Origin of the sequence: Bacillus sp. 22475 (assembly GCF_052044835.1) — a bacterium.
Taxonomy (GTDB): domain Bacteria; phylum Bacillota; class Bacilli; order Bacillales; family Bacillaceae_G; genus Bacillus_A; species Bacillus_A cereus.
Window position 1 is genome coordinate 1 of the sequence record NZ_JBQENW010000012.1, and the last position, 57,671, is coordinate 57,671.

The window sequence follows — 57,671 nt, forward strand, 5'->3', positions numbered from 1 at the left end:
TTAATAATTTGTCTTTTATATTAGGCTTTACTTCACTTACAGGTTTTCCCTCTATAAAATCAACTATTTGACGATAAGTTTTTAAATTATGCTCTTTTTTTATGTTTTCAACTTTCAGTGATGAAAACATAAGCAAAATCGTAAGTACAAAAGGTATTATAAGACCATAATAACCAAAAAAGTAAAATACAGGTGCAATAGAAATAGGAAGTATAATCATTGATGCTAACATGATGTAACTCCACTTAAAGAAAGTTGATTTTTGAAGTTCTTCTTTCATAATCTTTACATCTCCTTTAACTAAATCATCCAGGGAGACATTAAAAAGAATACTCATCATTAGTAAATTATGAATATCTGGATAGTTCCTTTCATTTTCCCAGTTAGAAATAGATTGTCTGGAAACATGAATTTTTTCTGCTAACTTCTCTTGGGACATGTTATCCCGTTTACGAAAATATTGTATCTGTTTACCAATGTTCATTTATACATCTCCCTTAAGTTTGAGGTTAAGTTAAAGACTAATTAAAGACTACCAAATTTCTTTATAATAACGTGATTTTAAGATGTAAAAATGTTTTATCATGCTATTCTCCCCTATTTTTGATTGAGAAGCTTAGCTAACAATTGTTGTAGTTTCGCCTTTTCCAATCTAACCCAGAGAGCCAATGCAGTTCAACTGTTTTATAATCGGTACGACTTTATTTCAAATCTACATTAATGCAAATGACCCTAATAAACGAACAAAATGAAAAAAACTATTTTCAAAGAAGATTAATCTAAACAGTGCAACTTTGTTTTAAACCAGCATTACCAAGCTAAAAAAACGAAATTCGCCTTATAACAAAAAAAGCAACAACAAGATAATATTTTACTTCCGCAAAAATAATACATCAAAAGGTACTCCTTTTGATACACTTCTGTTTATATATTAAGGCCTACCCAATTTAAAAATTCATTTGATCCTCTATTGCAATTACCAAAAACAAAATATATTGGTTAGATTTAATACAAATAAAATTTTTTTAAAATTAGCCTTAATACAAGGCATATAGGTACTTATTTTAATTTCAAATGCTGAAATCTTACAGCGTAGCTACTGAAAATAAAGTAAAAAGACGTTCAAATCCATATGGATAGAACGTCTTTTCACTTTACTTCATACATATACTGATTTTTCACCTATTCATTTTGTATTGTACTTAAAAAATCGATAAATTCATCTTCATTTACAGGTTTACTGTAGTAATACCCCTGAATTAGATAACATGCATTACGCTGTAACACTGTTAATTGTTCCTTCGTTTCTACCCCTTCTGCGATCACTTTCATGTTTAAAGTATGTGCTAGTGAAATAATGGTTTGTATAATTTCATTTCCATCCGTAGAAGTTCCAATCCTATTAACAAATTCTCTTGGAATTTTCAAGGTATCAATTGGATACAAAGGAAGATACGCTAATGAAGAATATCCTGTACCAAAATCGTCAATTGATAAATGTACACCATATGATTTCAATGTTTTTAACTTCGATAAGGTTTCTTTTTCATCTACCATTGCTATTCGCTCTGTTAATTCCAAATCAATCGAATTGGCGGGTACTCCTACCTCTTCTATGGTAGATATGATTGTTTGAACAAAACCTTTCTGTTCAAACTCTATAGCTGATAAATTTATCCCCATCTTTAGATTTACATAGCCCGCTGAATGCCATTCTTTCAGTTGTCGACACGCTTCCTGTAACGTCCATTTCCCAATTGAAATAATCTGCGAAGTTTCTTCCGCGATAGGTATAAACTCAAAAGGTGAAATTAGCCCTAGCTCTGGATGTTGCCAACGTATTAAAGCCTCTGCACCAATAACGATACCCGTCTTACTATCAATTTGTGGTTGATATAATAAAAATAACTCATTATTTTCTAATGCATTCGGTAAATCCTGTTCTAATCGCAATCGTCTTGTTATTTTTTTTGATAATGTCTCGTCATACATGCAAACAGCATTATTACCTTTTTCCTTTGCACTATACATAGCGATATCTGCGTGTTGTAAAAGTGTAGTAGTATTTATTCCTCCAAATGGATACACTGCTATTCCTATACTAAGAGTTAAGTAAAAACTATGTTGATTAACTATAAATGGTTCTTCAGTTATACGAAATAGAGTTTCACATAAACCCAATAGCTGTTGCTCTGTTTGGTTATGGACAATGATCGCAAACTCATCTCCACCTATTCTTGCTAGAGGAATAGTCGGTGAAAGACATGTCCTAAAACGTTTGGCTACTTCTTTTAAAACCCTGTCACCAATCGAATGACCCAGGGTATCATTAATAGTCTTAAAGCGGTTTAAATCAATATACAGGAGTCCAAACTTATCCTGTGATTTTTGTGCACGCTTAATGGATCTATCTAATTCTTGTTGGAAGAATGTTCGATTTCCAATCTCCGTCACCGTATCATGGAATGCTAGATAATTTATCTCATCCTGTTGCTGTTTCATCTTCGTTATGTCTTTTACCATTACATAACTTCCAAAAGTTTGTCCTTCTATCATAATAGGAACAATTGTGACATACCAAAAATGCATGTCCTCCATATTGTTATTTTTTACACGTAACTGTAACGAAGACGAACTACATCGTTTCCCCTTCTTTATAGCCGCCTCCAATTCAGATTTATCTTCATCTAAAAAAATCGAGAAGCACTCTTGTCCTATTAATGCAGCACTGTCTTCTCCTAATAACATACTTCCAGACTGGTTTATATTTAATACAATACCATTTGAATCAATTGTTAATATAGGATCTGGATGATACTCATATAAAGACTTAAATCTCTCTTGATTTTTTACCAAATCATTAGATTTGTTTATTAAATCCTTTGTTCTTTGAGATACTGTTTGTTCTAATTGATTATTAAACACTTTTAATGTTTCGGTTAAATCTTTGTTTTGCATTCGTACAATTGTATGACGAATCAGTACAAATACAAAAGCAATACAATTCCCCGTAATCAATGTAGCTGAAGAAGTTTGCTCTTTCAAAGTAAAACCAATTAAGACTGCAACTGCAAGATAAGGGAATATGACAAGGAGTTTCTTTCCAAATATCGGATTTATAATAAAATAATTTCTTTTAGAAGAAGCATCCTTTGGGATTGTAGCAGCAATGGCGATACATAATAGGAAAACTCTATACAAGCACCTTAATAATATAACGGAACGGTCTGACAAATCATCTTGTAAGTAGAAATACAGATAGTCTGTAATAGCCAATCCAGTTAATACTAGGATAAAAATAAACAATTTACTTTTTGCATTGAAAATAGCGGGTCGAAAGATTAAGGTAAATCCAAGTAATAGAAGCAATAAATCTATAATCGGAAAAATAAATGAGAGAAAAACATCTCCAATTGATAAGAATAAGATATTTGCAGAAGGTTTATTAAATAAATACCACTCTAATGTAAAAATAGCAGTAACAACAATACATAAATCACAAAGTAAATATGCTTTCTCCCATTTGTTACATTCCATCATGATTTTATAAAAGAACGCAAAGAGGAAGAAAAATAAGAAAAACAGTAGAAACACATCAGAAATATTAAAATTTTGTATTGGTAATTCTACATTAAGTACTTGAAAAGCGGATATGAAATTCCCTATCAAAAAACACCCTATTGCAATAGTAATGCAAACCCAGAATACTCCTAACTTAATTTTTTTGGATAATATAGAATACAGTAATGAGATAAATACAGTAGTTTCAACGACTAAAGATGATAGTCGGATATTAAAATCTGATATGAAATAATGATTCGGAAAAACAAATAAAAATATAAAGCAAAAGCTTATATAAGTTATTAAAGCCAATATCAATACATAAAATTGCACATATACATGTTTACGCAATAAGCTCACCTTCTTGATTTTTTCTATACTTTTATTAAAAAATGGCTTGATAGTGGCACAAGTCCTACTAATTAAAATGTGTGCTACCTATTATCCATATTATGACCTTTTTAAAAGATTTCTTTCTACATAAAACAGTCTTGTTAACTTTTTGTAGATGTTTACAATTTTTAATACTGAGGATTCCAAAAAGGATAAGTTGAGAAATGGAGTTTTTTTAGTATTTGGGTATCTTGAATTTGGATGGTTCAACTTATCTACTCTTTAAATACGAGATAGAATATAATCCTCTATTGGATTATAGTTAGTTGCTAACTGTCACACTTAAAAAGGAATGAAAATATACTATCAATAACATAGAAATTTGAGTTAGTTTACGAAACCAACTGTAACTATTATAGTTACAACATAAATTGATGTCAATTTCATATTACTCCCCTTTTTATGGATAAAAGACACCTTTGAACTTTACAAGAGACAAAAAAAGAAGAGGGATTTCTTCTCTCTTCACCAATAAAATCGAACATATTTACAATTAAGGAAGGGCATACATCCATCAAAAGATGAAAGGAACAACAATAGTTCACCTAGTGAATTATAACACAAAAACACTCCCATTAATAGATAATATTAACATTTATGGAATAGTTGTGACAAAATTGTTAAACATCAAAATATTAAAAGGATTTATATGAATATAAATTCCCCTGAAGCTGAGCAAATAGTACCTCCTTACTGCTCTTTTTGTTTTTATTGTCACCCTTTCAAATCATCTTCATATGTTGTATATAGATATCTCCTTTTGGATTGTCAATGATGCCTCTTTCTAGTCCTAATGTATGCCTTACAAAGAGCACTTTTGACAAGTGCTCTTTGTCCTTTGTAATACACTCAATCTATAATAAAGTAATTTTAATGTATGAATAATTTACAGCTGCCTTATTGTATGAATTGTAACTATTTGCACACACTATAATTGGAAAGCTTGAATCATTGTCATTAAAAAATGTTCAGCACTTCCGCTCCTTAAGAGAACAGTCTACGCAACTGTTCTCTTTTCCTTTTTTACAAAAAAAAAAAAACAGGGCAAGCACAGTTAACTACGCTACGATTAATTGCATTGCAACATTCTCAACGTTCCCTCAACAATTTCTCAATATTTTTCATGGACAATAGCACACTTCCTCAACGTTAATAATATCTTAATATTAAATACTGCAAGGAGGCGCTAGAAAATGACTTGGTTCATTATTTTAGGATTTATGCTTATTTTAAGTATAGGCGGCTTTCACCCACATAGTATTCATATCATTTTCAAAATAGATTCAGATACAAAAGCTGTGCCAAATTGGTCTTTCGTTAATAAAATAAACTTTCGAACATTTAAAGAGTTGTTAAAAAACCCAAACAGGAATAAACTCAAAAGCCTTACCATAGGAGAGCTGTTTATCCCTTTAAGTCTATTCAATAAATTATTTGGCAAAACATTAATTTTTCTAATCCTATTCTTCTATTCTCAATTCTTAAACTAAATATAATATGAGATGAGTAAAAGAATAGCAGTCGCCGACCATAACAAACAACAGACCGCCTATTACAGACGGTCTGTTTTAAAACAAATTGACTACCGAAACAGATTTGTTTCGGACTATTCTCGTTACTATAATTGTACGTAGAATGATAGACTAGAACTTCCACTTAGTCTTGTTCTGTAATTTCTTCTCTTTTTGAAGGAAGGCCTTTAACTTTTTTAAATAATCAATTTCCATACGTAAACATTCATTTTCATCTTTTAATGTCTCTATAACCCCTTCAATAGTTGCATTATTTAACTTTGATCTTATCTTTTCCATAGCTGGATCCCCTTTCTTCTTTTTATATAGGAATTCCACGCCTTTTAAATCATATATTTCCCTTCACCTACGAACTATTGCAATAAATTCTTTAACACAAAAAATCCATTTATTTCATTTGTTTGTATTTTATTTCGCAGAATTTGAGATATATCTTTTGAAAAATCCCCTGTATTCCTTCTATATTTATCTCTCCTAAATAAATCGTAATACATATTATACCCAACAAATTTGTAAGCTTTAATCTTATTTTTAACAAAGCATTCTTAATTTTAAATAGACATAGCACTTCATACTGTCAACTCCCCCTATATTGATAAATACGAATCATCTAATTTATTTGACATTCCAATGAATTATGACAGGAAAATATATACATTAAATTAAACCTAATGTATCTTTGGTTTGTAAGTCGTAGTTAGTTGGCCAACTTTCAATACAATTTAATAATTAAGAATAAGGGGGATTTAAAAATGAATCAATTATTAAGGAAAAATAAGAAAAAAATGATGTATCTAGTCGGTTTACTTCTAATTTCTCTATCAATGTTTTCAACTACAAGTTTTGCAGCTACAGAAGGTGCTGTAAAAAGCGTTACAAATAGTAGTTATACTGGAATTGCAGCCGATATATATTTACCAAAATCAGTTGTTGTTAAGGATGGATATGTGAATTGGTATTTAGGTATTGGAGCATCTAAAGTTGAAGGTGGTATTTCAAAAACACCAAGTGGATATAAAGTATTTCTTAATTCAGGATATAATGAATCAGGTCAAAATAATAAGTATTGGAACACACAATATGATACATCAATTAAAGATGGTGATCGAGTAAACATTAAAATAATTAATAACGGCAATGGTACGGTTACTATGTATGTAAATGGAATCCCTAGATATGCAAATCAACCTGTATATGGCTCATTTTCTCAATACGAACCAGTAAAAATGGTTCAGGGCGTTGAAGATACTGGACGTAATTCTTTTAGCCAAGCTAACTTTTCAAACGTACTTCTAAGAGCAGATACATCTGGATCTATCTACAAAAGTTGGAACGGTTCAATTTCTTCCTCATTTTCTAAACACGGTACTTATAGTAACAATTTCACAGTATATTCTCAAGTACCCTTAAGCGCAAGTTTACGCTAAGGTGGTTCTTGTATACGAAAATTTTTTAAAAAGGTAGCTGTATGTACCTTTTGTACAGCTACCTTTTTCATACTTTAATGCAAAAAGCGTGTCAAAAATAAAAAGATGAAATTGTAAGTATGTTCACTTCTCAATTTCATCTCTTCTAAAAATTGTATCTCACCAATTCTCTTGTTCCTCGCTATTCTACCAAATTAATAGCAATACATTATGTAGGTATAGGTTTATACTATTCTACATTTAAATACATATAATATTGCCTATACTTTGTTATTTTCATGTGTAACTAATTCACTATATATCTCTTTCTCTATATTTTTCAAGAGAATTTCCAACCTATTTTTTGTAGCTAGATTAAAATGTGGATTTAATTCTTTTATTATAAATTCAAGTATCTCAAAGCTTATGTAATCTCCTAATTCAAGTGAATATTGATCACCCAAGAAAGTTTTTAATTTTTTAGAGATCTCCACTTTATCTTTTTTGGTAATATTTACCCCATCCGATAACAAACCTCTCTTAGATTAGTCTTAAATACTAATTCAAACAGTTTTTATAGCATAATAAAAATATTTTGGCATTAATATAAATCATATAATGAAATTTTTAAAAATAAATAAAAAATATACATCATAATCACTAAACAATATATTATGCATCATAAACATATATTGGTTCGTCATAAAGGCGTAAACATTTTGACCAATTTCCACATAACGTTTCCCATTCACCAGCAGGATATACTTCCGTACGCAATATATGAAGTGGTATACGTAAATTCAATAACCGACCACTAAGCGTCGTACGAGTAACTCCCGCTGGCATTAAAAACTTTGCTTCAATTACCTTTTTCAGTTCCATCAACGAGTATTCTGGATAACTCATCAATATTTCATTTGAATGAGGCCAGACCTCGGTATCATTTGAATGACGGCGTACCGTATACTCATGTTGATATAAGCCGACAATACGATGCCATATCTCTAAATGGGTAAATAAATCGCTATTTAAATCCCTTGCATATAAAAAATATTCTTGTTTATTTGCTTCTGTAATTTTTGCAAGCAAACGTTTATTAGCAATACTCTTACCTGACCAAATTATTGTAGATTCTTTCTTTAAATTATTTACCCATTCCCCCATTGGTAATAAATGATTCCAAGCACGAATTTTTATTTTTTCATCAGGTACTACCTGTACAGCAACGCGTTTACAACCTAATGCCATCATAGCCTTCATACGATGGGCACCATCAAGTAACAGATAATTACCATCACTAAGCTCAGATACTAAGGGAGGATTCCGTAAAACACCTTCGCTTTCCATTACACGACAAATTTGTTCCAATCTTTTGTGTTCATATGATTCATGAAAGCGAATTTGCTTGGGATGTAAGAGATCTAAGGCCGAAATAATTTCACTCATAAAAACAGCTCCTCAAATAATTACATAAATTCTAAGCTTATCAAATAACTAATTTTCTATAATGATTAGTCGTGTTTAACGATATTTAGAAGCCATTAAACAATTATTTCAAACTACGTTTTAATAATTTTACTAGTCTTCTAATAAAACACCAATTTCATTTTCCCTAGCCCTTTGATAGTAATAAGCAGCAATGGCTACATCAAATATGGCCATACCCATTGGATTAAATAATATTGCTTTGTCATAAGGGAAATTTTGCAGTGCTCCTCGGATTACAACGTCAGCAATTGATATTGTATCTTCTTTTTGTAAACCTCTTTCAAGGTGCATCCTTTCAACATCAGTTTTTTCACGACAGACTTCTTCCCAATTATCAACAACTAGGGATTTTGTATATTCTAAGATATCAGGCTTAAAATCACGAAGAGAAACATTGAGTAGTAGTGCTCCATCTTTTGGTTTCTTATCGATATAACCTTCTGCAGAAACAGTACAAGTAATAAAAATATCAGCATCATTATAGGCTTCTTCATATGCATTAACCTTTTGAGTTTTAGAATAAATTTCCTCAGGAATTAATTCTTCTTTAATTCCATTGATATCATATAAGTAAACACTTTCGATTTTATCGCCTAATAGGGCAGTTACCATCTTTAAATGCATCTGACCAATAGGTCCAAATCCAATAATTCCAACCTTAATATTATTTAAATCTCTTAACTTGGCAAACTCTCGAATCATTAACCCTGTAACAGAAGCTGTTCGTATTACACTAACCATTGCTGTATTAAGTGTCGCAAATGGTTTCCCAGTCATAGCATCATTTAATATAGTAACTGAATGTGCACGTTGAATACCTTTCTCAATATTCTTTGGAAAACTAGCTATCCATTTGATTCCTGAAACCTTAAATTCCCCTCCAATATAAGCTGGCATAGCAATAATTCTATTAGCCGGATCATCGAAACGTAAGTATGGCTTAATTGGCTGAGAAAAATCTTCTGAATCAAGACTTTGTACTGCCTTTGAAATGACATTTATTGTTTCTTCCCAATTAACACCCATTTCATTGATATGTTTAGTATTTAAATACATCATAATTGCTTCCTCATTTCTATATCATTTTTATAAAGAAACTAACTGGTCTTCTACTGATTTTTGTGTATTAAGCCATTCTACCCATTCTACGTTGTAAATAGTAGATGTGTAAGCTTGACCATTATCAGGACATAAGAAAACAACATTAGGGGTATTTTGAACATCCCTATTTTCAAAATATTTTTGGATTGCATAATAAGAAGTCCCTGATGATCCACCGGCAAATATTGCATGTCTATTAAATAGCTCATAGCAACCTGCAACAGTATGAACCTCCGGTACAATAATTACATCATCAATCAATGCTTTCTTAACCATACCAGGTATCATACTGGCACCAATTCCTGGTATGTATCGTTTACGAGGCTTATCACCAAAAATAATGGATCCTTGACTATCTACCGCAATAATTTTAATATTAGGGAATTTTTCTTTTAATCGTGTAGATACCCCAGCGATAGTTCCTCCAGTACTCACTCCAATGAAGGCATAATCTAGCTGATTAAAATCATTAGATATTTCTCCACCAATTCCTTGATAATGAGCTTCAAAGTTATCGGCATTATTATATTGATTTGTCCAGTATGCATTAGGAATAGTATTTAAAAGTTCTTTCACCTTATTTAAACGCGTTAATAAATAGCCACCTGTTTCATCTCGTTCATCCACTTTAGCTACTTGATAGGAAGTTGCTCTCAAAAAATTCTCATAACTATCATTAATATTTGGATCAATAACTGGTATGAATTTTAGACCAATATACCTACAAAGAGTAGCAAGAGCAACCGCAAAGTTACCAGATGAAGATTCGATAATCGTAGAATTTTCAGTCACTTCACCGCGACTTATTGCTGATTTTAAAATATGGTAAGCAGCACGTACTTTAACACTATTCATTAAATTGTAATATTCTAGTTTTGCATACAGATTAATCTTTTCATGCTCTAATTTAATCATAGGTGTGTTGCCGATTACCCTTTCTAAACTCTCTAATTTCTTGAGCATAATTTGCTTCCTTTCTTGATTAAAATCTAAAAAAATTAATTAAACATTTGCAAATTCAAATATAAATCACTTTTAAATAACTTATATTCAGGTTTACTTTAAATGTCCTTTCGAATGTAGCTCAAATAGAACTTATAGCTGAAAGACAATAAATGCTAGATTCTTTAGTAGCGGTAAGCTAAGCACCATTCAAGTACTGCCATAGCACTATTTAGCTTGTTTTCGGCTTGGGTAAATACAATACTTTTAGGTCCATCAATAACTGTTGCTGCTACTTCTTCACCCCGGTGTGCTGGGAGGTCATGCATAAAAGTAGCTTCCGGATATAAAGTCAAAATTTCCTCTGTCACTGCAAATGGATTAAATGCATCTTTCCATAAAGGATCTATTTTGCTTGTCCCTGTTGTTTGCCACCTTGTTGTATATACAACATCCACTTCACTAGGTAACATTTTTATATCATGACATTCAATAACTTTAGCACCAGAAAATCGTGCATATTCTTTTGATTTTTCAAGTACACTTGGGGACACTCCATAACCAGCAGGTGTAAAAAGATATAACTCTGTACCTGGAAAACGAGATAAAGAAAGAGCTAGAGCTGCTGCACTGTTATTACCTTCTCCCATATATAAAACCCGTAATCCAGCTATTTCACCAAATTTTTGTTTCATTGTTGTTAGGTCTGTTAGTGCTTGTGTTGGATGTTCTTCCGCACTCATTGCATTAATGACTGCCATACGACTTTGAGATGCCAGTTTTTCCATTTCCTTTTGACTATCTGCAGTTCTTGCTACTAGTCCATCCAGCATTCGCGAAAGTACTTGAGTAGTGTCTTCTATAGACTCCCCTGTATTTTCTTGCAAATCATTTGGACCATACGATACAATTTGTGCACCCATCTTTAATGCTGCAACAGAAAATGCCGATCGAGTTCTAGTCGATGTTTTACGGAAGTAAATCCCAATTATATTTCCAGCTAATATTTGATTAGGTTGCGATTTACCTGTGGCAAACTCTACCCCACGAGTTACAATTTGATTAATATCACTATCAGTAAGATCCTCAAGAGTAATTAAATGTTTTCGAATAGCCATTATCATATTACCTCCCTTTTGAATAAGTGCATGTAACAAAAATGTATTTACATATATATGTAAATAAAAACTATTAAAACAGCTAAGGTAAAAAATAATAGATTGCAAATATAATTCATGTGGATCCATTACCACACTTTTCTATATTTGTTTTTAAACTAATGTATAGCAGTTGACATATAGCCTATATGAACTCGAATACTATTTTTACTCATAAATACTTAAATATAATTCTATTGTTAGTCTATATTCCTATTTTTTATGATATAGCTCTGCTGAATATATTACACACTACAACGATAAAAATATACTCAAAATACTGAATTTTCAGCTTTCTCAATTCTTTCATCAATTTTCTGTCAATTCATACTTGAATTCTCTTTTTTACTAATAATATACATACAATGTTGGCCGTTTCTTTTATAGCCCCATCTCTAAAAAACCCACCCATTCAAAAGTATCGTTTTCCAGATTGTCAGTTAAGATGCAAATTACTGCTGCAGTTATTAAAGAGCCCTCTTTAAAAGAGATATACTCCTTCTACCGGCTCGCTATTAGTAGTAATGATAATCTCTTAATTGTTACAACTACAACGTTAACAATTGTTATTGCAACCATTGATCTAAGTAAACAAACAATGAATGACATACTAATATATACACAAAGTAATCTATTAAGCGTAAAATGATTGCATATCCAGCAAGTTTAATTACTTATTCAGATATTTACTTTTAGAATTTTCAAAATTATATTCCCAAAAATTTTCTTTCCTTAGAGAAATATCGATCATTTTAAACTATGTAAGAATGCTTATCTTCTATAAAGTAATTACACAAATCAACAAAATCAATTTCAATTATTGATTCTGGAAAACTATCTAAAGAAGCACAACAAGAAAGCTTATAATCTTTACCAATAGTAAACTTTTTATAATAAACCTCATTAGATAGCATGTCACCATAAAATATTGTATTTTTATTAATAACAAAAGAGTTTAAAGGTATAGTTAGTCCTTTCCCTATCCATTTAACAAAGCTTTCTTTTATAGTCCATAATTCATAAAACACATCTAATTGTTGTTCTACATTTAATGAATTTAAATAATTAAATTCTTCCTCAGTAAATATATTTTTAATCATTGTAGTATCTATGGTCCGGACTTTTTCTACATCTATTCCTACTTCTTCCTCATGAATAGCTCCAACAACCCAACTTTCAGAATGTGATATATTAAAATGAAAATTATTTAACTGATCAACATAAGGCTTTCCGTATTCATTGTATTTATATTTAATATCTTTATTTTCTTTTGAGAAATTTGTAGTAATTAAATATCTTATTATAATGTCTCCAATTAAGGCGCTATATTGGTCGGGCTTTCTTTTATATTTCTGTATTTTCATCTGCTTTTCTTTTGAGACCAAACGCATAAGTTTCTGCATAATATGATGTTCTATATTTCCTGGCACACGTACCTTATATATATTCATTATTTCCTTCCCACCTAACATCTTATATAAATATAAAAAACTCTCAATGAACAATTCCTATTTATTTTTGATAGTAAAAAACATTTTCAGAGGATAATATTCTATTTTACATCCATATTTTCCAACCTCTTTATATTTATTATTGAATGGGCTCAAAGAAAAAAGTCTCATAATATGTTATACACGAATTTATGAGACTTTTAGAAAAATAATAGTGTACAATTTCAAATAATATTTCACTTATTTACATGTGCTAATAAGAGCATTTGTTTAAAATTCATTTTTATACTCTTTACCAATTCATGAATATGCGGTTTCTCTAACATACTCAGATGGGAACCTGGCACTTGCAAAGCGTATACTTCCCCTGATGTATATTCATTCCATCTGTTATAATCTACTAGTGGGTGAATGTCATTAATAGATGCATTAAATAGAAAGATATCTGCTTTTATTTTTTGTTTACAATTATATTTTAGGTATGCATATCTATTAGCTATCATTACTTTTAACTTATTCATCATTGGATCTTCAAAATTTTGCTGATAACTATTTTCATTCAATGTAAATTTTTTCAGTAAAGATTCTATTAATTGTTCTTCACTCATTTGCTCAAAACTATTTTTCTCAATCCCTAGCTGATCATTGAATTTTTCCAATTCTTCAAATGCATTCCTAATATTTAAACTAAGAATCTCCTTACCTTGTTCAATAGGATGAACATCAAGTAAACCTAGAAAACTAACTTTATCACCTAGTTCTTCTAATTTTCTAGCCATTTCAAATGCAACTATTCCACCAAAAGACCATCCTAATAAGGTATATGGCCCTTCCTTTTTTACTTGTTTAATCTCTTCTATATATCTTACCGCCATTTCCTCTACAGATAAGTTTGGAAATCTACTATCATCATATCCTATAGATTGTAACCCATATACAGTCTTATCCTCTCCTAATTCTCTAGCCAAATCATAATAGTTTAATATACCCCCGCCTTGCCCATGAACAATGAACCATTGACTATCCTTGTTTGTTCCATTTTGAATTGGAATTAAACACTCACTGTCTATTCCTTTATTCTTACTTATTACATCACTTAATTGTTCAATAGTAGCCTTTTGAAATAATAAACTTAATGGCAGTTGCACATTAAACATTTTCTTGATATTTTCGAATAACTTTAATCCCTTAAGAGAATGACCACCTAATTCAAAGAAATTATCATTTATACCAATATTATTTACGCCTAATATACTACTCCAAATATCAATTAAACTACTATCTATTTCATTTCTTGGTGGTACATAATTACTATTGCTCATTGTATTTAGCTTCGGTAACTTGCTTCTATCTATTTTCCCATTTTGTGTTAATGGTATATTGTGAATTGGTATGAGTTGTTGAGGTATCATATAATGTGGTAACTTTGTTGCTAAATATGCTCTTACCTCTGGAATACTAATATCTTTTTCGGTAACTACGTATGCACATAAATACTTTTCTCCAGCTTCATCTTCTTGATCTATTACTACGGCCGTTTTGATTGTCTCATATTTTAACAAACTCGCTTCTATCTCACCTAGTTCTATTCGATATCCCCTTACTTTCACTTGATGATCAACTCGGCCCAAGTATTCAATGTTACCATCAGGGAGCCACCTTGCTATATCTCCTGTTTTATATAGTTTCTCACCAGGTTCAAATGGATGATCAATAAATTTATCTGCTGTTAATTCTTTTCGATTGATGTATCCTCTAGCTAACCCTATGCCAGAAATACATATTTCTCCTGGAACGCCTATAGGTTGTAGCCTGTGAAATGAATCCAATATATAAATTTTAGTATTTAACAATGGCGAACCTATCGGTACGTTTTGTGTTGTAATTTCTTTATCCGTCTCATATTGATAAGATGTACAACAGACTGTAGCCTCTGTAGGTCCGTATCCATTTAATATTTGGAGGTTCCCTCTAAATAGATGATCGTATTTTGCGAGTAATTCTGTTTTAATTGGTTCTACTCCTACAAGTAGCTTATTTAACACTATCTTCTGGTTATCTCTAACAAAATAATCATATATTTCATTTAATAAAGTAGGTGGAATATATGATAACGTGACCTGTTCCTCAAGAATGACTTGTACAAGTTTTGGTACATCAAACTTCTCACCTTGATAAATAGTCATTCTTGCGCCATATACCAATGGGACAAATATTTCAAATATGGTAACATCAAAAGAGATGCTACTAGAGAATAGAACGTTATCAGATATCCCTATATCTTGAGAGAAATCTTCATACATTGCACACACAAAATTCGTTAAGGATCGATGTTCAATCATTACGCCTTTAGGTTGTCCTGTAGAACCTGATGTATAAATAACATACGCTAAGTTGTGAGGTTCTATCATCATTTGCATGTCTTCTCCTTGCTCTTCTTCAAAAGACATATCCATTAGATCTATTACATTACCTTGGAATTCTATCTCCTTTATAATAGAGTTTTGATGTACTAATACATGTGAACATCCACTGTCTATAAGCATATACTCCACTCTTTGTTTTGGTAAGTCAGTATCAATCGGTAAATACGCCCCACCTGCTTTTAAGACACCTAATATACCTATAACCATCTCGATAGAGCGTTCCATCATCACGCCAACAATGGATTCTCTTTTAACTCCTTGGTCTAATAACCTTCTCGCCAACCGATTAGCTTTTATATTTAACTCATTATATGTAATTCTTTTTTCATTACATACAACGGCTATTTGATTAGGGTTCCGTTTTACTTGTTCTTCAAACATTTTATGCACTAAAAAATGATTAGAATTAGAATTTGAATTCTCTTTTTTGTTAAATTCATTCATTATACAATGTTCTTCTTCTACAGATAACATATTAATATTACGCAATCGTATTTTAGGGTTATTAGTTACTTCCTGAACTATATTTGTAAAATGTACCATTAACCTTTCTATTGTCTCCGCTTTAAATAACTTAGTACTATATTCTACTTTTAAATGAATGTTATTATCTATTTCCGTTGCTACTAATGACAAATCAAATTTTGAAACTGACTGCTTAAATTGATACGGTGTAAATTCTAATTCACCAATAGATATTGGATTCATATCCATATTTTGAAAAACAAACATGGTATCAAATAATGGATTTCTACTTGTATCCCTATGCAAGTCTAAATCTTCTAATAGTTCTTCAAAAGGATAGTCTTGATTTTCATAAGCTTCTAATGTATTGAGTTTTAATCTACTCAAAAACTCAATAAACTCATCGTCATTTTCTAGATAATTTCTCATTACCAAAGTATTAATAAACATACCAATCATATGATTAGTATCAGAATGAGACCTTCCAGCAATTGGCGAACCTACAATAATGTCTTCTTGACCTGTGTATCTAGATAAAAGTATGTTATAAATAGCCAATAAAATCATATATGGCGTGGTACCAGTTTCAGTTGCTAGCTTATTTACTTTAAAAGTTAAATCTGTTCCCAAATTAAAGGAACAAACCTTACCTTTAAAGCTTTGTATAGTCGGTCTTTGAAAATCGGTTGGAAAATTTAAAACCGGGAGTTCTCCTTTTAAAGTTGTTAACCAATAATTCTTTTGTTCACTAATTAGATTCTTATAGTAAGTTCCATTTTGCCACATCACATAGTCTTTGTACTGCACTCTCAATTTTGGAAGTTCATTTCCTTTATACAATTCTACAAACTCTTTTATTAATATCCCCATTGATAAACCATCAGAGATTATATGATGCATATCTACTACAAGGATATGTCTTTCTTCTGCTATCCTTAAAAGCAACACCCTTAATAATGGAGATTTTGATAAATCAAATGGACTTATAAACTCATGTATTAAATAATCCGCATCTTTTTCATTTACATGAACGTATTTAATATTGAATTCTACATTAGGTTCAATTTTCTGCACTAATTCTCCATCTAAAATTTGAAAAGAAGTTCTTAATATTTCATGTCTTTGTATTAAAGATTGAAATATATTTTCAAACTTATCTTTACAAATATCCCCTTCTACTTTAAGTATTGTGGGCATATTATAAGTTGTATTTGTACCATCTTCGAATTGATCTACTATAAACATTCTCTTTTGTGACGTAGAAGCTAAATAATACTCTTGTTGTTTTATAGGTTCTATGGAAATATAATTACTTTTTTCCATTTCTAATATACATTTTGAAAAATCAATCAAAACAGGAAATTTAAATAGGATTTTAATAGATAATTGCACATCAAATTCTTTATTAACAATAGAAATTAACTTAGCAGCCTTTAATGAATGACCACCTATCTCAAAAAAGTTATCCTGTATTCCTACCCTTTGAATTCCTAAAACATCTTTCCAAATCTCAACTAATTTTCTTTCTGTAGAATTTGTCGGCTCTATATGACTAGATTTTAAATTATAAATAGGTTGAGGTAATTTTTTTCTATCTATTTTTCCGTTTTGTGTTAACGGTATGTTTTGAATGGGTATGATCTGTTGAGGTATCATATAATATGGTAACTTTGTTGCTAAATATGCTCTTACCTCTGGAATAGGAATATCTTTTTCGGTAACTACATACGCGCATAAATACTTTTCTCCACTTTCATCTTCTCGCTGTATTACTACGGCGGTTTTGATTGTCTCATATTTTAACAAACTTGCTTCTATCTCACCTAGTTCTATTCGATATCCCCTTATTTTCACTTGATGATCAACTCGTCCCAAGTATTCTATGTTACCATCAGGTAGCCATCTCGCTATATCTCCTGTTTTATATAATTTCTCACCAGGTTCAAACGGATGATCAATAAATTTATCTGCTGTTAATTCTTTTCGATTGATGTATCCCCTAGCTAACCCTATGCCAGAAATACATATTTCTCCTGGAACACCTATAGGTTGTATCCTGTGAAATGAATCCAATATATAAATTTGAGTATTTAACAATGGCGAACCTATCGGTACGTTTTGTGTTGTAATTTCTTTATTCGTCTCATATTGATAAGATGTACAACAGACTGTAGCCTCTGTAGGTCCGTATAAATTTAATATTTGGAGGTTCCCCTCAAATAGATGATCGTATTTTGCGAGTAATTTTGTTTTAATTGGTTCTACTCCCACGAAAAGTTTATTTAACAATATCTTCTGATTCGCCCTTACAAAATAATCATATATTTCATTTAATAAAGTAGGTGGAATATATGCTAACGTGACCTGTTCCTCAAGAATGACTTGTACAAGTTTTGGTACATCAAACTTCTCACCTTGATAAATAGTCATTCTTGCGCCATATACCAATGGGACAAATATTTCAAATATAGTAACATCAAAAGAGATGCTACTAGAGAATAGAACGTTATCAGTTATCCCTATATCTTGAGAGAAGCCCTCATACATTGCACACAAAAAATTAGTTAAGGAACGATGTTCAATCATTACCCCTTTGGGCTGGCCTGTAGAACCTGATGTATAAATAACATATGCCAAGTTGTGAGGTTCCATCGTTAACTGCAAATCTTCTACTTGTTCTTCTTCAAAAGGAATATCCATTAGATTTATTACACTACCTTGGAATGCTACTCCCTTTATAATAGAGTTTTGATATGTTAGTACATGTGAACACCCACTGTCTGTCAGCATGTATTCCACTCTTTGTTTTGGTAAATCGGTATCAATCGGTAAATACGCCCCACCCGCTTTTAAGATACCTAATATGCCTACAATCATCTCAATAGAGCGTTCCATCATCACACCAACAATGGATTCTCTTTTAACTCCTTGTTCTAATAATCTTCTCGCCAACTGATTAGCTTTTATATTTAATTGCTTATATGTAATTTCTTTTTCATTACATACAATCGCTATTTGATTAGGATTCTGTTGTACCTGCTCTTCAAATAATTGAGGAGCTGTTACAGTCTCACAAAGTAATGTTTTATGAACTCTAGTCGTATGATTGAAATCATATAATATTTGATTCTTTTCTGTTTTAGACATTACATCTAGATCCATTGCAGATTTATTTGGATCTTTCATTAATATATCTAAAATATTATATAAATGATTAACTATTCTACTAACTAATCCTTCACTATATAAAGTAGAATTGTAATCCACTTGAACCTTTAACTGTTCTTCATTTTTCATAAACCTAATAACCATATCAGAGTTTATTTTATCTGTACTCTCATAACAATGAATATCATCTAACATTACTATTGTATTTAATAAGGGAAGATTATTACTCTCTCGATCTAGACTTAATAATTGAGTAAGTTTATTAAAAGGAAAATGACAATGTTCATTTGACTCTAAAATTGTTTCTTTAATTTTATATATTATTTCTTTAAAATTATCTTCTTGATTTATTTGAGTACGTAATAATAAAAAGTTGTTTTGAAAAACCGTCTCTTCTTGACCTTGTTTAAAAACTGGCATTCCAATTACTACATCATCCTTATCGGTATATCTACTTAAGAGATATTTCACACCTGATAATAAAATAGTGTACAGTAACATATCAGAATTATTGCTAATTGCTACAGCTCTCTTCGCAATATCCGATGGGAATTGACAATAATAACTTTCTTTAGAAGCCTGAATATTATTTAAAGACAGACAATCACAAGGAAATCTACTTAACTCAACATCACCTGATAACTTGTCTAACCAATATTCTTTTTCTTTTTTAAATTTTTCACTAGATAATAAAACCTGCTGGGTAAATTTATCAAGCATTTTTTCTTCCCACCATTCTCTATGATATTGATACTAAATACTACATATTTAGTGGTTATGTTCCCCATAGACCTATCCGTTTTATCATGAGGGGGCACAATCATACTCGTCATTGGGAGTTTTCTTCCTCAGTAATAAAACTCCCAATAACGACCAATTAGATTGCTACTTTAACGATAGAAGTTTCACATAAAGCATAGAAATGCACTTTTCTCTTACTCAGATACATCTCTTAATTTTTTTACTTCACAGATTTTACCCTATCTAGTATTTTCATAATTAACTCGCCCACGATGTCAGCTTGATGTAGTAAAAACATATGACCACCATTAACTGTTAGAAAATGAACCTCATTGCCCCATTCTACCCACTTCTTAGCCCCTTTTACTGTATAATTAGAGTCTGTTGTTCCACTAATAATATATAGGGGCGCTTTCAACAATGTTGTGTCATCATTTATATAATTCTCAATGGCACGAAAGTCTGATCGAATAACTGGAAGGATATAGTTTAAAAGCTCCTGATGTTGTAATACTTCATCCGGTAATCCTCCCAAAGACTTTATATAATCTATAAAGTCTTTATCATCTAAATGATTTGTTTTTCTTCTTATTTCCGGTGGATTCATAGCAGAGATAATAACATTTTTAGGATTTATGCCCTTACTTTCTAAAATTTGAGCCATACGGTGAACTATAATTCCTCCCATGCTATGGCCAAATAATGTAACCTCTCCCTCTAAAATTGGTTGCATCTCCATTAAATATAAATTAACAAGATCATCTATGTTATCAACTAGTGGAGAAAGATTAGGACCATGGCCTGGAGGATCAAATGAAATAAGTTTTATATCTTTCGGTAAATAATTCTTTAAAGGTAAAAAAGAATTCGAATAGCCCCCAGCATAAGGAACACAAACCAAATATTTGTTACTATTCAATCCTGGCGATAAATCTTTCATTAATTTTCTCAAGTGACTTCTCCTTTATTAAATAAAATTTTCATCAAATAGTTGTTTAATCAAACAAATTATCAATTTCTTCATCACTAAGGTTTAAGGTTTCAAAATCTGATGAAGTAAATTCTTTTGTTTGCATTTGACAACAGGATTGGATATATGTCTGTAGTCGTTCTAGATAATCTGAAAATAAATTTTCTACAAAATTCTTTTGAAAATGACTTGTACTAAATGTCACATGAATTTCTAAGCTTTTATTCTTAACCATGGCCACAATATCCAATAATGCAGTAATATGATTATCTTTTGATTGTTCACTGCCACTTTGATAATCAACAATAGTAAACCATCCATCCCCGAGAGAATTATCTATCTCTCCTAAATAGTTAAAACGAATTATATTTTGAGTTAAATCTTTGCAAGAAGGAAACTTCTCTTTAAGAATTCCATATCCAATTCCCTTATTAGGTCTTTTACGAACCTCTTCTTTAACACTCTTTATTTGATTAGCAATATTATGTGAAACTTGTAATACAATAGGATACATCGTTGTAAACCACCCTACTGTACGTGAAATATCAAGATGCTCAAATAATTCCTCTCGACCATGACCTTCTAACTCAAATTTAATTTGATCTTGGTTTGTATATTTACCTAAATTTTCTGTCAACACAGCAAGTAACAACTCCATTGGTTGTGTATTGTAAGGCACATTTGCAGTAGTTAATAGTTTTCTTGTATCATCTGCATTCAATGTAAAGGTAAGAGTCGTACAACTTTCAACAGTACTATTTTCTTTTTCTCTATTAATTTGAAAATTATTATCTAGCGTGTTATCTATGGATTCCCAATAATCTAATTCAGCATGTACTAAATTAACTCCTCGACTATTTAAAGCTTCAGACCAATCTTGGAAAGAGTTAGTTTTTAATGGTAGCGATGGAACTTCTCCTAAATACAAGCTATTCAAACATCGGTTTGCATCTTCAATTAAAATACGCCAGGACACAGCATCAACAATAAGGTGGTGTGCAGTTAATAATAACAACTGTTGATCATTTGAAAGCTGGAATAAGGCCCCTTTAAATAATGGTCCTACATTCAAATTTAAACTTCCTTTTAACTCTTCACCTTTTATATGAACCTGATTCAAAGCCATTTCAATTGGAATTTCAGACAAATCAAACATGGTAACCTTAGAATCAACAATGGACATATCTTCGTCATAATAGAAGTAATCCTGCTTATCCTCATACCTTAACCGTAACAAATCATGATGATGCATGATCGTATTTAACATCTTATTAACATATTCTTCTTTAACCGGCTTCTTCAAAGACAGTAATACCGATTGATTCCAATGATGCGGGTTCTTAAACTGTTGATCAAGGAACCAACGCATAATAGGAGTAGGCTCTACCTTTCCTGTTACCAATGTTTGTGAGACTGTAACATCTTTTTGTTTAACTAACATTGCTGCCAATTCACTTACAACTGGATAATTTAGTACATCTTTAACTCTAACTTTCCATCCCAGTTCTTGTAATCTAGCGCTCACTTGGATCGCTTTAATAGAATCTCCACCTAAATGATAAAAATTACTATGCAATTCGATTCTATCAGTCTGTAATATTTCCTTGAGAACTTCACTAACCATTCCAGTAACATCTTCATCTACTTCTTCTAAATGAGTATGATTAGAACCGTTATTTAACATCGGATCTGGCAACGCTTGACGATCTACCTTTCCATTGATAGTAAGCGGTAGCTGATCCATATAGATAAAAAATGAAGGAATCATATAACTTGGTAGCATATGCGAAATAAAACTGCGTATTTCTATATTTTGAACACTGTCTTTCAAAACAATGTAAGCAACTAGATGATTTGAATTATCCTCATCTTGCCAATTCACCACTACTACATCTTTAACAGACTTGTGTTGTAACAGTGCATTCTCAACTTCCCCTATTTCAATACGATATCCTTTAACTTTCACTTGAGAATCCATCCGTCCTTGATACTCAATTAATCCATTTGGCAACATGACAGCTAAGTCACCACTTCGATACATCTTCTCACTCGAAATAAATGGATTGGATAAAAAACGTTGCGCTGTTAAATCCGGACGATTTAAATAACCTTTAGCTACCCCATCACCCGATATATAAATTTCTCCTTTTACACCAATAGGAACCGGCTGAAGATTCTTATCCAATAAATATATTTGAACATTATCAGCTGGTGTACCAATTGGTACGGATGCTCTTCGATCTAGATCTGGATCATAACGATGAATCATACATCCAACCACAGTTTCAGTTGGTCCATATTCATTAATTATTTCAACTTTACCGCTAAAAAAATCATATATCTTTTCGGCTACTGAGGTTTTCAAATCCTCTCCACCCACAATCAATCTGCGAAGAGATGAAACTCTTGGGGGTGAATAGTTATTTAACAATGCTAAATGTGAAGGCGTAACTTTCAATACTGTTACTACATTTTCCTTGAGTATTTTTGACAAAATAAACTCATCTTCATTATCATGATATATTACTAACAATAAACCACTTATTAAAGGAGTGAATATTGAAGTTACTGTTAAATCAAAAGAAACGGATGAATATAATGCAAAAACATCATTTTCACTACTAATATAGTTCTTTTTAGCCCAGGAAATATAGTTAACCAATCCACATTGAGTGATTACAGTTCCTTTAGGATTCCCCGTGGTTCCAGAGGTATAAATTATATATATTGGATCATTTGGTGCATTTACTAGGTTTAGATTGGCATTATCTCCTTCATAAAGTTTCTGATCACATATATTAATTTTCTCACCTAAATATTCTAAATTACCCTCATTTGTATAGTCAGTTAAAAGTAATGTTGTGCCGCTATCATTCAAAATATAACGAATTCGGTCCTCTGGGTAGGAAGGATCTATAGGCAAATATGTACCTCCAGCCTTAATAACTCCCCAAATTGTAATTACTATCTCAAGTGAATGTTTAGCTAGTATACCCACGACTTGACCATTTTTGACTCCTTTTTCTCGTAACCTTCTTGCTAACTGATTAGATTTCTTATTTAATTCAAGATAAGTCATTGATCTATCAGCATGTTGAATTGCTATTTTTTCTGGTGTCTGTTTTACTTGTTCTTCAAATAATTCTTGAATAGTTTTTTCTTTCGGATACACAACAGCTGTATTGTTAAATTTCTCTAACATAAACTTTTGCTCATCATCCGATAACAAAGATAATTCTTTTATCGATTGATCTTCATTACGTAAAACTTGTTCTATTAAAGCTAAAAACCTTTCATGCATACAATTGATTTGATCTTCTTCAAAATCTGCGACTTTATAATCATATTGAATTTCTAAACCTTCATCTGCCCATTCCTTAATAACTAACTGCAATGAATAGGCTTGGTAACCACTGTAAAACTCCACGTTTTCTAAAGAAAATCCATCAATAGTATTTTTAAGTTTTGTATTATAGTAATTCACACTATATTGAAATAAACCATCGTATCCTTTACTAGTCAATTGCAAGTCTTTTACCAATAAGTTATAAGGATAACGCTGGTGAAATAGACATTGTTTTATTTCATGATTTACTCTTTTAATGAAAGATAAAACACTCTCATCTTCATCCACATTTAACCGTAACGGCATTGTGCTAGTAAACATACCTACTATTTTCTTTTCTAGTACACCGGAACGATTTAGTACAGGAGATCCAATGATTATGTCTGATTGATCATACATTTTATGAATATAAATAAGCATAAAGGTTGAAAATAATGTATTCATAGATATTCTATGTTTTTGTATAAAAGACTGTAGAGCAACCGATTTTTCTTTTTCAATTAAAAATATCTTTCGTTTCCCTTCTAGAGAATGAGATGTTTTTGATAAAAAGAAATCTGGCAGATTCATAAATTTCTCATTCCAATAATTCTTATTTTTTACGTATCGAGGGGATTCCAGATATTTCTCCTCTGCTTGTAAATAAGACAGATAAGTAGATTCAACCGTATCATTTATATGCTCATCATTCTTTAACTTAGAGTAAAAATCGATAATTTGACTCGTCATAAGTTGGATTGTCCAACCATCAGCTATAATATGATGAAACTTAACAAAATAGGAGCTTTCTACATCACTTATTTTCAAGAGCACAAATTCAAACAGAGGGCCTCCTTCAAGTGGAATTTGTTTTTGAAATTCATCCTGGGCCCATTTTCTAGCTTCTAAACTTGGATTATGATGATTAGAAAAATCAATTAAACGTATTGGTGTAGGTTCAAATGGTGATATATATTGGTGGGGTTCTCTATGTTGTTGAAAAATTCGTAGACGTAAACCATCATTTTTCTTAATGAATAATTGAATTGCTTTTTCTAAAATTGTAAAATTAATTTCCCCATTAATAAGAACCATCCCTCCGATGTTATACATAGATGTGTTTGGATAAATTTGTTCATTATACCAAACTCTTTTTTGTGGATGCGTAAGAGAATGCTTTACAATTGTTTGTTGCATATTTCCACTTCCCCTCTATCCACATCCGTTGGTGTTTCCGGAAATTGTATATTAATATAGTGAGGATAAGGATTTATATTCTCAAGATTATGTTCTAAAATTAATATTCCATTTTCGTTGCTAGTTTCCTTAAATCCAGCTAATCGGTACGTAACAAACATCATACGGTTACGGTCAGTCTGTCGAAACTCAGCCAAAAAGCGTTTACCTGCCTGTTTTGTCCTTTCCATTAGATATGTGAGGAGTATAGTACCAACGCCACGGGACATTACACGACAAGACATGAGAAGAAGTTTTAGGCAGTCGGCTTCCTCAGTCCTTTTTACAAGTGTTAAACCAATCTTCCCATAGGAGCCATATTTGTCTGATAACTCACAAACTAATAATAAATAATCTGGATGATTACGATAATAGTTTAATTCATCATAATCATAGGTAATACCAGTCGAATTTAATTGATTCGTACGTACTGTTAACTCCTCTGCACGCTGCAAATCTTCCTCACGAGCCTCACTAATCACAAAATTCATCCCAAGTGAAGCTAAAAATTCTTCTTTTGGGCCTTCATATTCTTCTTCATCCTTCGTTCTCTTAAGATTTTCTAAATACATCAGTCTTCGACGACGTGAATCTTCTGTAATTCTTTTTGGTTGTAGTCGTGGCAAGTCTAATAACGACTTATATTCATTTACATGTATACACAGAATATCATTATGAACACTCTGTACTTCTTCTAATTCAAAAGGTTGGTCATCAATGAACGCAAAAGTATCAATACCTATGTTTAAATTTTTTCTAATTTTCTCAATGGAACTAGATTTAGAGTTCCAATGAATCTCCGGATATAAAAAATACTCTTCTATTCCAAATTCCCGTAATTTAGCTATTGCATCTTCGTAGTTATTTTTACTAGCAACTGATTGCAGTATTCCACGTCGATCTAATTCACATATAATTTCATAAATTCCAGGTTTTAAAGTAACTGTACCACTCTCTAATAAAACACCATCCCAAATTGTACAATCTAAGTCCCAAACAACACATTTAATTTCCTTACTCATGATAATGCCTCCTTTGTTTTATTCATTTTCACAGTTCCCATCTCCATCACTATAAGCTTATCTGCCAAATGAAAATATTGATCGTCGTGAGTAATAGCAATAATACATTTACCCTTCGCTCGCATTTGAGGTAACAATTCTTCATAAAAGAAGCGTCTATAACCAGGATCTTGATCCGCTGCCCATTCATCAAATAAAAGTATAGGTCGATCTTCCAAATACGTAACCAGCAATGCCAACCTTTTCTTTTGTCCAGTTGATAGTTGCGTAGTAGTAAAGCGCCCATTCTCAATGCCAACCTTGTCACTCAGTTGGAGAAGTTCTAAATAATGATCGATTTCTGCTTTCATTCCTTCTGTATTAATTCCATATAGCCTATCAAAAACATGAAAATCACTCAGGATAGCTGAATAGTATTGATTCAATTCCTCTGGAGCTATTTCTTTTCCATTTAATAAAATGTTACCTTCATTAGGTTCATATAACCCAGTAATCAGTTTTGATAAAGTAGATTTTCCACTCCCATTACCACCAGCAATAAAGACTATTTCTCCAGAATTAAACTCCATGTCTATTGGACCAATACCAAAACCAGTAAAATCTCCATCTTTATTCTTATACTTATAACTTACATTTTGTAGCTGCAAACAAATTGGCACATCTAAGTACTCTTTTGTTGTCGCGATTTGCTCATTTGCCTTTATATGATCTACACTCTTCACCATTTGTTGAATACGTTGCCAAGAAATACGTACATTTACGAGCTGAGGGATACCGCCCAGTATTTCATTAACTGGACCTGTCATATACAGAAAAACAATTACATAGTTACTTATCGTCTCTTTTGGCATATTAACAAAAATTTCTGGAAATACGAAAACTACAATACCAATAACAAAAATGAATAATAGTTCTCCCAGAACAAACACATTTGCAAATTTAATATCTCCTATCGTTCGTTTAACACGATAGTTATTACAGCTTTCATTCATAACTTCTCGGAAATCGTTTCGTTTTCCAGTATGAAGCCTAAGCTCTTTGAAACCATGCCTTAGATCACCAATCAAACGAAAATATACATTCTGAATATCTCTTGTTTCATTCCAAACTTTATCTGCTTGTCGTCCGATCAGAGAATATACCCCTGCAGTAATAAAGATGATACACAAGGATAGTAAAAAGGCATACATATTCATTACACCAAGATAGAGAAAACAAAACAGTAACGTTAATAAACTTGTTCCAGCAGTAACTAATAGATTGAGAGAACGAGAGATAACTTCCGTATCGTTATTTAATGTCGCCTCTATTCGGCCCTTCTCAATCAACTCCAATTTATAATAAGGAGTCTGTAACAACTTATCTGTTAATTCCATCCTTTTTTCATAAACTAGCTCGTTTGTATACGATACAATACTAGTTCTAATAATACGTTGTGAAAAGACATACATAACAATTCCAAGTACAAAGTAAAACAACAAGCCATTTTCCAAATTATTTGATCTAACAAACGTTTCATTAATCACAAAAATGAGAAAGGCATTACCAAATCCTGATATTAATCCCAAAACAATTAAAGTCAAAAGCGACTTTCCCTTTTGTCTTGGAAAACAAAGATTTAAGAATGTATGGATAACATAGGCCAAACCCACCCCAGCAATTGCATATATTGCAAGTACAACAGTTGAAGGAGCCCAAACTTTTATAAATGCCCACGGAAGCCCTCCAAACAAGAGATTTGGTAGTTGATAGAGTGCATAAATCATTAGCCCATATATCGCAACAACTAATACCATATGTAACAATGTTTTTCCCGTTGGTAATATAAACTTTCTTTTTCTAAAAATAATCTCCCTGATTAAATGAAATAACATGACCAATAACGTTAGTAAACACAAAGATGAGATCACAAATAAGGCTGTTCCTATTTGATCCGTTTTCTTATATTCATCATAGAGTAACGGTTTAACTTCTTTATCTATCATCATATTTAAAAGACTGCTACCGATATAGTAAGTGTAATTACTATTCAGATTAGCTAATACTACGACCCCTATCTGTTCCTCATCACGGAAACCAATATACGATGAATAATTTGGGTTACTTCCACCATGTGAAATTTCCCCTCCACCACTTTGATAGACCTCCCATCCAGCTGCATATGAAGCTCCATTGCTATCTGGGGCAACCTTTCTATTCGCTTTATGAGAATCGTTAATCAATTCCTCCGGAAACATCCTAGGCTTTTCAACCCCAAGCTGTAATTTTAACCATCTTTCCATATCATTTATATTTGAAATAAAATATCCAGCCGGTGTATTCCCCCTATAATTAGGAGCGTCATAGGGTAATGATTGTAAGAAATTACGCTTGTAACCTTGGGCCATGTTATCTAATGGGGCCATCTCACGTCCAGCGTATGTACTCAATAAATCCAACTTTGATAGCACATGATCTTGAACATATCTTTCAAATGATTGATTAGTTGCCTTCTCGATTACTAAGCCTAATAGATCGTAGTTAACCGTAGAATATTCAAAACTGCTACCCGGCTCTCGGTTTAGTCCTATTGGCATAACATTCCTAATCGTTTTCTCAATAGAATCTTTGCCATTGGTTATAGGAATATATCCAATGGCCTTTTCCGGTATTCCACTAGTATGGTGTAATAAGTCATAAAGTGTAATTTCATAAGGTTTGCCTTTATACTCCATTTCAAACCATGAAACATATTTAGTTAAAGAATCACTAAGTTTAATTTTCCCTTCTTTTTCTAGCTGCAATACAGCTAATGCCGTAAAAGCTTTTGAAGTAGAACCTAGCTCAAAAAGCGTCTCATTCGTAACTTGACGTTTATTGTCTATATCGGCATAACCATAATTCTTCTTATAAATCGTTTCGTTTCCTTTTACAATTACTACTGAAAGTCCAGGAATACCCGCTTGAGATATTTGTTCTTCTATATGCTTCTGTATTTTCTTCTCATTAAACTGTACCGTTTCCTGCGCTTCCACCTGTCGATAAGGGAGTACTATTAAAGTCATTAAAATGATAAACTTCAACCATATGTTTAACTTCATATTTTTAGCCCTCTTTTAGTTAACTTGGATTAACTTTTCAATTTTCTTTTTAAATGGTTGCACAACATTTTGACCAATACGTTCAATTTCATGCTCACTAATCTGAGAAGTAATAAGAAAATAATTTGCCCCTATTTCCCAAAAATCAGTTAACGTCGAGATGACTTCCTCATAGCTACCAACTATAGAAATTGAATTAGATGGGTTAACTAAACTTAGACCTCCCCAAAGATGATCATCTATCCACATACTATCTTTTGTAATTAAATCTTTGTATCGGCGAAGTCCAACAGAATCTGCATTATCTAAAAATAGCTTAGTCATCCTCTTTAAGGCTGCTGGTGTTCTCTCAAGTAATTCATATGCTTCTTTATATGCTTCTTCCGAAGTCTCACGAGCAATGATGTCTACTAAAATAGCACCTGGAATTTTCTCGCGCCCATATTGCTTAGCGTAATTATTAACTGTTTGATAGTGTTCTCTAAGACTTTTGCGGTCTGTTGCATAAAGTATATAAGCATCACCATACTCTGCAGCTACTCTCATTGCCTCCTCGGAGGACCCCGCTACAAAGTAGCGGGCACTTCGAGAGAGATCTTCCTTTGGATAAATATCACTATTTTCTACTTGATAAAACTCACCTTTATAGCTAGTTACTCCTCGTCTTAATTGTTGTAACAGCTCAATATATTCTTTTGTCCTAGCATATCGAACATGGTGCGGTTCTGGTAATCCATCACGCGCAAGGACAAGCGAGGCACTTCCAGTTACAATGTTAATATCTGCACGATTACCAATTAAACTATTTAAAGTATTCAATGCTTTTGCTGTTACGGTAGGAAGCATCTGGTTTGTATTTTGCGCAACCAAAATCTTTACAAACTCCGTATTCATTCCAATCATAGACGCTGCTATCATTGGATCAACAGATGTTGGTGCAATGGAAACCAATACCGAGTCAAAGTTATTCTTCTCAGCTCTTTTAGCTTGATTAACATATTCCTCTAGAAGTTCTTTTGTTTGTGGTGTTGGAATAACAGGTAATCCCCAGCAAAACTCAACTTTTGACGGAACTACTTCTTTATTAATCATGTTGTTCCCCTCCCTTTACTACTTTCTACTTTTTAAAGCAGATAATGTATTTTTCATAACCGATTTCGCTTTCAATAACTCTTTTTTATTTGTTAAATTGTTATTTACTTCTTGATTACTTAAATATTTAGCAAGAGATTTAATTGACGTATGCTCATAAAGAACAACTATAGGTAAGTCTCGTTTAAAGGCCTCTTTTAATTTCACATTAATACGAACAAGATCTAAAGAACTCATTCCTAGATCGAAGAAATTATCGTAAATTCCTATTTCTTCAATTCCAAACATATCTTTTAATAATTCGTATAATTGTTGTTCAATTTCATTAGTTGGTGGTCTATACGTTGTGGAAACATCTGAACGATTCTGCTTTAATCTATTCTTACTTCCTTTTTCCAATAGTTCATTATAATAGTTGGCACCATTTAAAAGTTTCCAATGTAAATCTATTGGAGAAACCACAACTTGTTGTTGATTTCTATTGATAATACTACGGAATACTTTTAAGCCCTCTTCTACAGTTACACCATCATGTAATACACTTTCCATATCCATATTAAATTGCTTCGCCCATATTTCAGCAGACTTAAGTGACATACCCACCTCTTGCCAATCTGGCCAGTTAATAGCTACAGTAAACACTCCATCATGAGCCCGCTTATAAAATGCAAATGCATCTAAAAATTCATTCGCTGCATTATAACCACTCTGACCAAATTTCATATGATACGCCACATTACCAATTGATGAACATAGTACGAAGAAATCAATTGGTTCATCTTTTAATAAAGCATCGAGCACTAGTGTACCTTTAATTTTCGGAGCTAAAATTTTATTATTAGATTCTTTTTCACGATTCATCATAATACCTAGATAATCAGCGACACCTGCTGCATGAATTACGCCATTAATAGAACCAAAACGAGATTTAGCCTTTTCAATTGCCTGTTTCATATCATCTTGATTGGAAACATCAGCACTTAGGATCATGTATTCTGCACCTTGAGACTCCATTGTCAACAAATCAGAAATAACTCGGCTTACACGCTCGTCTTTATTTTCTAGGTACTGTTCCCATTGATTACGAGGTGGGAACTCTGAGCGGCCAATCAATATAAGTTTGACATTTGGTACTCTATTAGCTAAATCTTTTGCAATTTCAAATCCAATTCCACCAAGTCCACCAGTAATTAGATAGACGCCACTCTCTCGTAATCTATCAATTTCTACATCTTCTTCCTCAAAAGGACTTTGAATAATCGTTTGCGCCCATCTATGACGTCCTCGATAAGCTACAACTATATCAGTAGAATCCACAAAACTCTCCATTAAACCCGCTTCTTCAAACATTTGTTGAGAATCTGTATCCATATCAATGGTACGACATTTTATATTTTGAAACTCAAGATTGCATATTTTTGAAAAGCCTAGAATTGTAGCTTGCTCTGGCTTTAAGTTCAGCTCTGTACCTGTAACTTCAAACATACGGTCAGTAAAAATGTTTAACTGTAATGCTCCCTCATAATTAATTTTCCCAATTGCTTGTGCAATATAAAGTAACGAATAATATCCTTCATCCATTGATCGTTCAATTCTCTCTTGATCGAGAATAACCTCATTAACTGGATTAAAGCTCCAAGCATGTATAATCTTATTTGGTAATAAATCTTTTTGTTCTAATTCTGAAAATAGCATTTCATAATGCATTTTTTGAGATGGACATATCGTATATAAACCGTCGGATTTTTCAGAGAAAATACCACCTGTTTTAACTTCAATTACATCATGACCTTCTCTTTTTAATTTTTCTATCAGTCGATTGAATCGATTTAGATGATCATTGAAAATAAGCCATTTATATTTTTGTTCTTTCTTTATTTGTATAGATTTTAATGTTTTGCGTTCCCAAGAAGGCAAATAAAACCAGTCTTTAATATTAGCCTGTTTATTATGGCCTCTTGTTTCCTGAGTTAAACTCTGAGATTGAGTATTAAAAAATGGATCAGCTTTAAATCGTTTTTTCATGAAAGGATACGTTGGTAAATCTAATAACCTTTTATTCTCACTGTTATTAAAAGTATTCCAATTTATAGTTCCACCTTGCATCCATAACCGTCCCATTTGCTTGCATAAATGCTCGAAGTCATTTGATTTATCCAGAGGATGACGTAACATGTTTAAAGCCAATTGATCTTTACTTCTATTTAAATGTTTTAATACAAAAGTTGATAATGCATTACCTGGGCCAATCTCAAGGCAAATTACATTTTTCAAATGAAAAATTTCAGATAATCCCTTTGAAAATTGAACAGTACTTCGTAGATGCTGTGCCCAATAAGAAGGTGATGTGGCTTGATTTACTGTAATCATTTCACCTGTAACATTAGATATATAAGGTATTTTAGGACTTGATAATTTTATATTTCCTACAGCTTGCTCAAATGCATCTAGAACTTCATCCATCATTCGAGAATGGAAAGCATGCGAAGTAAATAGACGCGTTGTCTTTACTCCATGATTTAAAAGTAATTCCTCAATCTTATTGATTGAAAGTACAGTACCAGAAATCACTGAATGTTGAGAGGAATTTACAGCTGCTATATCTACATCATCTGTTATATAGGTTTTTAATTCTTCAACAGATAAATTTACACTTAGCATAGCGCCTTCTGGTACGCTATTCATTAACTTCCCTCTAATCATTACTAGATGTAATGCATCTTCATAAGACATTACTTCTGCTAAACAAGCTGCTACAAACTCACCAATACTATGGCCAAACATGACCCTTGGATAAACTCCCCAATTCATTAGAAGCTTGGCTAATGCATATTCAATAGTGAATAGTAGAGGTTGCGTCATTGAAGTTCTATTTAACTGTTCAGTTGCTTTATCCTCTGTCTCCTTTGTAGGATACAAAATATTTTTCATGTCTATTTCTAACCAATTTGAGAGTAAGGCTAAACCTTGATCAACGTGTTCACGAAATACAGGTTCATTTTCATATAAATCTCTACCCATATTGATATACTGTGATCCTTGACCTGAAAAAAGAAAGGCTAAAGGTCTACTCTCCATTGCGTTTGTTTTCTCTAGTCCCGTATCACCAAGTTTTTCTATGGCATCCTCTATTCCATTAGCAACTACAGCAGTTCTATATGGAAATTCACGACGACCTTTTTGTAATGTATAAGCTGTATCAGATAGTGATATCTCTGGATTCTCCTTCAAATGCAATAATAGATCGTTAGTAGCTTTATCTAAGGATTCCTCTGTTTTTGCTGAAACAGTTAATAAGTTCCAAGATTGTTTTTCAAAATTCTTAGCATTGTCAGGAACAGACTCTAACACTATATGTGCATTAGTTCCACCCATCCCAAACGAACTAACACCCGCTCTTCTTACCTCTTCTTTCCATGGGATAAGTTCCGTATTTACACGAAACGGATTTTTTCCAAAATCAATGCTAGGGTTTGGGTTATTATAATGAAGGCTCGGCGGAATTTTCTTGTTTTTCAAAGCTAAGACCGTCTTTATAAATCCTCCAACTCCTGCTGCTGCATCTAAATGTCCAATGTTCGTCTTCACTGATCCAATTAAAACTCTACCTGGTTCTTGCTTACCAAAAGCTAACTTCAATGCTTCTACTTCTATAGGATCACCTAGTTGCGTACCAGTACCATGAGTTTCTATATATGAGATTTCTTCAGGCTTAACGCCAGCTATTTCATGAGCCGATTTTATAACAGCAGCTTGTCCATCAACCCCTGGCGCTGTAAATCCAGCCTTATTGGACCCATCATTGTTTACTGCAGCCCCCTTAATAACTCCATGTATTAAATTCCCATCTCGAAGAGCGTCCTCTAACCTTTTCAGTACTACAATACCAGCACCATTTCCACCCACTGTTCCTTGAGCATCCTTATCAAAAGCTCGACAATGACCATCTGGTGAGAAAATCATACCATCTTCATATAAATATCCTGTTTTTGTTGGATAAGTTATACTTACTCCCCCGGCCAAGGCTATGTCGCATCGTCCATCGATAAGATCTGCCCATGCGTTTTGAATAGCAACTAAGGAGGTAGAACAAGCTGTTTGTACTGTAATCGCTGGTCCTTTTAGATTTAATTTATAAGCCAATCGAGTAGCAAAGAAATCTTTTTCGTTTAACAACATTGCTTGGAAATCTTCTAATGTATTAGAAGATTCACTAGCAATAGAACGAAGCCAGTGGAAATTTGGTGATCCTCCAACATAAACTCCTGTATTCATATGAGAAGAATTAACCTCACCTGCTTGTTCTAGTGCTTCCCATGCGCATTCATGAAGTATACGCAGTTGTGGATCCATCATTTCAGCTTCTTTTAGACTGTAATCAAAAAATTCATTATCAAATGCATCTACATCTTCTAAATACCCTTTAGATTTTATATAATTAGGCTTTTGAATCACTTCTTTTGGTATGCCCATCTCACTAAGCTCTTCATCTGTAAATGTTCGAATGGATTCTATCCCTTGTTCTAAATTTGACCAGAATTGCTTAAGATTAGAAGCACCTGGCATACGAACCGCCATACCAACCACTGCTACATCATTTTTATTCATAGATAAAAGATTTTCTTTCTTAACTTCTTCAGGTTGGCGGTCCATATCATTATCACTTCTAAAGTAGGAAGCTTGATCATGAACCGTTGGGTATCGGAATAACATAGGCATTGTAAGTTCTTTTTCAAACTTGCTTCGTAAACGAGAGAACAATCGAACCATTTTTAAGGAGTTCCCTCCAACATCAAAGAAATTATCATACAATCCTACTTTTTCTAACCCCAAAACTTCCTTCCAAACATCAGCTACTGTTGTTTCAAGCTCATCTAGCAAATCATTTGGTTGTACTAACTTAGTAGGCTTAGGTAAAGCACGACGATTAACTTTTCCATTCGTAGTTAATGGCATTTCACTTAAAAGCACAAAATACATAGGTATCATATACGAAGGTATTTTGTCAGTAAGATAATAACGTAATTCATTTTGAGATATATCTTGATCAGTTAGTATATAAGCACACAGTTCTTGCTCCTCTCCAAAAGCAATAGATAAAACTACCGCTTCCTTCACATCCGCATGCTGTTGTAAATGATGTTCTATTTCTCCTGTTTCGATTCGATAACCACGTATCTTCACTTGATGATCACTACGACCTATATACTCCATCTCACCATTTTCAAGAATACGAACTAAATCTCCTGATCTATATAATCTTTCACTTGGATTATAAGGATTCTGTATAAAACGTTCACTGTTTAGTTCAGGACGCTTTAGATATCCCCGCGCAACTCCATGTCCTCCAACATAAAGTTCCCCTTGCATTCCCTTAGGTGTAGGATTCATATGTTTGTCAAATACATAGCACGAATACGTAGGAAGAGGCACGCCTATAGCACTAAGATTACTGTGCATTTCTTTTTCTCCAATTTCCTTATAAGTAACATGTACTGTCGTCTCAGTTATTCCATACATATTTACTATGACCGTATTAGGTGAACGCTTAAACCAACTTTGCAGTAAACTTGGCTTCAACATTTCCCCTCCAAATGTAATTAACCTAATTTTAAAAGCAAGTTTAGGCATCTCTTCAACTACTTGTTGAAAAACATAGAATGCAGATGGAGTTTGATTCAATACCGTTACTCCCTCATCTGCAATCAACTGAGCAAGTTTATACGTATCACGGATTGTTTCTTTTGTTGCAAGGACAAGACGTCCACCATAAGTAAGTGATCCAAATATCTCCCAAACTGACATATCAAAACAGAAAGAATGAAATAGTAACCACACATCATTACTAGAGAATTTAAAACTATTTGGTTGATGCATGACAAGTTGTATTACATTACTATGTTCAATCATAACCCCTTTAGGACGTCCTGTTGTTCCAGAAGTATAAATGACATATGCTAAATTATTTGGGGCAACATCTACTCTCTCGAAATCTTGCATCAATGTCTTATTAAGTTCTTCAATAAAAAGTATTGTGCTATCAAATTTAACTTTATCTTCAAATAAATTTGAGGTTATTATTACATTTGACCCACTATCTTGAAGAATAAAATCAATTCGTTCCTGCGGATAATCAGGATCAATTGGAACATAAGCCCCACCTGCTTTTAAAATACCAAGTAGAGAGATAATCATATTAAATGAGTAATCCAACATTACAGCTACTGGAGAATCTAAAGTTACACCTTCTTTTAGAAGAGCAAATGCTACTTTATCCGCACGCTCATTCAACTCTCCATAAGTCATCTCACTATTCTCAAATGTAAGTGCCACTCTCTCAGGATGCTTTTCAGCTTGCATCTCAATTAATTGATGAAGTGTTGTGTGTGGGAATGTAGCACTTTGATTTTGACCACCTTGAAGCAAAAACTTTTCTTCTGCCTCATCTAACATCTTAAGAGTTTGTAATGGTTGTCCTTCATCTAAAAGCATTGAATCTAATAGTTGTATAAAATGGTTAGTTATACTGGTAATAATGGATTCATCAAATAGATCTTCAGGCCACAGCATTGCAAGTTTAATAGAATCGAAACACTCTATTGAGACGGTTAAATCATAGTTGGTCATTTCATTTACTTCATAACCTGAAATTCTTACACTTTCATCAATTTCTTTCAGCTTTTCTATATCAAGAGGATAATTCTCAACTACCATAATAGTGTCAAATGACACGTTTAAATCAACAATTGGAGTCGTTTCATATTCAGTTCTTCTTTGGACATCACTTTGAATTCTTTGTAAAAGATCTGAAACAGTCATTCTCCCATCAGCACTTACACGAAGTGGTGGTGTATTTATAAATAAACCTACCATTTCACTCAGACCGTGCATTGGAATTGAACGCCCGGATACTGTTGTACCGAATATTACGTCCTCTGAATTTTTGTACCTTTGTAATAATAGACCCCAGGCTGTATAGAATAATGTAGCCAATGTTACACCTTGATTACTTGCAAAACTTCGAAATCTATCACTTCGCTCTTTATCTATCTCTTTTACATATGTTTTTGCTTTTTTTAGTTGATTAGAATTTTTATTGGATAAATTTATTTGTTCAGTTAATTCATTTAAATATTGTTCCCAAAAAAGCTTTTGTTTTGATTTATCTTGTTTTTGTTGCCATAGTATATATTCTTTAAATTTCTTTTTATTTATAGATGATGGTACATCTCCCTTTATTAACTCTCGATATACCTTAATAAACTCTTGTAAAATAATACTATTACTCCAACCATCAAACAAAATATGATGATGACGTAAAACCATTTCATATTCGCCTTCGTTCAAGTGGCACAGTTCGATAGAAAAGGGAACTGTTTGTAAATCAAAGCTTTCTGTATCATTAGAGACTTTACCATCACTATATATAATGTTCGGAGTATGCTCTTTTAGTATAAGTTGTACAGGTTGTTTAACTTTTTCCCATCGAAAAATTGTACGCAGCATTTCATTTTCCCGCGTTACATAATTCCACGCCTCTTCAAACTTTGGAATATTAATTTTTCCAGTTAAGCAAAGTCGAAGTTCTTCATGATATAGCTTTCCTTCGGGTTCTTTCAAATAATGATAAAGAATACCTTCCTGCACTGGTGTAAGGGCGATTACATCTTCAATATCTTCTTTATGAATCTTTACTGCTTTCCTCATTAACAGAACCTCCTACAAGTGTGGTATGGTGTGAATATTTATCGGAACCTAATAAGGCAAGTGCTTTTCTATCTATCTTTCCGCTATCCGTTAATGGCATTTCATTTACACGTACAAAACTGTTAGGTATCATATAATCTGGTAAAAATAAGCGAAGATATTTTTTTAACCTCTCTAACTCCATAGCATTTTCTGACTCATAGAAAGCTATTAACTTAACTACCATCTCAGATTCTTGTCTTACAATTACCGCACATTGTAAAACTCCTTCACAAGACATTAAACACGATTCTATTTCCCCTAACTCAATACGAAGCCCATTAACTTTAACTTGAAAATCAATTCTTCCATGAAACTCAATATTCCCATCCGATCTTATTAAAGCTAAGTCACCGGTTTTATATATACGGGTATCAAGGGAATATTGTACAAACTTTTCTGCCGTTAATTGCGGCCTATTTACATATCCACGTGCTAATCCTATACCTGAGATACATAATTCTCCTATATGGCCTTCCGGAAGTTTATTACCATATTTATCAACAACAAACATCTCAATATTCCTAATTGGTCGCCCTATTGGAACGCTCCCTTCTGTAATCTCATGTGTCGGACAATCATAAGCAGTCACATCAATGGTTGCTTCAGTAGGTCCGTACAGATTAGTAAGAAGTGTACCATTAGAGAAATTTAGTAGCTTGTTAAAACGGTTTACATGTTGAGACAGTAGTGCCTCACCACTAACAAATACTTGTTTCAACGATTTTATTCGGTTAGTTTCACCTGTCACATCAAGATAGTGTAAAAATGCACTTAACATAGATGGTACAAAATGCATAATTGTCACGTCATTACTTTCAGTTGTCTCAATAATAGCCTGTGGAAACTTCTCCATCCCCGGCGCAAGAATACATACTTTGGCTCCAACTATGGCCCACCAGAACATCTCCCATACGGATACATCAAATGTATAAGGGGTCTTTTGTAATATAGTATCCTTTGAACTAATTGGATAAGCCTCTTGCATCCACTCAATTCGATTTACTAAGGCCAAATGCTCAATCATAACACCCTTAGGTTTCCCGGTTGAACCGGAAGTGTATATTACGTACACAAGATCAGAGGGTTTGTTAATACACTCTAGATTTTCACCCTTTCCTTCATAGGAAATCGAATCTAAAGCCAACATATCAACTTTCAAACTATCTTGAAAACGATGTAGGATTTGCTTTTGCGTAAGTATTAATTTAGCACCGCTATCTTCTATAATGAATTGTAATCGTGATGATGGATGATTCGGGGAAAGCGGAAGATATGCTCCGCCCGCTTTCAATATCCCGAAAATTCCGACAACCATTTCAATAGATCGCTCTACCATAATACCTACAACTGTATCTGGACCAACTCCACCTTCACGTAAAAGACGAGCTAATTGGTTACTTTTTTCATTTAATTCCTTATAGGTTAATGTTTCTTTTTTAAAGATAACAGCAACCTCATCTGGCGTACGGACTACTTGTTCTTCAAACAGCTTTTGTATACATGTACTCATCCGGGTTGTATCACTCCTTTAGTTACAGGTATTTTTTCAATGGCACGTTTCGCTTTTTTAGCAAATCCCTTACCAAGTAATAGCTGATGAATCTGATTACTCCCTTCAACGATCTCCATTGTTTTAGAATCTCTAAAGCACCTTGATATTGAATAATTATCATTACAACCAAGTGCTCCCATAATCTGTACAGCATTCGTTGAATGCCTTGTACCTGAGCGCGATGCAAAATATTTTGCAATCATAATCTTTTCAGTAGCATCAGCTCGATGTTCATTTTTGGCCTTACAAGCTTCTAAACTAAGGAGTATAGAAGCTTCTAAATCTACTCCCATATCCGTAACCATATGTGAAATCATGCCATGATCAATTAGAGAGTTACCAAATGCGCTTCTATGTAATACATGATTCCCACAGATTTCTAAACAAGTACGTAATACACCAAGAGCAGCAAAGGCAATTGAAATACGCCCAAATTCTAAAGCATACGGTGCAAGGTAAGTAAAAGCAAATCCTGGTCTACCAATGATATTTTCTAAAGGTATTTCTACATTATTGAATTCAATTTCTGCCAAATATGCAGCTTTAAATCCAAGCATGTCTCTTATATGAGTAACATTTACACCCATACTATCTTTTGGTACTAAACAGGCAATTGGTTGTTCACCATTAAGCTTTCCAAATACCAAAAACACATCAGCAGCTGCACCAAAAGTGATCCACTTCTTCACTCCATTAAGTATTAATTTATCCCCGTGTTGATCAAAGTTCGTTTTAATCATATTTAAATCTGATCCTGCTCCAGGTTCAGTAAGAGCTAATGCAGCTATTTGATTACCAGATGCAAGTAATGGTAACCACTGATTTTTTTGATTTTCTGTTCCCCATTTTAAAATCGTTTCTGTTACCATCGTATGGACATTAAATAATCCCGAAAGAGAGACACTACCTCTTGCTATTGCTTCAGTAAATAACCCATACGTTACATAATCCCATTCTAATCCACCATACTCCGCTGGAAGTGTTCCACCTAAATAACCATTTTTAGCACAAGTCTTTATTATATCTGATGGAATGCCCTGTTCAATCTCCCAACTATTAGCGTGAGGTTCTATATTTTTACAAACAAAATCCAAAAAATTCTGATACATTTTATATTGAGATGGCTCTAAGTATTGTTTCATGTCCATTACCGAACCATTTGCTTATTTCTTATAAAATTACCAATAGAATTTACAGACTTATAGTTATCCATATCTAAGTCATCCATAGTTACCTTTATGGCAAATTCTTTTTCAAGAAAAGTCATCAATTGGATTGCAAATAAAGAATTAACTAGTCCTTCTTCAAAAATCTCAGTATCATCATTAAATTCAATACCTACATGCTCTTGAATATACATATGAATAATTTGTTCTAGATTTTTATCTTGCATTTTATACACCCCTATTTGTAATTTTTAATTTTAATAAGCGTAAAAACCTTTACCACTCTTTCTACCACATTCACCTGCATCCACCATCTTTTTAAGTAATGGACAACATCTAAACTTTGGATCTTGATATTCCTCATAAAGTACATTTAATGAATGTAATACTGTATCTAACCCAATTAAATCTGCTGTTTCTAATGGACCCATTGTGTGTCCAAAGCATTTTTTAAATATATCGTCTACCTGTTTAGGTGTTGCTACACCATCCATTACAACCCAAGCTGATTCATTCATGAATAAGTGGGAGATACGGTTAGAAACAAAACCAGTCTGATCATTAACAACAATTGCATCTTTATCTAATTGTTTTAGGAAAGCTTGAGCCTTCGTGACCGTTTCATCTGAAGTTAAATATCCTCTAATAACTTCTATAGATGGTTTCATATATACCGGGTTCATAAAATGCATTCCTATTATTTTATCTGGACGCTTTGTTACTCCTCCTACTTTTGTTATTGAGATACAAGATGTATTGACTCCAAAAATTGTATCCTTTTTACATATCTCATCTAATCTTCTATAGATCGGCTCTTTAATTTGCCAGTTTTCTGGAACATTCTCTACTATATAATCACATTCAGCCACTTCATCAAGATTAGTAGAGCTACTTATTAACGAAAGTACTTCTTCCTTATGCATTCTAGGAAATGCTTTATTAATCAGAGGAGCAAAGCGAACTGTCTCTAATATTTTCTCTTCCGCTTTTTCTAACTGCTCTTCTGTAACATCAATTAATACCGTTTCTAGACCATGCAGCACTAAATCTACTGCCATGCCGATCCCCATTGTTCCAGCACCTACAATACCAATTTTCTTGAACATTTATCCATCATCGCTCCCTTAATATATTTATATTTTATATCTAAAAACTTTTACATTGAAGAACTCTTTGCAGGTAACGTTTTTGTTCTCTCTCTTTAATCTGTTTTTCAGTAAGTGCTGTTTTCATCATTTGGATTGCTTCTTCTACATCACTTTTCTCCACTGAATACCCCAAATTAATTTTTTCTTCGAATTGACTTTGGACCTTTTGAAATGGGCGTACTACCTTTTTCTGATACTCACTTAAATCTGTATTATAATTTTTTGTACTTACAACTACAGTTAAACACCCTGATATTACTTCTTCATAATCAGATTCTTGTAATGTAAAAGAATTTTTTGTATTTAGGATATCTTTCTCCCTTTCATAATTACATGTCGATATAGCAGGGTTAATAGCTTGCAGGAGATACTTCAAGACTTCCTTTGGTCCCATTTCAATAGCTTTCATAGACCCTTGATTCATTAGATAGTGAATCATGTCCAACCATTTCACAGGCTTTATTAATTGTAAGTAAAGGTTTTCTCTTATATTTTCTACACCTTTATACATTGAACTATCATGATTCGCTATGACAGGTACTAATGGCTGTTTCATATCTATATTTTCTAGTACACTCTTATATTTTTCAGCAGCAGGTTGCATCATAGGAGAATGAAATGGTCCACTTAATTTAAGGGGGATTGCAATTCCCCCATGCTCTACTACCATTTCACAAGCTAATTGAACCGCAGAGTTTGTACCAGAAATTGATGTTTTATTTGGAGTGTCATAAGCCGATATATATACTTCCTGTCCCTTGGTTAACAATTCTGAACAAATACCTTCAACAATTTCTGGAGTAAGATTGTTAACCCATGCCATAGTTCCATCTATAGTCAATGCATAGCTACTCAAAATCGTACTACGTTCTTGTACTAATTTTAATGTATCTGAAAATGCAATTGCTCCAGAAGCACATAGAGCTGTATATTCTCCCAAAGAATATCCAATCATTGCCTCTGGTTTATTGCCTATTTCCTGTTCAAAAACTCGAAAAGCTGCCATGCTAGTTGTTACTAAAGCAGTCTGTGAATTTTGTAACTTTTCAAGGTCAGCTTTGTATATCTTCTCCATACAAAGGGAATCCATGTCTATTTTTAGAGTGTCACTTGCTTCTTCAAATATCTCACGTGCTACAGGGAAGTTTTCATAAAGGTACTTACCCATTCCAGAATAATGGGATCCTACGCCAGGAAACATAAATACAATATTCATCTTTTTATCTCCCTTATTTTCATCTTAAGCTATCTTCAACTCTATCTAATAAAGCTCGTCCCTCTTCAGTTTTTCTTAAATTCACTAAATCGACTACATAGCGAATATCTGATACATCATTCCATCCTAGATCTAGTGCAAGATTCATATGCTTTAACGAAAGATCGATTCTATCAATTAATGAATAACCACATGAAAGTAAAAAGTGATGCCATGCATTTAAATCTCCTAAAGTACGAGCTTTTTGTACAAACTCACTAGCTTTATTAAAATTTGAATAGTATCTTAATTGATGGTACGCGGTAAAAACATAATTATCTAATTCGTTATAAGGAAACACATAAGCTGTATAGGTTTGAAGATTTGTGAATCCAACTTTTCCCGCTAGTTTAATAGATGGAATACGAAAATCCTCTGTCTTCCAATGTGGTGTTCTTCCTTGTTTTAAACAGTCATCCAAGAATGCTCTTGCAGCCAACCAAGCATACCCTTTACCTCGCTGGAATAAATCATAAGTATTAATTCCAATTTCCACATCAGTATCTGTTGCAAAAACCGATAAGCAACTAGTTACAACTTGTTCATGTACCATTACTACATAACCAAATCCATTTTGGATGAAATCCTGAGTTGACTCCCAAAAATCAACAATATCATCCCGTACCATTGCGAACTTTTTATCTGATAGCATGTCGATTGTAATACGTTCCACCGTTACCTCTTCAGGCATATTAGGTTTAGATAACTTATTATAAGACTCCAGATCAAAAGTAAATGTTACTCGAGTGTAAGGTTTAGGAATAAACATTTGCAATTGTTCCTCGACAACCTGTTTCCATTTTGATTCGGGTAATAATTCAACCTGGAAAAAGTCATCTCCTATCTGCTCAGCCTCAGGTGCAATTACTTCTTTAATAAAAGTTGGTAGACTTGAAACAAAATTACTTGTAGGATCACCTAATAAATAAAAAATTTCTTGTTCTGCCCATACAAGTGCACATCTAGGGTTATTAGGATTATCCACATAAATATGTCCCTTATTGTAACCATGAGCTATACCGTTAAGTATTGGATGGTTCTTATAATCAACGAGAAGTGGAGCTATTTGTTTGAATTCATCCTTTTCTTTTACCAATTCATAAATCATATTCTTAAAAGTCCTCCCTTTTGAGAACAAGTGTGAAGTGCATGCTGCGCAATAATTGGCTGAAGTACCTGCGAGGTACCTTCAATAATTTCTAAAACCTTTGCTTCCCTAAATAAACGCTCAACAGGATATTCTCTTGAAAATCCATTTCCACCAAACACTTGGACAGCGTCTGTGGCTACCTTCATAGCCATCTTTGAGGCAAAATATTTTGCAATGGTTGTTTCAATTACAGCATCAGTATGTCTATCCTGACGCTTTTTCCCAGCCTCTTGGCATAACGAACGAGCTGCTTTTATATTTACACTTGCTTCTGCTAAAATTGTTTGAATTGCTTCATATTCACATATATATTTATTCCCTTGTTTTCTTCTTCTTGAATAAGCTACCATTGCTTCTAGTGCTTCTTGAGCAATGGCTACTCCCGCCCAGGCAATACTATATCTACCATGATCAAGAGCTGTGTTAACTACATAACTCCATCCACCCCCAATTGGTCCTAACAAATTTTCAGCTGGTACCTTTACATCTTGCAAATGAATCTCAGCTATATGCGAGGAATTGCTTGCTAACAGTTTACTCATTTTATTTGTAGAAACACCCGTCATTGACCGTTCAACAATAAAAGCGCTAACTTTTCCCTCACTAGACGCAAAAACTAAAAAACAATCCGCAATGTCAGCAAAAGAAATCCATTTTTTGTGCCCATTAAGAATAAAATGATCATCAACTTGTTTATAGGAAGTTCCAACGGCTTTTGCATCAGAACCGACCTCTGGCTCAGTTAGGGCAAATGAAAATAATAGGTTCCCCGTTGCCATCTCAGGTAACCATTTTCTCTTTTGCTCTTCAGTCCCCCACCTTTTAATTGACTCCCCTACTAAAGATACATGAACTGTAAGTAATTCACGAACCGAATTACAAGCTTTACCAATGATTTCAGTAAGACGACCATAATCTAAAGAATCAAGAGAAAGCCCCCCATATTCTTTTGGTATCGTTGCACCCAATACACCATACCTTGAGAGTTCTTGTATCACATCATAGGGAAGCTCTTCATTACTTTCAAACTCACTTGCTCGAGGCCGAAGCTTCTTTTCCGCAAACTCATCAACTACTCCCAGAATCTCTTCTGCATTACTCATACTGTGAAATTCCCATTCTTCTTTTTGTTAATTAGATCAACCATATTATTAATAGTAGAAAAGTTAATAATATCAAGTTCATCATTATCTACTACTATATCAAACTCCGTTTCTATGAAATTTAACATTTGCATAGCAAAGAGCGAATTTACATAGCCTTTTTCAAATATGTTGTCATCATTAGCAACAATAGTTTCCTCTGCATTAAAAATAATAAGATTTTTTTTAATGTATTGACGTATTTTTTCATGATTATCCATGTAATTACTCCTTCTGAGACCTGGGAAATCAATTAACCAATATCCCAATTAAAATCAGTCTCTATTTTTATTTTTTCTTTCTCCTGAGTCGCAGATAAAACAAGTTCTTTTTCCTCACTTGTTAACATTTGAATATCTTTTAGACTAACATTAGGATGAGTTGTTATTTCTTCTAATAGAAGGTTAAATCGCCGTCCAAATTCTACTATTGTTGATTTATCAAATAAAGATGTAGCATATTCAAAAGTGAATTCATATATATCTTTATTTTCTTCAGCAATAAGAGTTAAATCAAACTTACTTGTTAGTGTATCTGTGTTTGTTTCCGTGCTAATTTCTAATCCATCCACAACTGTATGTTTTTCATCCGAATTTTGTAATACAAACATGACATCAAATAAAGCACTTCGGCTTAAGTCTCTAGAAAGATCTAATTTTTCCACTAACTGATCAAATGGATACACCTGATGTTCGAAAGCTTCTAACGTATCGTTTTTCACTTTTTTCAAGTGATTAATAAAAGATTGATCTGGATTTATTTGATAACGTAATGCAATTGTATTTACAAACAGCCCCATTAGAGGTAACAAATCAGCATGCGGCCTACCTGCAACTGGTGATCCTATAATGACATCCTTTTGTTCTCCATGCTTGTACAGAAAAATAGTGAAAGTAGCCATAAGTAACATAAAAGGTGTCGTATCAGTTTCTAGTGCTATTTTTTTTATTTTTTGAGTAATTTCCTTGTTTACTTGGAAATTGTATTGTTCACCCTCAAAACTCTTTACTGGTGGTCGACCTCGATCGTATGGTAATTCAAGAACTGGTATATCCCCTGAGAATAATTCCTCCCAGTATTTCTTATGGATATCAAATTCTTTAGAAGATAATAATTTTTGTTCCCACACAGCATAATCTTTATATTGCAAACGATTTTCCGGCAATGTTTCCCCAGCATATAGGGCCTTAAAATCATGCATAAGGATACTTAAAGACACGCCATCTGTTATGATGTGATGAAGGTCAATTACAAGTAAATAACTATTATCTTTTAGCTCCTTTAGTCCAGCCCGCATTAACGGAACCTTAGAAAGATTAAATGGTTGTAACCATTCTTTATAATCTCCCTTTATCATTTCTAGCTCAAATGTTACCTGTTCTAATACTCTCTGTACTAATTGATCCCCCTGCCACTCAAACTGTGTTCTGAGTATTTCATGGCGTTTAATAAGCTTTTCAAAGACTAATTCTATCCTTTTCCGGTCCACCGTTCCTTTAAGAATAAAACAACTTGGTACATTGTATGTCATCTGTACCCCATCCATCTCTTGTAATAACATCATTCTTTTTTGAGTCGATGAAACCGGGTATACCTCAGATTCCGGTACTATTTCTATCTCTTGCAACCTATTTTCTTTTGAATTTTTAATAAAATGACTTAATGTTATTATTGTTGGATACTCAAAAAGATTTGCTAATGATAATTGCACATTAAATTCTTTCCATATTTTAGCGTTGATTACAGTAGCATGAAGGGAATGACCACCAAGTGCGAAAAAGTTATCTTCCACACCAATACAAGGATTACCTATAACTTCTTTCCATATATCAACTAGCTTTTTCTCCATATCATCGAGTGGTTTTACATAATTAGTAGTCTCCATCGATGGAGAAGAATCTATAATTACATTCTTTGTATTACCTTCTATAACAGAAATAAGAAATGTCATTATTTGTTCAGCTAAATTTTGCTCGTATTCTGCAGCATGGTGAATTTTATCTGAAATATTTACTATTCCTTCTTTAGTTACTGATTTTGTTAAGTGCATTTTTATCAATGATCCACGAATTACTCCCCAATTGGCAGCTGCTGTCTTCATAGATTCAGCGATAGTTTGGAAGTCCGAGTGATAATGCTCACCAAGAAACGAAAGCATTTTGGAAAACTTTACTCGGCCATCTACAACTTGACCCAAATGTGAGAATAACGGAACTTCATTAAAGTCTAAATATCCATCTGTCTCTTTATTCAAATCAAACCTACTTATTAGTTGCGTAGCAAAAAGGTGCATTTGTGAAAAAATATGTTTTTCATCTTTTATATGTTTTATCCAATTTGACAAATCGGTTGTAATCGATTGTATGTCTGGGATCTCATCTTCAGTAACTTTTAAAGTACTTACTTTTTGATAACCCTTATGAAAAAGTTCTATTGAAAGTTGTGCATTTTTAACCATAAAATATGGATCGGTAATAATTAAACAGTCTTCTTCGGGCTCATACCCTACAACAACAAATGAATGAACAATATGATTTTTTAGATAATTTTCATCCCAAGGAAGCCAGTAAGCATTCATGGTTACCACCACGGGAAATCCCGAGTATAACTGTTCTAATATAATTTCAAATCCTTCATCGGATGAATCTGTATCAAATATAGTACTTTTTATACCATGATATTTTTCTAAATCACTTACAAAATAACCAGACTCTGTATATAAACCATCCCCTAGATTTCCATTATCGACAGGAGAAAAACCAAAATCCCATAATCTAGCGTACATTAAATAATGTTTACGCTTAAACCAATTAGCTAACGTAGCAATTACATCATCAATACAATTCTGTTCAGAACTTTTACAAGGCTCAACATCATGTAAGATTGAAGAAGTATAATTTCCCATTTACTCACCTCTATATTTTTACCAACAGGAAAAACTATTGTAATTTGGTTATTTCTCTATACTAAGTTGACAGAGATATGTATATCTTCTTTAAAAAGCTATCAATTATTATTAACGCATTTCATATAAAGAATCTTATTTCTCGAATCACTTTTTTATTTTAATCATTCTATAATAGGGAGGAGGATTCCCTAACTCATAGTCACCAGAATAAACACTAACATTCCAGAAAGCTAAGAGGGAAAGCTCCTTTAATCCCACAGTATAGCAAGTGTAAATTTAAACTCTTAAAAGTCGTGTTTACAATATGAAGTAATACTAATTATTTTTCTTTTCTGCTATATAAGCCGCTAGTTGTTTAATATTTCGCTTTGTATATGCGACTAAGTCATCCGTATTAAGATTCTCGTTTTCTAAAGCAAGATCAAGCTCAATAGCTAGTAGAGAATTTCCTCCTAAGTCAAAGAAATCATCCTCTACACCGACAGCTTCAATCTTCAATATACTTTTCCATATTTCAACCAAACGAGATTCTAACTCATTACTAGGAGACATCATACTCTCCTCCTCATTCTTAGGTAAAGATCTAGGTGAAGGTAAGGAATGTCGATCAACCTTTCCACTTGGTGTTAATGGTATGTTTTCAACTTCAACAAAGAAAGTAGGTATCATATAACTCGGAACTAATTTCGCAAGATGCAATTTCAAATCAGAAATGGATACAAGTGATTTTGCTACGAAATAAGCTACAAGCTTTTTCTGCCCATCTTCATCTTGAATGTCTACTATCACTGCTTCTTTAATTGCATGGTGTGAAGATAAAGCATCTAAAATTTCACCTGGCTCAATTCGATATCCTCTAATTTTTAATTGTTCATCATTTCTACCGAGGAATTCTATATTTCCATCAGGTAACCAGCGTGAAAGATCCCCTGTCCTGTACATTTTCTCCCCTTTTACAAATGGGTCTGATAAAAACTTCTCTTCAGTTAATCTCATTTGATTTACATATCCCCTTGCAAGCCCTTCTCCCGCAATATACAGCTCTCCTACCGCTCCAATAGGCTGAAGTCTCTGTTTTTGATTAAGTATATAAAGCCTTACATTCGGAATAGGCTTTCCAATAGGAATAGTATTATAGTTTTCACTTTCCTGAAGTGAAAAAGTACTTGCGATAACCGTCGCCTCAGTAGGACCATACATATTTTCTATTTGAGTCGATAGTCGATGCTTTTTAAACTTATTAACCACCTCATGTGTCAAAGCTTCACCCGCAAGTAATATATACTTTACTTTATTTAAAACCTGGCTATTTTCATTATTAAGTGTATTTACGAAAGCTCTAAACATAGACGGTACAAAATTTAATAATTTCACATCATATTTATCTATAGTTCTTAAAATTGCTCTTGGGTTTCGATGTTCTCCATTTTCCATTATTACTAATTTACTACCTACTATGGCCCACCCAAACAACTCTAGAACAGATACATCAAATATATAAGGTGTCTTCAGTAAATACGTATCTGATTCATCCATAGGATATAAATGAGACATTGAAAATAAGAAATTCACAATACTACAATGTTCAATCATGACTCCTTTTGGTCTACCTGTAGAACCGGAGGTGTATAAAATATAAGCTAAGTTATTCAGTTTTCCATTAATATCCAGATTGCTTGTATCACCAACGTACAAATTTTCTTGCTTTAAATCAATAATCTCTCCTACAAATGGAATTTCACCTACGTATTTAGATTCTGTAAGTACAAATTGAGGATTACAATCTTCTAAAATATGTTCCATTCGACGCTTTGGATATTCAGGATCAATTGGTACATATGCAGCTCCAGATTTTAGCGCAGCAAATATAGCTATAATCATTTCTACGGATCTTTCAACAACGATACCAATTTTAGTTTCCTGATCTACACCTTTTTGTCTAAGAATACGAGCAAGCTGATTTGCTCGATTATTAATATACGAATAACTGTACGGTATATCATTTGAAATAACTGCGATTTCTTCTGGTTTATTTTCAACCTGATCCTCAAAAAATTGATGAACTAATTTATTCTGAGGAAAATCTAATTTTGTATTATTAAGTTCATTTAACATCCTCATGGATTCACTCTTACTTAAGACATTAACATCTTCAATTTTCGCTCCAGGATTAGCTACCATCCACTCTAGCGTATTTATAAAATGCATCATAAATCGCTCTATAGTTTGCGGATAATATAGTCCTGTCGCGTATTCCAATTCTAATCGTAGACCCTCTTCTTCCGGAAATACTTCTATACTCATATCTACCTTTGAAGCTTGATGCTTAATTTCGTAAGATTTAAATGTAATATCTTTTATTTTTTCTGATGTTCTTCCGATATTCTGCATCACTAACATGACATCAAATACAGGGTTCCGGTTAGTATGATAAGCCATGTCTAACTTATTTACTAACTCATCAAATGGGTATTCTTGATATTGAAATGCTTCTAGCGCATTTTCTTTTACTTCATTTAAGAATTGGATTATCGTCTTTTCCGCTTTAGGATGATTTCTCATAGGTAATGTATTTACAAACATACCTATGATAGGCTCAAGATCATGATGAATTCTTCCCGCAATTGGAGAACCTACTATAATATCTTCCTGTTGCGTATACACATGCAACACTATATTTAGTGACGAAAGAAGTACCATATATAAAGTAGCTTCTCTTTCATCTGCAAAGGACTTTAATTTATTAGAAAGTTCAGGTGTTAGATGGAATACTAATCTATCACCTTCAAAAGTTTGATTTAGCCCACGTGGCTTATCTGTTGGGAACATAAGAATTGGTAACTCACCTTTAAACTTATCTACCCAATACTCTTCAATTTCTTTCAGCCCTTCATCATGTAAACGATTGGTTTGCCAATTGGCATAATCTTTGTATTGTATTTTAATAGGCTCTAAGACTTTGCCTGAATATAAATCTATAAACTCTTTTTCTAACTTCGCTAAAGATACTCCATCTGCTATTATGTGATGAAGATCAAATAGTAACAGATATTGATTGAATTCTAATTTCATTAAACCGACGCGCATAAGTGGAGCCCTATCTAATTGAAAAGGACGAACAAATTCCTGTATTAACTTTTCAATTGTTGATCTATCAGATTTATATAGATGTTCAATTCTAATATCTAAACCATCATGAATAAATTGAACTGGTTCACCTTTAATAAATTGGAATGAAGTTCTTAATGATTCATGACGTTCCACTAATTCTTTGACACATTGTTCTGCCTTTATAAAATCAAACTCACCTTCTATTAACATTGCACCTGGTATATTGTAGGCAGTTCCTATTCCAGCAAAGCGGTTTAATATATATAATCTTTTTTGTGAAGAAGAAGCTTGATAAAATTCTCTATCAGGTACGATCTCAATTTGAGAATAATTTTTCTTCCCTTCATATTTCTCTATATACTCCGCTAATAGCATAATTGTAGGCCTTTGAAACATTTCACGTATAGGTACATCTACACCTAAACGTTTATATATGTGTGAAACAACAGAAGTAATTTGTAATGAATTACCTCCTAATTCGAAAAAGTTATCATTCACACCTATTTTCTCTATTCCAAGTACTACTTTCCATATCTCAGAGAGCATTTGTTCAATTTCATTACGTGGTTCAATAAATACAGCTGTGGATTGCTCCCAAATTGGATCAGGAAGAGCTTTCCGATCTATTTTACCGTTTGATGAGATTGGAAACTGCTCAATCGGGATGATGTATGCAGGAATCATATAAAACGGTAAATACTCTCTAAGGAATTGGCGTACTTCTTCTACTTTAGCTGAAGAATTCATAACAACATATGCACATAAAACCGGAGCATCTTCTCCCTCTTTTTTACGTGTAATTACAATAGCTTCACCAATTTCAGGATATCGTAATAGTTGCTTTTCTATTTCTCCCAATTCAATTCGTAATCCACGAATTTTGACTTGATCATCCATACGGCCTAAATATTCAAGATTTCCATCTGGTAACCAGCGAGCCAAATCTCCAGTACGATATACCTTGTCATCTATAATAGAAGAACCCTCTTTGTTGATTTGTATAGGAACAAATTTCTCCATAGTTAACTTAGGTTGATTTAAATAACCTCTTGCTATTCCTTCTCCTGAAATACACAATTCCCCAGGAATTCCAACGGGTTGTAATTGTTGATTATCACCCATAATATAAACTTTTTGATTAGCTAGAGGCCTTCCTATTGGTAATTGATTCATAAATTCTAACTCAGCGTGCTGAACATGATAACATGTAGAATCTACAGTTGTCTCTGTAGGTCCATAAGCATTTGTTAAATTTGGTCGGCAGTTTTCATTAAATAAACCAAGGAATTTCCGTGCTAATTTCGGTGGTAATTCCTCTCCAGCAATAATAAAATGTTTAAATGAATATTCTATTTCTTCATCTATAAAATTAGTTAATAATCGAAGATGCATCGGCGTTCCATCCGCGATATTTATTTGCTTTTCTTGATAAAAATTAATTAGCTTCTGCCCATCAGTTCTTGCTTCCTCAGGTACTATAAATAAACTATTTCCTAATAGAAGCGCACCAAACATGTTTTGTACTGAAGCGTCAAACTCAAAAGGTGAAACTAACCCGATTCGCATAGAAGAACCATATTTATCATATATTTCATTTTTTAACCCAAATATTAAATTTACAACACTACGATTTTCAACCATAATTCCTTTAGGATTACCTGTAGTTCCAGAGGTGAAAATAACATATGCCAAATCGTAAGGTGTACTTACTGAAGGGAAACTAACCAACTCTGTTTCAAGTAGTTCATTAAAACTCACCATACTACAATCCTGGATTTCTCTTGTAAAATCTTCACTAATAACCTCTGGTTTTACTATACAAAGTGGAGATTTACATTCTTTTAGCATCGCCTCTATCCGTTTATACGGCAAATATATGTTAATAGGTAAATAAGCAGCCCCACTTTTTAAAATACCTAGCATTGCAATGACTGCATCAATGGATCGATCCATCATAAGACCAACAATGTGTCCTTTTCCAATTCCTTTTTTATGTAGAGAACTGGCAATCAGATCTACCTTTTCTTTTAATTGAGCGTATGTTATTTCTCTTTTGTCATCAGAAACAGCAAGTTTAGTTGGATTATGCATGACTTGTTCTTCAAATAACTGTATCACCGTTAAATGATGCGGGTAATCTAACTCAGTTTGATTAAATGTGATTAACTCTCTTATATCATTATCACTAACCCAATCTAAATCTATATGCGGCGTATTCGGTTGTAGTAAAGCTTGCTCTAACAAGTCTATAAAATGATGACCAAATCGCGTAACAGTAGATGCTTTGTATAGATGCTCATTAAAATACATATCAACTTCTATACACCCATTTACTTGACGGAAAGAGAATATAATCTCAGCATTGCTCTCACTTAAATAATTTAAATCTTGAATTTCCTCTAGCAAAATTGCAGTACGGAATGGATAATTACGCCCTTCTGGAAGGTAGTTACTCAAAACCGGTTGTAAACTTTCCAATGGGAAATTTTGATGTTCTAAAGCATTAACCATTACTGTACTAACATGCTGGAGAATTTGTCTAAATGTCATATGTTCCTCAAGACCATGTCTTAAAACTAACAAAGTATTAATAAGGTTAGTATCACTGTCTTGTTTTAAAACAGGTGTACCAATGCATATATCTTGCAATCTAGTATATTTATTTAACAGCAAAGTAAGTCCAGCAGTAAGAATCATATGCAATTGAAGATCTGATCCATTTGCTAACTTTAAAATCTTCTCGGACAATTCCTCTTTTAGTTTTATGCTAACATTTGATAAATTCACCTGTTTGTTTGATGTCCGGTAATCATAAGGGAAATGGCAGTCAGCCAGTTCCCCTGATAAGTTTTCTAACCAAAATTCTCTTTCCTTTATTCGTTCATTTGCGGCAATTACTTTATCTTTATTCGCTATTCGTTCAACCATAGTTACTCACTCCTGACAATAATCAATTAAAAGTTAAAATCCCCAAAATCTACTGATACCTTAACTGGTTGCAGTTCTTGAATTTCTTGTTTAAATGAAATATCTTTTAATAAAATTTCAGGATGATCTACAATTTGTTCAAAAATCTCAACATAACGCTCACATAACTTTTGAACCGTGTCCCTAGTATATAAAGAGGTTGCATATTCCATAGTCAGTTCAATTGTATCTTCCAATTCAACCACTCTTAGCAATAAATCCATTTGCGCGCGCTTAAAGTCGTGATCATATGTCTTTAGTTCTAAACCATCGATAAACATATGATCTGCATCCATATTTTGCATAACAAATGAAACATCGAAAAGTGGGTTCCTATTATACGTTCCTTGAAGTCCTAATTGATTAACCAGGTCCTCATATTGACATTTTTGATGTTCAAACGCTTGTAAGACCTGTTCTTTTACTTCAAATAGGAATTGAGTAAACCTTTGTTCAGCTCTTGGATAATTCCTTATCCCTAACATGTTTACAAATACTCCTATAATATCTTGTAAATCCGCATGTGGGCGACCAGTAATTGGTGAACCAATAACAACATCCTCTTGGCCAGTATATTTACCTAGCAAAATATTATATACAGAGAGCATTAACGTATATAATGTAGTTTCTTCTTTTGCTAATAAACGCTTAATTTTCTTGGTAACATTTGAATCAATAGTAAAGGATATTTTACTACCTTTCAGATCTATTATTTCAGGTCTCGTATAATCAGTAGGCATATTCAAGACAGGTACACCATCTTTAAATTGCTCTAGCCAATACTGTTCATGTTTGAGAGCAATTTCTTTTTCTTTTTCACTCTGCTGCCATTCTGAGTAATCCTTATACTGTATTTTCAAGCTTGGTAATTTCTCTCCAGAGTAAAGCGCAAATAGATCTCTAACGAAAATATCATAGGAAACTCCATCGGTTACTATATGATGTAAATCAATAATTAAAATATGTTTTTGTTCTTCCAATCTAATTAACCCTACACGGAAATATGGAGCATTATTAAAATTAAATGGGCGAATAAACTCATTAATTATTTGTTCCACTTCAGATTCAAAGCCCTTAATTTGAGTAATATGGAAATCAGCATGATCATGAATAATTTGTACCGGTTTATCATTTTTCATTTCAATAGTAGTTCTAAATATCTCATGACGCTTAATTAATTGAGTGAACGCCTTTTCTAAACGTTCAATGTTTAATTTTCCATTCAAAAGAATAACGGAAGTATCATTATAAGCTGTACTTTCTGGATACAATCGGTGTAATACATAAAATCTCTTCTGAGCTGAAGAAAGCTGATAATGAGATTTAGATTCAGCTGGAACAATAACATCAAATTCACTCTTATCTGCCCTTGAAATATAATTTGCTAGTTTCTCAATATTTGATAGAGTAAAGAGTTCTTTAATAGGAACTTCAACATTAAACTCTTTATGAATTTTTGAAACAATAGTAATAGCCTTAAGTGAATCTCCACCTAGTTCCAGAAGATCATCATGAACACCAACTTCTGAAACTTTAAATATATTTCTCCAAATTTTTGAAAGCTTTTCTTCTACCTCATTACGAGGTGCTACATATTCAGTCAAGAGTTGTGGTCTAGAATGGTATAACGTAGAATCTAATTCTTCTTCCTTTTCATCATTGAAAGAATTTAATAACACCCATTGATCAATACGCGCTTGCAGTTCCCCTGGAGAATGAATCAGTACTTCCCCTTGTTTCCATGACAGTGCTATATTAAAGGCCTGAACTCCTTCTTCAGGTGTCATAGATAATTCATGTACACTTGCACCTATCTGCATATCTTTTTCTTCATCTTCCCAGTATTTCCAATCACTCCAATTGACACTTATCCAAGGCAGGTTGGAATAACGATTTATATATTGTGCAAAAACATCCATGTATATATTTGAAGCAGCATATGATACATAACCTAATCCACCTAAGACCGCTGAAATTGAAGACATTAGAACACAAAAATCTAAATCTTTATTCCGTAAGCACTCTTCTAAATTGAGAAGACCATAAATTTTTGCAGAAAATTGTTCCTCACAGTCCTCTTTTTCAAGTTCCTGAATCAAATTAAAAGTCTTTCCACCAAGAATACCTGCACCATGAATTACACCATTAATCTTTCCAAATTTTTGTTCTGCCTTATGAATTGCTTCGTATAGTTGTGATTGATCTGTAACATCAGCAGCAAGTACATAAACTTTAGATCCCGTTTCTTCAATCTCTAAAACTTTACGAATTCTTTCCGAATACATCGTATTTTCCTTCAAATGCATATCCCACTCATCACGATTTGGCAGACCTGTACGTGTAAGAAGAACTAAGTTGGCTTGTACAGTTTGAGCCAAGTGTTTCGCAAGAATTGTACCAATACCTCCGAGTCCTCCTGTAATAAGGTAAACTCCATTCTTTCGTAAAGGCAGTTTCTCTTTAGCTGGCTGTTCTAGTTGTAAAGGCTCGTAAGTTTGAACAAATCTTTTATTTCCTCGATAAGCAATCATCTTATCATTCGTATTTGCAAGACATTCTTCTACTAATTGATTTATTAGCCTATTCTTCAATTCTTTGTTTACAGGTAAAACAACATCAATACTTGAACAAGAAAGATAAGAATACTCTTGCGGAACAACTAATGACGTTCCAAGTACAGTTGATTTTTCTGGAATTAATTCTTCATCACCAACCACTTGTTGAACACCATTTGTAATGATTCGAATTGAGATTGAATCAGAGATATTCTTGTCTCCTAGTGCCTGAGTTAAATAAAAGATTGAATAGAATCCTAAGTTTTGTTTACAATTTACATATTCAATTGAGGCTTGTCTTTCCTCATCCGTAATTCCCCACATATGAACTATTCTTGTAGGTAAACCACATATTTCATGTACTTCATCCAATAACTTAACGTAATCTGTACGCTCTTCAGGATTTATAATG

30 protein-coding genes (1 of these 30 running past the window's edge) are annotated in these 57,671 nt (G+C 32.9%); 3 read left to right on the forward strand and 27 right to left on the reverse strand.

The annotated features are described in order from the left end of the window. Window positions 1–484 (reverse strand): helix-turn-helix domain-containing protein (locus ACTJJY_RS19055; protein WP_440606278.1); only part of this gene is annotated, 484 nt, incomplete at its 3' end. Window positions 485–1,182: 698 nt separating this feature from the next. Then, window positions 1,183–3,912, reverse strand: a complete 2,730-nt coding sequence (locus ACTJJY_RS19060; RefSeq protein WP_440606279.1) for an EAL domain-containing protein — start codon at window positions 3,910–3,912, stop codon at window positions 1,183–1,185. Between the two features lie 1,235 nt (window positions 3,913–5,147). On the opposite strand from ACTJJY_RS19060, the gene ACTJJY_RS19065 reads away from it, so the two are divergent. Further along, complete coding sequence (locus ACTJJY_RS19065; protein ID WP_375869515.1) at window positions 5,148–5,444, forward strand: hypothetical protein; 297 nt, start codon at window positions 5,148–5,150, stop codon at window positions 5,442–5,444. Between the two features lie 153 nt (window positions 5,445–5,597). On the opposite strand, the gene ACTJJY_RS19070 is transcribed toward ACTJJY_RS19065, so the two are convergent. Further along, window positions 5,598–5,765, reverse strand: coding sequence for a hypothetical protein (locus ACTJJY_RS19070; protein WP_162900608.1), 168 nt, complete (start codon window positions 5,763–5,765; stop codon window positions 5,598–5,600). A gap of 473 nt (window positions 5,766–6,238) precedes the next feature. On the opposite strand from ACTJJY_RS19070, the gene ACTJJY_RS19075 reads away from it, so the two are divergent. Then, the gene (locus tag ACTJJY_RS19075) at window positions 6,239–6,913 is read left to right on the forward strand and encodes a hypothetical protein (RefSeq protein ID WP_440606280.1); all 675 of its coding nucleotides are present in this window, start codon (window positions 6,239–6,241) and stop codon (window positions 6,911–6,913) included. Window positions 6,914–7,173: 260 nt separating this feature from the next. On the opposite strand, the gene ACTJJY_RS19080 is transcribed toward ACTJJY_RS19075, so the two are convergent. The 5 genes from ACTJJY_RS19080 to ACTJJY_RS19100 form a co-directional block, all read right to left on the reverse strand. Continuing rightward, window positions 7,174–7,425 (reverse strand): DUF2164 family protein, encoded by a 252-nt coding sequence (locus tag ACTJJY_RS19080; protein ID WP_153582167.1) that lies wholly within the window; start codon window positions 7,423–7,425, stop codon window positions 7,174–7,176. 139 nt (window positions 7,426–7,564) lie between these two features. Further along, the gene (locus tag ACTJJY_RS19085) at window positions 7,565–8,338 is read right to left on the reverse strand and encodes a ParB N-terminal domain-containing protein (RefSeq protein WP_089607881.1); all 774 of its coding nucleotides are present in this window, start codon (window positions 8,336–8,338) and stop codon (window positions 7,565–7,567) included. A gap of 132 nt (window positions 8,339–8,470) precedes the next feature. Beyond that, entirely contained in the window at window positions 8,471–9,439 is a 969-nt protein-coding gene (gene sbnB / locus ACTJJY_RS19090) for a 2,3-diaminopropionate biosynthesis protein SbnB (RefSeq protein ID WP_440606281.1), read from the reverse strand. A gap of 27 nt (window positions 9,440–9,466) precedes the next feature. Further along, window positions 9,467–10,444: a 2,3-diaminopropionate biosynthesis protein SbnA gene (sbnA, locus tag ACTJJY_RS19095; RefSeq protein ID WP_440606282.1), complete on the reverse strand. Its 978-nt coding sequence runs from the start codon at window positions 10,442–10,444 to the stop codon at window positions 9,467–9,469. 164 nt (window positions 10,445–10,608) lie between these two features. Next, on the reverse strand, window positions 10,609–11,541 hold the full coding sequence (locus ACTJJY_RS19100) for an ornithine carbamoyltransferase (RefSeq protein WP_001007707.1): 933 nt from the start codon (window positions 11,539–11,541) through the stop codon (window positions 10,609–10,611). Window positions 11,542–12,013: 472 nt separating this feature from the next. On the opposite strand from ACTJJY_RS19100, the gene ACTJJY_RS19105 reads away from it, so the two are divergent. Beyond that, window positions 12,014–12,229: a hypothetical protein gene (locus tag ACTJJY_RS19105; protein WP_440606283.1), complete on the forward strand. Its 216-nt coding sequence runs from the start codon at window positions 12,014–12,016 to the stop codon at window positions 12,227–12,229. A 103-nt stretch (window positions 12,230–12,332) separates the two neighbouring features. Here ACTJJY_RS19105 and ACTJJY_RS19110 read toward each other — a convergent pair whose 3' ends face one another. The 19 genes from ACTJJY_RS19110 to ACTJJY_RS19200 all read right to left on the reverse strand — a co-directional run. Then, window positions 12,333–13,031: a 4'-phosphopantetheinyl transferase family protein gene (locus ACTJJY_RS19110; RefSeq protein ID WP_440606284.1), complete on the reverse strand. Its 699-nt coding sequence runs from the start codon at window positions 13,029–13,031 to the stop codon at window positions 12,333–12,335. Between the two features lie 236 nt (window positions 13,032–13,267). Further along, window positions 13,268–19,810: an amino acid adenylation domain-containing protein gene (locus ACTJJY_RS19115; protein ID WP_440606285.1), complete on the reverse strand. Its 6,543-nt coding sequence runs from the start codon at window positions 19,808–19,810 to the stop codon at window positions 13,268–13,270. A gap of 241 nt (window positions 19,811–20,051) precedes the next feature. After that, a complete protein-coding gene (locus tag ACTJJY_RS19120) occupies window positions 20,052–20,783 on the reverse strand; it encodes a thioesterase II family protein (protein ID WP_001228849.1) in 732 nt (243 codons plus the stop codon). Window positions 20,784–20,826: 43 nt separating this feature from the next. Then, window positions 20,827–25,323, reverse strand: coding sequence for an amino acid adenylation domain-containing protein (locus ACTJJY_RS19125; protein ID WP_440606286.1), 4,497 nt, complete (start codon window positions 25,321–25,323; stop codon window positions 20,827–20,829). Continuing rightward, entirely contained in the window at window positions 25,305–26,384 is a 1,080-nt protein-coding gene (locus ACTJJY_RS19130) for an HAD-IIIC family phosphatase (protein ID WP_000031545.1), read from the reverse strand. The genes ACTJJY_RS19125 and ACTJJY_RS19130 overlap by 19 nt, the downstream gene beginning before the upstream one ends. Further along, on the reverse strand, window positions 26,381–29,464 hold the full coding sequence (locus ACTJJY_RS19135) for a cyclic peptide export ABC transporter (protein ID WP_440606287.1): 3,084 nt from the start codon (window positions 29,462–29,464) through the stop codon (window positions 26,381–26,383). The genes ACTJJY_RS19130 and ACTJJY_RS19135 overlap by 4 nt, the downstream gene beginning before the upstream one ends. Window positions 29,465–29,479: 15 nt before the next feature. Further along, window positions 29,480–30,556, reverse strand: coding sequence for an LLM class flavin-dependent oxidoreductase (locus ACTJJY_RS19140; protein WP_000608549.1), 1,077 nt, complete (start codon window positions 30,554–30,556; stop codon window positions 29,480–29,482). An 18-nt stretch (window positions 30,557–30,574) separates the two neighbouring features. Next, entirely contained in the window at window positions 30,575–38,263 is a 7,689-nt protein-coding gene (locus ACTJJY_RS19145) for an amino acid adenylation domain-containing protein (protein WP_440606288.1), read from the reverse strand. Further along, window positions 38,238–39,815, reverse strand: coding sequence for a zwittermicin A synthase ZmaJ (gene zmaJ / locus ACTJJY_RS19150; protein ID WP_440606289.1), 1,578 nt, complete (start codon window positions 39,813–39,815; stop codon window positions 38,238–38,240). The genes ACTJJY_RS19145 and zmaJ overlap by 26 nt, the downstream gene beginning before the upstream one ends. Then, window positions 39,812–41,005: an acyl-CoA dehydrogenase family protein gene (locus tag ACTJJY_RS19155; RefSeq protein ID WP_440606290.1), complete on the reverse strand. Its 1,194-nt coding sequence runs from the start codon at window positions 41,003–41,005 to the stop codon at window positions 39,812–39,814. The genes zmaJ and ACTJJY_RS19155 overlap by 4 nt, the downstream gene beginning before the upstream one ends. Beyond that, window positions 41,005–41,250: an acyl carrier protein gene (locus ACTJJY_RS19160; protein ID WP_098436646.1), complete on the reverse strand. Its 246-nt coding sequence runs from the start codon at window positions 41,248–41,250 to the stop codon at window positions 41,005–41,007. The genes ACTJJY_RS19155 and ACTJJY_RS19160 overlap by 1 nt, the downstream gene beginning before the upstream one ends. Before the next feature lie 30 nt (window positions 41,251–41,280). Further along, window positions 41,281–42,129 (reverse strand): 3-hydroxyacyl-CoA dehydrogenase family protein, encoded by an 849-nt coding sequence (locus ACTJJY_RS19165; protein WP_000473351.1) that lies wholly within the window; start codon window positions 42,127–42,129, stop codon window positions 41,281–41,283. 40 nt (window positions 42,130–42,169) lie between these two features. Continuing rightward, entirely contained in the window at window positions 42,170–43,387 is a 1,218-nt protein-coding gene (locus tag ACTJJY_RS19170) for an ACP S-malonyltransferase (RefSeq protein WP_440606291.1), read from the reverse strand. 19 nt (window positions 43,388–43,406) lie between these two features. Continuing rightward, on the reverse strand, window positions 43,407–44,534 hold the full coding sequence (locus ACTJJY_RS19175) for a GNAT family N-acetyltransferase (RefSeq protein ID WP_440606292.1): 1,128 nt from the start codon (window positions 44,532–44,534) through the stop codon (window positions 43,407–43,409). Continuing rightward, entirely contained in the window at window positions 44,531–45,679 is a 1,149-nt protein-coding gene (locus ACTJJY_RS19180) for an acyl-CoA dehydrogenase family protein (protein WP_098299379.1), read from the reverse strand. Before ACTJJY_RS19180 ends, ACTJJY_RS19175 begins: the two co-directional genes overlap by 4 nt. Next, the gene (locus ACTJJY_RS19185) at window positions 45,676–45,939 is read right to left on the reverse strand and encodes an acyl carrier protein (protein WP_000368639.1); all 264 of its coding nucleotides are present in this window, start codon (window positions 45,937–45,939) and stop codon (window positions 45,676–45,678) included. Before ACTJJY_RS19185 ends, ACTJJY_RS19180 begins: the two co-directional genes overlap by 4 nt. 32 nt (window positions 45,940–45,971) lie before the next feature. Further along, window positions 45,972–48,623 (reverse strand): condensation domain-containing protein, encoded by a 2,652-nt coding sequence (locus ACTJJY_RS19190; RefSeq protein WP_440606293.1) that lies wholly within the window; start codon window positions 48,621–48,623, stop codon window positions 45,972–45,974. Window positions 48,624–48,941: 318 nt separating this feature from the next. After that, a complete protein-coding gene (locus ACTJJY_RS19195) occupies window positions 48,942–54,665 on the reverse strand; it encodes an amino acid adenylation domain-containing protein (protein WP_440606294.1) in 5,724 nt (1,907 codons plus the stop codon). A gap of 26 nt (window positions 54,666–54,691) precedes the next feature. After that, window positions 54,692–57,671, reverse strand: partial view of an SDR family NAD(P)-dependent oxidoreductase gene (locus ACTJJY_RS19200; protein WP_440606295.1) — the end only. Its footprint extends 7,031 nt past the window's final position; the window shows 2,980 of its 10,011 coding nt (coding positions 7,032–10,011); the start codon falls outside the window, past its right edge; the stop codon is at window positions 54,692–54,694.

Bases quoted from the DNA above. Each gene is read 5' to 3' on its own strand.
- ACTJJY_RS19065 (WP_375869515.1), top strand. From the start codon at position 5,148: ATGACTTGGTTCATTATTTTAGGATTTATGCTTATTTTAAGTATAGGC.
- ACTJJY_RS19070 (WP_162900608.1), bottom strand. From the start codon at position 5,765: ATGGAAAAGATAAGATCAAAGTTAAATAATGCAACTATTGAAGGGGTT.
- ACTJJY_RS19075 (WP_440606280.1), top strand. From the start codon at position 6,239: ATGAATCAATTATTAAGGAAAAATAAGAAAAAAATGATGTATCTAGTC.
- ACTJJY_RS19085 (WP_089607881.1), bottom strand. From the start codon at position 8,338: ATGAGTGAAATTATTTCGGCCTTAGATCTCTTACATCCCAAGCAAATT.
- sbnB (WP_440606281.1), bottom strand. From the start codon at position 9,439: ATGATGTATTTAAATACTAAACATATCAATGAAATGGGTGTTAATTGG.
- sbnA (WP_440606282.1), bottom strand. From the start codon at position 10,444: ATGCTCAAGAAATTAGAGAGTTTAGAAAGGGTAATCGGCAACACACCT.
- ACTJJY_RS19100 (WP_001007707.1), bottom strand. From the start codon at position 11,541: ATGGCTATTCGAAAACATTTAATTACTCTTGAGGATCTTACTGATAGT.
- ACTJJY_RS19110 (WP_440606284.1), bottom strand. From the start codon at position 13,031: ATGAATATATATAAGGTACGTGTGCCAGGAAATATAGAACATCATATT.
- ACTJJY_RS19115 (WP_440606285.1), bottom strand. From the start codon at position 19,810: ATGCTTGATAAATTTACCCAGCAGGTTTTATTATCTAGTGAAAAATTT.
- ACTJJY_RS19125 (WP_440606286.1), bottom strand. From the start codon at position 25,323: ATGCAACAAACAATTGTAAAGCATTCTCTTACGCATCCACAAAAAAGA.
- ACTJJY_RS19130 (WP_000031545.1), bottom strand. From the start codon at position 26,384: ATGAGTAAGGAAATTAAATGTGTTGTTTGGGACTTAGATTGTACAATT.
- ACTJJY_RS19135 (WP_440606287.1), bottom strand. From the start codon at position 29,464: ATGAAGTTAAACATATGGTTGAAGTTTATCATTTTAATGACTTTAATA.
- ACTJJY_RS19140 (WP_000608549.1), bottom strand. From the start codon at position 30,556: ATGATTAATAAAGAAGTAGTTCCGTCAAAAGTTGAGTTTTGCTGGGGA.
- ACTJJY_RS19145 (WP_440606288.1), bottom strand. From the start codon at position 38,263: ATGAGGAAAGCAGTAAAGATTCATAAAGAAGATATTGAAGATGTAATC.
- zmaJ (WP_440606289.1), bottom strand. From the start codon at position 39,815: ATGAGTACATGTATACAAAAGCTGTTTGAAGAACAAGTAGTCCGTACG.
- ACTJJY_RS19155 (WP_440606290.1), bottom strand. From the start codon at position 41,005: ATGGACATGAAACAATACTTAGAGCCATCTCAATATAAAATGTATCAG.
- ACTJJY_RS19160 (WP_098436646.1), bottom strand. From the start codon at position 41,250: ATGCAAGATAAAAATCTAGAACAAATTATTCATATGTATATTCAAGAG.
- ACTJJY_RS19165 (WP_000473351.1), bottom strand. From the start codon at position 42,129: ATGTTCAAGAAAATTGGTATTGTAGGTGCTGGAACAATGGGGATCGGC.
- ACTJJY_RS19170 (WP_440606291.1), bottom strand. From the start codon at position 43,387: ATGAATATTGTATTTATGTTTCCTGGCGTAGGATCCCATTATTCTGGA.
- ACTJJY_RS19175 (WP_440606292.1), bottom strand. From the start codon at position 44,534: ATGATTTATGAATTGGTAAAAGAAAAGGATGAATTCAAACAAATAGCT.
- ACTJJY_RS19180 (WP_098299379.1), bottom strand. From the start codon at position 45,679: ATGAGTAATGCAGAAGAGATTCTGGGAGTAGTTGATGAGTTTGCGGAA.
- ACTJJY_RS19185 (WP_000368639.1), bottom strand. From the start codon at position 45,939: ATGGATAATCATGAAAAAATACGTCAATACATTAAAAAAAATCTTATT.
- ACTJJY_RS19190 (WP_440606293.1), bottom strand. From the start codon at position 48,623: ATGGGAAATTATACTTCTTCAATCTTACATGATGTTGAGCCTTGTAAA.
- ACTJJY_RS19195 (WP_440606294.1), bottom strand. From the start codon at position 54,665: ATGGTTGAACGAATAGCGAATAAAGATAAAGTAATTGCCGCAAATGAA.